The 54,132-nt window shown below is 66.2% G+C and carries 57 protein-coding genes, 1 pseudogene and 1 riboswitch (1 of these 59 only partly in view); of the genes and pseudogenes, 33 read left to right on the forward strand and 25 right to left on the reverse strand.

Annotated features, from left to right (window positions below):
- Nucleotides 1-258: 258 nt before the first annotated feature.
- The 11 genes and pseudogenes from ACYU98_RS06960 (at nt 259) to ACYU98_RS07010 (ending at nt 10,753) form a co-directional block, all read left to right on the forward strand.
- On the forward strand, nt 259-843 hold the full coding sequence (locus ACYU98_RS06960; RefSeq protein WP_460467479.1) for a CDP-alcohol phosphatidyltransferase family protein: 585 nt from the start codon (nt 259-261) through the stop codon (nt 841-843).
- The gene (locus tag ACYU98_RS06965) at nt 840-1,700 is read left to right on the forward strand and encodes a DUF881 domain-containing protein (RefSeq protein ID WP_460467480.1); all 861 of its coding nucleotides are present in this window, start codon (nt 840-842) and stop codon (nt 1,698-1,700) included. Before ACYU98_RS06960 ends, ACYU98_RS06965 begins: the two co-directional genes overlap by 4 nt.
- A pseudogene (locus ACYU98_RS06970) lies at nt 1,697-2,028 on the forward strand (small basic family protein). The gene ACYU98_RS06965 and the pseudogene ACYU98_RS06970 overlap by 4 nt, the downstream one beginning before the upstream one ends.
- A gap of 58 nt (nt 2,029-2,086) precedes the next feature.
- Complete coding sequence (locus tag ACYU98_RS06975) at nt 2,087-2,914, forward strand: DUF881 domain-containing protein (RefSeq protein ID WP_460467481.1); 828 nt, start codon at nt 2,087-2,089, stop codon at nt 2,912-2,914.
- Between the two features lie 26 nt (nt 2,915-2,940).
- Nucleotides 2,941-3,330, forward strand: coding sequence for a glycine cleavage system protein GcvH (gcvH, locus tag ACYU98_RS06980; protein ID WP_460467482.1), 390 nt, complete (start codon nt 2,941-2,943; stop codon nt 3,328-3,330).
- A gap of 45 nt (nt 3,331-3,375) precedes the next feature.
- Entirely contained in the window at nt 3,376-3,825 is a 450-nt protein-coding gene (locus tag ACYU98_RS06985) for an FHA domain-containing protein (RefSeq protein WP_460467483.1), read from the forward strand.
- Complete coding sequence (ftsR, locus tag ACYU98_RS06990; RefSeq protein ID WP_460467484.1) at nt 3,822-4,502, forward strand: transcriptional regulator FtsR; 681 nt, start codon at nt 3,822-3,824, stop codon at nt 4,500-4,502. Before ACYU98_RS06985 ends, ftsR begins: the two co-directional genes overlap by 4 nt.
- Before the next feature lie 9 nt (nt 4,503-4,511).
- Nucleotides 4,512-4,997 carry a bifunctional nuclease family protein gene (locus ACYU98_RS06995; protein WP_460467485.1) on the forward strand — a complete coding sequence of 162 codons (486 nt, stop codon included), beginning with the start codon at nt 4,512-4,514 and terminating at the stop codon, nt 4,995-4,997.
- A gap of 149 nt (nt 4,998-5,146) precedes the next feature.
- Nucleotides 5,147-5,752, forward strand: a complete 606-nt coding sequence (locus ACYU98_RS07000) for a MerR family transcriptional regulator (protein WP_460467486.1) — start codon at nt 5,147-5,149, stop codon at nt 5,750-5,752.
- Nucleotides 5,753-5,825: 73 nt separating this feature from the next.
- Nucleotides 5,826-5,919, forward strand: a riboswitch (glycine riboswitch).
- Between the two features lie 65 nt (nt 5,920-5,984).
- Complete coding sequence (gene gcvP, locus ACYU98_RS07005) at nt 5,985-8,855, forward strand: aminomethyl-transferring glycine dehydrogenase (protein WP_460467487.1); 2,871 nt, start codon at nt 5,985-5,987, stop codon at nt 8,853-8,855.
- Nucleotides 8,856-8,944: 89 nt separating this feature from the next.
- Nucleotides 8,945-10,753 carry a serine/threonine-protein kinase gene (locus ACYU98_RS07010; RefSeq protein WP_460467488.1) on the forward strand — a complete coding sequence of 603 codons (1,809 nt, stop codon included), beginning with the start codon at nt 8,945-8,947 and terminating at the stop codon, nt 10,751-10,753.
- Between the two features lie 16 nt (nt 10,754-10,769).
- Here the strand turns inward: ACYU98_RS07010 and ACYU98_RS07015 are convergent, their stop codons facing one another.
- Genes ACYU98_RS07015 through ACYU98_RS07025 form a run of 3 tightly spaced genes read right to left on the reverse strand, consistent with a single transcriptional unit; the run spans nt 10,770 to nt 16,373 of the window.
- On the reverse strand, nt 10,770-12,041 hold the full coding sequence (locus ACYU98_RS07015; protein ID WP_460467489.1) for a pyridoxal phosphate-dependent aminotransferase: 1,272 nt from the start codon (nt 12,039-12,041) through the stop codon (nt 10,770-10,772).
- Nucleotides 12,022-15,210 (reverse strand): AAA family ATPase, encoded by a 3,189-nt coding sequence (locus tag ACYU98_RS07020; RefSeq protein ID WP_460467490.1) that lies wholly within the window; start codon nt 15,208-15,210, stop codon nt 12,022-12,024. The genes ACYU98_RS07015 and ACYU98_RS07020 overlap by 20 nt, the downstream gene beginning before the upstream one ends.
- A complete protein-coding gene (locus ACYU98_RS07025) occupies nt 15,207-16,373 on the reverse strand; it encodes an exonuclease SbcCD subunit D (RefSeq protein ID WP_460467491.1) in 1,167 nt (388 codons plus the stop codon). Before ACYU98_RS07025 ends, ACYU98_RS07020 begins: the two co-directional genes overlap by 4 nt.
- A 116-nt stretch (nt 16,374-16,489) precedes the next feature.
- Between ACYU98_RS07025 and ACYU98_RS07030 the strand changes: the two genes are divergently transcribed.
- Nucleotides 16,490-17,974, forward strand: a complete 1,485-nt coding sequence (locus ACYU98_RS07030; protein WP_460467492.1) for a glutamate--cysteine ligase — start codon at nt 16,490-16,492, stop codon at nt 17,972-17,974.
- A gap of 3 nt (nt 17,975-17,977) precedes the next feature.
- Here ACYU98_RS07030 and ACYU98_RS07035 read toward each other — a convergent pair whose 3' ends face one another.
- Nucleotides 17,978-18,589 carry a histidine phosphatase family protein gene (locus ACYU98_RS07035; RefSeq protein WP_460467493.1) on the reverse strand — a complete coding sequence of 204 codons (612 nt, stop codon included), beginning with the start codon at nt 18,587-18,589 and terminating at the stop codon, nt 17,978-17,980.
- 37 nt (nt 18,590-18,626) lie between these two features.
- Here ACYU98_RS07035 and ACYU98_RS07040 point away from each other — a divergent pair, with 37 nt between their 5' ends.
- Genes ACYU98_RS07040 through ACYU98_RS07055 form a run of 4 tightly spaced genes read left to right on the forward strand, consistent with a single transcriptional unit; the run spans nt 18,627 to nt 21,239 of the window.
- Nucleotides 18,627-19,073, forward strand: a complete 447-nt coding sequence (locus tag ACYU98_RS07040) for an OsmC family protein (RefSeq protein WP_460467494.1) — start codon at nt 18,627-18,629, stop codon at nt 19,071-19,073.
- Nucleotides 19,070-19,609, forward strand: a complete 540-nt coding sequence (locus tag ACYU98_RS07045) for a DUF1697 domain-containing protein (protein WP_460467495.1) — start codon at nt 19,070-19,072, stop codon at nt 19,607-19,609. Before ACYU98_RS07040 ends, ACYU98_RS07045 begins: the two co-directional genes overlap by 4 nt.
- A 4-nt stretch (nt 19,610-19,613) precedes the next feature.
- The gene (locus tag ACYU98_RS07050; RefSeq protein WP_460467496.1) at nt 19,614-20,234 is read left to right on the forward strand and encodes an L-threonylcarbamoyladenylate synthase; all 621 of its coding nucleotides are present in this window, start codon (nt 19,614-19,616) and stop codon (nt 20,232-20,234) included.
- 27 nt (nt 20,235-20,261) lie between these two features.
- The gene (locus ACYU98_RS07055; RefSeq protein WP_460467497.1) at nt 20,262-21,239 is read left to right on the forward strand and encodes a quinone oxidoreductase family protein; all 978 of its coding nucleotides are present in this window, start codon (nt 20,262-20,264) and stop codon (nt 21,237-21,239) included.
- Here the strand turns inward: ACYU98_RS07055 and ACYU98_RS07060 are convergent.
- Nucleotides 21,229-22,242: an LLM class flavin-dependent oxidoreductase gene (locus ACYU98_RS07060; protein ID WP_460467498.1), complete on the reverse strand. Its 1,014-nt coding sequence runs from the start codon at nt 22,240-22,242 to the stop codon at nt 21,229-21,231. The two genes, ACYU98_RS07055 and ACYU98_RS07060, sit on opposite strands and share 11 nt — an antisense overlap.
- Nucleotides 22,243-22,320: 78 nt before the next feature.
- On the opposite strand from ACYU98_RS07060, the gene ACYU98_RS07065 reads away from it, so the two are divergent.
- Together ACYU98_RS07065 and ACYU98_RS07070 are read left to right on the forward strand one after the other, a co-directional pair.
- On the forward strand, nt 22,321-23,106 hold the full coding sequence (locus ACYU98_RS07065) for a dioxygenase family protein (protein ID WP_460467499.1): 786 nt from the start codon (nt 22,321-22,323) through the stop codon (nt 23,104-23,106).
- A 63-nt stretch (nt 23,107-23,169) separates the two neighbouring features.
- Nucleotides 23,170-24,540, forward strand: coding sequence for an FAD-binding oxidoreductase (locus ACYU98_RS07070; protein ID WP_460467500.1), 1,371 nt, complete (start codon nt 23,170-23,172; stop codon nt 24,538-24,540).
- Nucleotides 24,541-24,558: 18 nt separating this feature from the next.
- Here ACYU98_RS07070 and ACYU98_RS07075 read toward each other — a convergent pair whose 3' ends face one another.
- The 6 genes from ACYU98_RS07075 to ACYU98_RS07100 are packed head-to-tail and all read right to left on the reverse strand — an operon-like array spanning nt 24,559 to nt 30,263.
- Nucleotides 24,559-25,359: an SDR family oxidoreductase gene (locus ACYU98_RS07075; RefSeq protein ID WP_460467501.1), complete on the reverse strand. Its 801-nt coding sequence runs from the start codon at nt 25,357-25,359 to the stop codon at nt 24,559-24,561.
- Nucleotides 25,360-25,392: 33 nt separating this feature from the next.
- A complete protein-coding gene (locus ACYU98_RS07080) occupies nt 25,393-26,316 on the reverse strand; it encodes a pseudouridine synthase (protein WP_460467502.1) in 924 nt (307 codons plus the stop codon).
- The gene (locus ACYU98_RS07085; RefSeq protein ID WP_460467503.1) at nt 26,313-27,434 is read right to left on the reverse strand and encodes a methyltransferase domain-containing protein; all 1,122 of its coding nucleotides are present in this window, start codon (nt 27,432-27,434) and stop codon (nt 26,313-26,315) included. The genes ACYU98_RS07080 and ACYU98_RS07085 overlap by 4 nt, the downstream gene beginning before the upstream one ends.
- A gap of 56 nt (nt 27,435-27,490) precedes the next feature.
- Nucleotides 27,491-28,669 carry an alpha/beta hydrolase gene (locus ACYU98_RS07090; RefSeq protein ID WP_460467504.1) on the reverse strand — a complete coding sequence of 393 codons (1,179 nt, stop codon included), beginning with the start codon at nt 28,667-28,669 and terminating at the stop codon, nt 27,491-27,493.
- 60 nt (nt 28,670-28,729) lie between these two features.
- Entirely contained in the window at nt 28,730-29,347 is a 618-nt protein-coding gene (locus ACYU98_RS07095; protein ID WP_460467505.1) for a LysE family translocator, read from the reverse strand.
- Between the two features lie 58 nt (nt 29,348-29,405).
- Nucleotides 29,406-30,263, reverse strand: a complete 858-nt coding sequence (locus ACYU98_RS07100) for an oxidoreductase (protein WP_460467506.1) — start codon at nt 30,261-30,263, stop codon at nt 29,406-29,408.
- Nucleotides 30,264-30,395: 132 nt separating this feature from the next.
- On the opposite strand from ACYU98_RS07100, the gene ACYU98_RS07105 reads away from it, so the two are divergent.
- The gene (locus tag ACYU98_RS07105) at nt 30,396-30,989 is read left to right on the forward strand and encodes a dihydrofolate reductase family protein (RefSeq protein WP_460467507.1); all 594 of its coding nucleotides are present in this window, start codon (nt 30,396-30,398) and stop codon (nt 30,987-30,989) included.
- A 35-nt stretch (nt 30,990-31,024) separates the two neighbouring features.
- Here the strand turns inward: ACYU98_RS07105 and ACYU98_RS07110 are convergent, their stop codons facing one another.
- Nucleotides 31,025-32,107, reverse strand: a complete 1,083-nt coding sequence (locus ACYU98_RS07110) for a flavin-containing monooxygenase (protein ID WP_460467508.1) — start codon at nt 32,105-32,107, stop codon at nt 31,025-31,027.
- Between the two features lie 93 nt (nt 32,108-32,200).
- Here ACYU98_RS07110 and ACYU98_RS07115 point away from each other — a divergent pair, with 93 nt between their 5' ends.
- Both ACYU98_RS07115 and ACYU98_RS07120 read left to right on the forward strand, forming a co-directional pair.
- The gene (locus ACYU98_RS07115) at nt 32,201-33,124 is read left to right on the forward strand and encodes a GNAT family N-acetyltransferase (RefSeq protein WP_460467509.1); all 924 of its coding nucleotides are present in this window, start codon (nt 32,201-32,203) and stop codon (nt 33,122-33,124) included.
- Nucleotides 33,124-33,777 (forward strand): class I SAM-dependent DNA methyltransferase, encoded by a 654-nt coding sequence (locus ACYU98_RS07120; RefSeq protein WP_460467510.1) that lies wholly within the window; start codon nt 33,124-33,126, stop codon nt 33,775-33,777. Before ACYU98_RS07115 ends, ACYU98_RS07120 begins: the two co-directional genes overlap by 1 nt.
- 257 nt (nt 33,778-34,034) lie before the next feature.
- On the opposite strand, the gene ACYU98_RS07125 is transcribed toward ACYU98_RS07120, so the two are convergent.
- The gene (locus ACYU98_RS07125) at nt 34,035-35,762 is read right to left on the reverse strand and encodes a hypothetical protein (RefSeq protein WP_460467511.1); all 1,728 of its coding nucleotides are present in this window, start codon (nt 35,760-35,762) and stop codon (nt 34,035-34,037) included.
- A gap of 176 nt (nt 35,763-35,938) precedes the next feature.
- Here ACYU98_RS07125 and ACYU98_RS07130 point away from each other — a divergent pair, with 176 nt between their 5' ends.
- The 3 genes from ACYU98_RS07130 (at nt 35,939) to ACYU98_RS07140 (ending at nt 37,532) form a co-directional block, all read left to right on the forward strand.
- Nucleotides 35,939-36,364 (forward strand): nitroreductase family deazaflavin-dependent oxidoreductase, encoded by a 426-nt coding sequence (locus tag ACYU98_RS07130; RefSeq protein ID WP_460467512.1) that lies wholly within the window; start codon nt 35,939-35,941, stop codon nt 36,362-36,364.
- 81 nt (nt 36,365-36,445) lie between these two features.
- Complete coding sequence (locus tag ACYU98_RS07135; protein WP_460467513.1) at nt 36,446-37,135, forward strand: Type 1 glutamine amidotransferase-like domain-containing protein; 690 nt, start codon at nt 36,446-36,448, stop codon at nt 37,133-37,135.
- A gap of 58 nt (nt 37,136-37,193) precedes the next feature.
- Nucleotides 37,194-37,532: a VOC family protein gene (locus tag ACYU98_RS07140; RefSeq protein ID WP_460467514.1), complete on the forward strand. Its 339-nt coding sequence runs from the start codon at nt 37,194-37,196 to the stop codon at nt 37,530-37,532.
- 109 nt (nt 37,533-37,641) lie between these two features.
- On the opposite strand, the gene ACYU98_RS07145 is transcribed toward ACYU98_RS07140, so the two are convergent.
- Nucleotides 37,642-37,956 carry a hypothetical protein gene (locus ACYU98_RS07145; protein WP_460467515.1) on the reverse strand — a complete coding sequence of 105 codons (315 nt, stop codon included), beginning with the start codon at nt 37,954-37,956 and terminating at the stop codon, nt 37,642-37,644.
- Nucleotides 37,957-38,110: 154 nt separating this feature from the next.
- Here ACYU98_RS07145 and ACYU98_RS07150 point away from each other — a divergent pair, with 154 nt between their 5' ends.
- Nucleotides 38,111-38,281 carry a hypothetical protein gene (locus ACYU98_RS07150; RefSeq protein ID WP_460467516.1) on the forward strand — a complete coding sequence of 57 codons (171 nt, stop codon included), beginning with the start codon at nt 38,111-38,113 and terminating at the stop codon, nt 38,279-38,281.
- A gap of 63 nt (nt 38,282-38,344) precedes the next feature.
- Here the strand turns inward: ACYU98_RS07150 and ACYU98_RS07155 are convergent, their stop codons facing one another.
- From ACYU98_RS07155 to ACYU98_RS07180, 6 genes are all read right to left on the reverse strand, one after another.
- Nucleotides 38,345-39,841, reverse strand: a complete 1,497-nt coding sequence (locus ACYU98_RS07155) for a recombinase XerD (protein ID WP_460467517.1) — start codon at nt 39,839-39,841, stop codon at nt 38,345-38,347.
- Nucleotides 39,831-40,157 (reverse strand): helix-turn-helix domain-containing protein, encoded by a 327-nt coding sequence (locus tag ACYU98_RS07160; RefSeq protein WP_460467518.1) that lies wholly within the window; start codon nt 40,155-40,157, stop codon nt 39,831-39,833. The genes ACYU98_RS07155 and ACYU98_RS07160 overlap by 11 nt, the downstream gene beginning before the upstream one ends.
- On the reverse strand, nt 40,157-41,263 hold the full coding sequence (locus ACYU98_RS07165; RefSeq protein ID WP_460467519.1) for a tyrosine-type recombinase/integrase: 1,107 nt from the start codon (nt 41,261-41,263) through the stop codon (nt 40,157-40,159). Before ACYU98_RS07165 ends, ACYU98_RS07160 begins: the two co-directional genes overlap by 1 nt.
- A gap of 311 nt (nt 41,264-41,574) precedes the next feature.
- A complete protein-coding gene (locus ACYU98_RS07170) occupies nt 41,575-42,180 on the reverse strand; it encodes a GrpB family protein (protein ID WP_460467520.1) in 606 nt (201 codons plus the stop codon).
- Nucleotides 42,181-42,218: 38 nt separating this feature from the next.
- The gene (locus ACYU98_RS07175) at nt 42,219-43,229 is read right to left on the reverse strand and encodes a Gfo/Idh/MocA family protein (RefSeq protein WP_460467521.1); all 1,011 of its coding nucleotides are present in this window, start codon (nt 43,227-43,229) and stop codon (nt 42,219-42,221) included.
- Between the two features lie 29 nt (nt 43,230-43,258).
- Nucleotides 43,259-43,654 (reverse strand): VOC family protein, encoded by a 396-nt coding sequence (locus ACYU98_RS07180; protein WP_460467522.1) that lies wholly within the window; start codon nt 43,652-43,654, stop codon nt 43,259-43,261.
- 220 nt (nt 43,655-43,874) lie between these two features.
- On the opposite strand from ACYU98_RS07180, the gene ACYU98_RS07185 reads away from it, so the two are divergent.
- Nucleotides 43,875-44,300, forward strand: coding sequence for a PPOX class F420-dependent oxidoreductase (locus ACYU98_RS07185; protein WP_460467523.1), 426 nt, complete (start codon nt 43,875-43,877; stop codon nt 44,298-44,300).
- A 66-nt stretch (nt 44,301-44,366) separates the two neighbouring features.
- Here the strand turns inward: ACYU98_RS07185 and ACYU98_RS07190 are convergent, their stop codons facing one another.
- A complete protein-coding gene (locus ACYU98_RS07190) occupies nt 44,367-44,678 on the reverse strand; it encodes a hypothetical protein (RefSeq protein WP_460467524.1) in 312 nt (103 codons plus the stop codon).
- 164 nt (nt 44,679-44,842) lie between these two features.
- Between ACYU98_RS07190 and ACYU98_RS07195 the strand changes: the two genes are divergently transcribed.
- The 3 genes from ACYU98_RS07195 (at nt 44,843) to ACYU98_RS07205 (ending at nt 47,001) form a co-directional block, all read left to right on the forward strand.
- Nucleotides 44,843-45,619: a hypothetical protein gene (locus tag ACYU98_RS07195; protein ID WP_460467525.1), complete on the forward strand. Its 777-nt coding sequence runs from the start codon at nt 44,843-44,845 to the stop codon at nt 45,617-45,619.
- 6 nt (nt 45,620-45,625) lie between these two features.
- Nucleotides 45,626-46,360 carry a class F sortase gene (locus ACYU98_RS07200; protein WP_460467526.1) on the forward strand — a complete coding sequence of 245 codons (735 nt, stop codon included), beginning with the start codon at nt 45,626-45,628 and terminating at the stop codon, nt 46,358-46,360.
- A gap of 134 nt (nt 46,361-46,494) precedes the next feature.
- Nucleotides 46,495-47,001 (forward strand): hypothetical protein, encoded by a 507-nt coding sequence (locus tag ACYU98_RS07205; protein WP_460467527.1) that lies wholly within the window; start codon nt 46,495-46,497, stop codon nt 46,999-47,001.
- Nucleotides 47,002-47,029: 28 nt separating this feature from the next.
- Here the strand turns inward: ACYU98_RS07205 and ACYU98_RS07210 are convergent, their stop codons facing one another.
- The gene (locus ACYU98_RS07210) at nt 47,030-47,239 is read right to left on the reverse strand and encodes a hypothetical protein (RefSeq protein WP_460467528.1); all 210 of its coding nucleotides are present in this window, start codon (nt 47,237-47,239) and stop codon (nt 47,030-47,032) included.
- Between the two features lie 100 nt (nt 47,240-47,339).
- Between ACYU98_RS07210 and ACYU98_RS07215 the strand changes: the two genes are divergently transcribed.
- Complete coding sequence (locus tag ACYU98_RS07215; RefSeq protein ID WP_460467529.1) at nt 47,340-47,573, forward strand: DinB family protein; 234 nt, start codon at nt 47,340-47,342, stop codon at nt 47,571-47,573.
- A gap of 368 nt (nt 47,574-47,941) precedes the next feature.
- On the opposite strand, the gene ACYU98_RS07220 is transcribed toward ACYU98_RS07215, so the two are convergent.
- Nucleotides 47,942-48,883, reverse strand: a complete 942-nt coding sequence (locus ACYU98_RS07220) for a GlxA family transcriptional regulator (RefSeq protein ID WP_460467530.1) — start codon at nt 48,881-48,883, stop codon at nt 47,942-47,944.
- A 108-nt stretch (nt 48,884-48,991) separates the two neighbouring features.
- Here ACYU98_RS07220 and ACYU98_RS07225 point away from each other — a divergent pair, with 108 nt between their 5' ends.
- The 3 genes from ACYU98_RS07225 (at nt 48,992) to ACYU98_RS07235 (ending at nt 51,515) form a co-directional block, all read left to right on the forward strand.
- The gene (locus ACYU98_RS07225; RefSeq protein ID WP_003941073.1) at nt 48,992-49,303 is read left to right on the forward strand and encodes a putative quinol monooxygenase; all 312 of its coding nucleotides are present in this window, start codon (nt 48,992-48,994) and stop codon (nt 49,301-49,303) included.
- Between the two features lie 586 nt (nt 49,304-49,889).
- Entirely contained in the window at nt 49,890-51,215 is a 1,326-nt protein-coding gene (locus tag ACYU98_RS07230) for an ISL3-like element ISPfr2 family transposase (RefSeq protein ID WP_460467531.1), read from the forward strand.
- Between the two features lie 18 nt (nt 51,216-51,233).
- Nucleotides 51,234-51,515 (forward strand): mycothiol transferase, encoded by a 282-nt coding sequence (locus ACYU98_RS07235; RefSeq protein WP_460467532.1) that lies wholly within the window; start codon nt 51,234-51,236, stop codon nt 51,513-51,515.
- Nucleotides 51,516-51,549: 34 nt separating this feature from the next.
- Here the strand turns inward: ACYU98_RS07235 and ACYU98_RS07240 are convergent, their stop codons facing one another.
- Together ACYU98_RS07240 and ACYU98_RS07245 are read right to left on the reverse strand one after the other, a co-directional pair.
- Nucleotides 51,550-51,897: a DUF488 domain-containing protein gene (locus tag ACYU98_RS07240; RefSeq protein WP_460467533.1), complete on the reverse strand. Its 348-nt coding sequence runs from the start codon at nt 51,895-51,897 to the stop codon at nt 51,550-51,552.
- Between the two features lie 94 nt (nt 51,898-51,991).
- On the reverse strand, nt 51,992-54,132 hold the 3' portion of the coding sequence (locus ACYU98_RS07245) for an ATP-binding cassette domain-containing protein (protein ID WP_460467534.1). The gene runs 214 nt beyond the window's last position; 2,141 of the gene's 2,355 nt are visible here — the last part of the coding sequence; its start codon lies off the right edge, out of view — the gene reads right to left on this strand; its stop codon occupies nt 51,992-51,994.

Here is a 54,132-nt window from a genome sequence, read left to right on the forward strand (position 1 = left end):
CAACCTGGACAACTACCAGCGCCGGATACTCTCAACCATCGCGCTCACCCGAGCACGACGAGACGCAGCATGACCCGGCCCGCCCCGCGGAAAGTCGAAGAGCCGGCAATCACGGCCAAAGGAGGGTTCTTCGACTCGAGGAGCCTTGCAAAGCTCCTCCAGTTGACTAACCCCCTTTGCGGCCGGGAGGCAGGACGGTCCGGCTCGCGATGGGCGTGCCATTTCCGGGCTGTCGGTGCGGCCGCATAGGCTGCGCCCGTGGAAGAACAGGTGGAACCCATCGACCGCGTGTTGACCGTGCCCAACGCACTGTCGACGCTGCGGTTGATCGGGGTGCCGATCTTCTTCTGGCTCATCCTCGACCACCACGACTGGTGGGCCCTGCTGGTGCTCTTCCTGGCCGGCCTGACCGACTACCTCGACGGCAAGCTCGCTCGGATGCTCGGCCAGACCTCCCGCTTGGGCGCAATGCTCGATCCGGCGGCCGACCGGCTCTACATCCTGGCCACCATCGTGGCGCTCGCGATCCGCTCGATCATCCCGTGGTGGCTGGTGGGCGTGCTGCTGGCGCGTGAGCTGTTCATTGCTGGGCTCGGCCCCATCCTGCGCACCCATCGACTGCCGCTTCCGCCGGTGTCGTTCGTTGGCAAGGCCGCGACCTTCAATCTGATCTATGCCTTCCCGCTGGTGCTCCTGGGTGAGCAGCCGGGTGCCGTTGGTGACATCGCGCAACCTCTGGGATGGGCGTTCGTCTGGTGGGGAACGGTGCTCTACTGGGTCGCCGGAATCCTCTACGCCGTTCAGGTGCGAGGGATGGTGCGGGACAAGAAGGCGCGCGAATGACCTCCGGTCCAACGCGCGATCCAGCGGCGTCGATGTCGCTGATCACCAACATCATCGCCCACCCGCTCGACCCTTCATATGCCGACGAAGCGGCTCGCCGGCAGGCGAACGGCCAGAAGCCGTCGTCGGGAACCCGCTCGCCCCTGCTCATCGGCGTGATGTTCCTGATCGGTCTCGGGCTCGCGGCGAGCGCGATGACGCTGCGGGCTCCGGTCAGTGAGTCGCAGAAGCAACAGAAGTCGTTGGTTTCCCGCGTCACCGCAGGTCAGAAGGCGATCGATACTCGAAGCGCCACCATTCGCGGGCTCAATCAGGAGATCTCCGGCCTGCAGACCGCGGCGCTGAATCGCAGCAATCTCTCTGACGTGAGCCGCCAGTTGAGCGCTGCCGAAGTCGTCACCGGCGCGATAGCCGTCCACGGGCCGGGGCTGATCCTGACCGTCGACGACGCTGCCTCCGCTGGCGTTGACGCGCAAGGCAATCCGCGCACCGATCAGTCCGACACCGGGCGACTGACCTCCGGTGACCTCCAAGTCATCGTCAATGGGCTGTGGCAGGCCGGCGCGGAGGCCGTGTCGATCAACGGCCAACGCGTGACGTCATTGACCGCCATCCGGTTCGCCGGTCAGGCGATTCTGGTGAACTTCCGCCCGCTCAGCCCGCCCTACGCGATCTCCGCGATCGGCCCGCCAGGTCTGGGAGGCGCCTTCGACAAGAACTCCGGAGGTGCCTACCTCGGTGGCCTGGTCAAGGGTTTCGACATCCGCAGTTCACGCTCAACCGGCTCAAACATCCACATCCCGGCGGCTCCGTCGGTGAAGCTCTACCACGCAAAAGTTCTCGAGGAGCAACCGTGATCCCCGCTTTCGGACTCGCTATCGGCCTGATCGTTGGGGTCGTGCTGTCGCCCGACGTCCCGCTGTGGCTGCAGCCATACCTCCCGATCGCGGTTATTGCCGCCCTCGATGCAGTCTTCGGCGCCGTACGCGCTGTGCTCGACGGCATCTTCGACGACAAGGTGTTCGTCGTGTCATTCCTGTCGAATGTTCTGGTGGCAGCGTTCATCGTCTTCCTCGGGGACCAGCTCGGCGTCGGATCGCAATAACCACCGGCGTCGTCGTGGTGCTCGGGCTGCGCATCTTCAGCAACGTTGCCTCTATCCGCCGACACCTCTTCCACGCATGAGTCACCCCACGAAGTTCTCCGCTCGTTCCTCGCTCCGATACTTCGAGGGGACCCCGACATGAGTCACCCCACAGAAGACGAGCCGACCGAGCCGACCGCACCGACCGAGCCGAACGAGCCGGCCGCGACCGATCCCACCTCGACTGAGCCGCCCGCAAAGCCGACCCGCGGCCCGTGGTCGCGGCTTGGCCGGATGGGCCGGCCGCGTCTGACGAAGGCGAACGCTCTGGCCACAGTGCTGGCGTTGCTGCTGGGGTTCGCCATGGTCACCCAGGTGCGGGCCAATCGCGCCGGGGGGCTGGAGTCGATGAGCCAGGAAGACCTCATCAACCTGCTCGACAACGTCAACCAACAAGGCACCCGCCTCACCACCGACATCACGACGCTCACCGGTCAACGTGACCAGCTCAAGAGTGGCGGGGGAGACGCCGCCGCAGTTGCGGCCGCCCGCGAGCGGTTGACCGCGCTGCAGATCCTCGCCGGAACAGCCCCCGCGCAAGGACCAGGGATCACCTTCACGATCAACGACCCGTCCGGTGCGCTGGCTTCGAACAACGTGCTCGATGCCGTCGAGGAACTGCGCGATGCCGGTGCGGAGGCGATCCAGATCAACGACGTACGCATCATCGCGGCCTCCTGGTTCGGGCTCGCCCAGGACGGAAAGCTCATCGCCGACGGCAAAACCCTGGAACAGCCCTACGTCATCACAGCGATCGGTGACCCCCACACCATGTCCACCGCGTTGGCGATCCCCGGTGGTGTGGTGGAGACGTTGCGGCAGAGCGGGATCCAGACCCAGGTAGTGTCAAAGCAGGCTGTCAGCGTGACTGCGTTGCGAGGCGCCGTGGCCCCTCGTTACGCTCAGGCCGAACCGTCGGGGAAGTGACCCCGATCCCACTCACCAGGAGCATCATGAGCGATCTTCAGTACCCCGCCGATCTGCGATACACCTCCGACCACGAGTGGGTGAAGGAGCAGGGCGACGGCGTCGTACGCGTCGGCATCACCGCATTCGCCCAGGACGCCCTCGGGGACGTGGTCTACGTCAGCCTCCCGACCGTCGGCGACACCGTTGCCGCGGGCGACGCCTGCGGTGAGGTCGAGTCGACGAAGTCGGTCAGCGACCTCTACGCACCCTTGGCCGGAGAGGTCACAGCAGTGAACGACGCGCTCGACACCACTCCGGAGCTGGTTAACAGCGACCCCTACGAGCAGGGGTGGATGTACGAACTGAAGCTCGACGACGCCGATGCAGCCAGTGGTTTGCAGGACGCCGCAACTTACACTTCGTCCCTCAACTGAACCAACCCCCTAGGGGTGGTTTCTAGCGACCGTTAGGCTGTACACGTGACCAATGAGCATGAACCCCGAGGTGAGACACCGCCGGACGCCACCGCTCGATTTGTGGTGGGTGAATCCGTGGCGCCCGACTTCACCGGTGAAGTGCGGTTGTCGCAGTCCGATCAGGCGATGGTCGATGCGCTGCGCCCCGGCACCGCGCTGTTGATCTCGCTGCGTGGACCCGGCGCGGGTGGTCGCTTCCTGCTCGACGATGACGAGGTCGGCAGCGGCCGTCACGTCGACAGTGACATCTTTCTCGATGACGTCACCGTCTCCCGTCGACACGCAGTCTTCCGCCGCACCGCGACCGGCTACAGCATGGTCGACGTCGGTTCGTTGAACGGCACCTACGTCAATGGCACTGTCACCGAGACTGCTGACTTGCATGACGGCGACGAGGTGCAGATCGGCAAGTTCCGATTCACCTATTACGGCGCGCCCGCCGCCGGGTCGTGACCACCGCGGAACCCACGCTCGCGATCGGTGCGGTCCTGACCCGGCTGCAGGGCGAGTTTCCGGATCTCACCCAGTCGAAGGTGCGATTCCTGGATACCCAGGGCGTGGTCAGCCCGCAGCGGGCCGGCAGCGGCTACCGCCGTTACACCGAGCGCGATGTCGACCGCCTGCGATTTGTGTTGCGCTGTCAGCGGGACCGCTTCTGGCCGTTAAAGGTGATCCGCGAAGCACTGGACGCCTATGACCGTGGCCTCAAGCCGGCCGCGGACCAGCGCCCGACGGTCCCCGCCGGCGCTGAAGACGCCGACCTGCCGACCCCGGCCGAATTTGTGCCCGACTCGGGCGCGGCGCTGCGTCTCAACGCAGCCGAACTGGCCAAGGCTGCGGGACTCGACGACGCCGGCGTACGCGATTTGCGCGATTTCGGCCTCGTGCGACCCGACGCCGACGGCTTCTACGGCAGTGACTCTTTGCAGATTGCCCGCGCGGCGGGAGCCTTGTTGGCTCATGGGATCGGGGCGCGTCACTTGCGCCCGTTCCGTCTGGCCGCAGACCGCGAGATGTCGTTGGTCCAGCAACTCTCGATGACCTCCGGTGGCGCCGAAGCGGCCGAACTGGTCCGCGATTGTTTGGCGCTGCATCTCGCACTGGTGCGCTCCGGTCTCTCGCAGGGGTAGCGTGGAGGCGTGAGACAGGTCGAGGTTGTCGGCGTACGCGTCGAAATGCCCACGAACAAGCCGATTGTCGTGTTGCGCGAGATCGACGGTAACCGTCATGTTCCGATCTGGATCGGAGCTCCCGAGGCAGCCGCCATCGCGCATGTGATGGAGGGCGTCACACCGCCTCGGCCCCTGACCCATGACCTCCTGCTGACCGTTTTGACCACCCTGGGTGGGCGGCTCTCCCACGTCGACATCGTTCGGATGGAAGAGGGCGTGTTCTACGCGGAACTGGTGCTGAGCGACGGGCGGCGGATCGAATCACGCAGCTCCGATGCCATCGCCCTAGCTCTGCGCGCCGAGGTCGATGTCTTCGTCGATGACCAGGTCGTCGAGGAGACGGGCATCCCGATGCAGCTCGAAGACGAGGACGAGGTCGAGAAATTCCGCGAATTCCTGGACCATGTGTCGGCCGAGGACTTCGAGGACCCGGGCGTGGAGCCTGAAGACTAACCTTAAACTTAAAGATGAATGTTTTCGGCGCGCATCGCGACACGCCGACGGTTCAGGGCCGAGGTCGTTGACCACAGGGTCTGTCGCCCGTAGTTTTTCTCGCGAAGCACGGCAACGTGCACCAGTCATTTCTGAGAGAAGAGGTAGCCATGGGACGCGCTGAGAAGCAGTCTGCAGGCTCCAAGGCGCCGGCTCCGCTCGAGGCGCCGGTCGTCGACGGCAGTGTCGACGGTGCTGGTGCGGGCGACGACCAGGTCGTGACCGATGTGCTCGGCTACCGCGGTCCCGCGGCCTGCCGCGCCGCGGGCGTCACTTACCGCCAGCTCGACTACTGGGCGCGAACCGGCCTGGTTGAGCCCTCCGTGCGTAACCCCTCCGGGTCGGGCAACCACCGGCTCTACAGCTTCCGTGATGTATTGGTGCTGAAGGTCGTCAAGCGTCTGCTCGACACCGGCGTCTCGCTGCAGCAGATCCGTATCGCGGTCTCCGCGCTGCGTGACCACGGCGTCGAGGACCTCGCCACCATCACCTTGATGTCCGATGGTGCGTCGGTTTACGAGTGCACCTCCGATGACCAAGTCATCGATCTGATGCGTGGCGGTCAGGGCGTATTCGGCATTGCTTTGGGTTCGGTGTGGCGCGAGGTCGAGGGCACCCTCTCGGAACTGCCGTCCGAGCGTCCCGAGGCCGAGGAGATCGCGGATCACCCGGGCGACGAACTGCGCAAGCGTCGTGAGCGTCGGGTCGCTGGCTGACCTTCCCTTCCCTAGCTCAAATAGCACCGGCCCGCCGAGATTGGCGGGCCGGTGCTATTTTTGAGCTTGCTCGTGACACCGGGTGGGAGAGTTCTCCACCACTGGTGAAGGCGCCGAAGGGGCAATTCTCCCCAGAACCTCTCAGGCCACCGGACCACTCGGACGAGGCGACTCTGAAGGCTTGCCGACAGAGGGGGAGGCGTTCTGCCCCTGCTCCGGCCAAGGAAGATGAATGACGCCCCAGAACAGCCCTGATTTCGTACGTCGCCATGTCGGCCCTTCGGCCGACGAGATTCAGACGATGTTGACCGCCATCGGCGTCGACAGTCTCGAAGCCCTGATGGACACGGCGATCCCGACAACGATCCGCGCGACCCGCGAGCTTGCGGTGCAAGCTGCCCCGGATGAGGCGAGTGTGCTCGCCGAGCTGCGGGAGAAGGCCGGCCGCAACGAGGTTTTGACCTCGATGATCGGCCTCGGTTATTACGGCACCCACACGCCGGGAGTCATTCGGCGAAACGTCCTGGAGAACCCGGCCTGGTACACCGCGTACACGCCGTATCAGCCGGAGATCTCCCAGGGTCGGCTCGAGGCGTTGCTGAACTTCCAGACCGTGGTGGCCGACCTGACCGGTCTGCAGACCGCGTCGGCCAGCCTGTTGGACGAGTCCACGGCCGTTGCCGAGGCGATGTCGCTGATGCATCGCGCGACTCGGGCCAAGGACGGCTCGGTGCTGCTGCTCGATGCCCAGGTGTTGCCGCAGTCCATCGCAGTGACCCAAACTCGCGCGACCGCCGTCGGCTTCGAGGTTGTCGTCGCTGACCTGCGCGGCGTGTCTGATGTCGCCAGCCTGCGGGCCGCGGCAGGGGATCGCGATGTCTTCGGTGTGGTCGTGCAGTATCCCGGCGCTAACGGCGAAATCGTCGACTGGTCGGCGCTGGCCACGGCGGCTCACGAGGCGGGCGCCTTGGTGACGGCAGCGGCCGACCTCCTCGCGCTGACGTTGGTGCAGGAGCCGGCGGGATGGGGCGCCGACATCGCGGTCGGCACCACTCAGCGCTTCGGCGTTCCGATGGGCTTCGGCGGTCCCCACGCCGGTTACATGTGTGTGCGCGAGGGACTCGAGCGCAACCTGCCGGGCCGACTGGTCGGAGTATCGGTCGACGCCGACGGCGCCCGGGCTTTCCGGCTTGCCCTGCAGACTCGCGAGCAACACATCAGGCGCGAGAAGGCGACGTCCAACATCTGCACCGCACAGGTGCTGCTGGCCGTCATGGCTTCGATGTACGCCGTTTATCACGGTCCTGAGGGCCTGACGCGGATTGCCCGGGAGGTTCACGGCAAGGCCGTCGGTCTCGCCACGGCTCTGCGCGGCGGTGACGTCGAACTGGTCGTCGACAGCTTCTTCGACACCCTGACCGTACGGGTCCACGGTCGTGCCGACGCGGTCGTTGCAGCAGCCCGAGAGCGCGGGATCAACGTGTGGCAACTCGACGGTGACCAAGTCAGTGTGAGCGTCGATGAGACGACCACCGAGGCACAGTTGGCCGCCGTTGCTGCCGCTTTCGGGGTCAACGCACCGGTCCCGAGCGACGGAACCTCGACCTTCGCGGCGACGCTGCACCGTTCGACGCAGTTCCTGACCAACCCGGTGTTCAACACCCACCACAGCGAGACCGAGATGTTGCGCTACCTGCGCACCCTCTCGGATCGGGACTACGCGCTCGACCGCGGCATGATCCCGCTGGGCTCCTGCACGATGAAGCTCAACGCCACCACCGAGATGGAGGCGATCACCTGGCCCGAGTTCGCCAACCTCCACCCGTTCTCCCCAGCCGACCAGACCGTGGGGATCCGCGAGCTGATTGACGACCTCGAGCAGTGGTTGTGTGCGATCACCGGTTATGACTCGGTGTCGTTGCAGCCGAACGCCGGCTCGCAGGGTGAGTTCGCTGGACTGCTGGCCATCCACGCTTACCACCGGGCCAATGGCGATGCCGACCGCGATGTCTGCCTCATCCCGGCCTCGGCCCACGGCACCAACGCGGCCTCGGCCGCGATGGCCGGACTCAAGGTCGTGGTGGTGAAAACCGCGCCCACCGGTGAGATCGACATGGACGACCTCAAGTTGAAGTTGAAACAACACGGCGAGAATCTCGCGGCGATCATGGTCACCTATCCGTCGACGCACGGCGTTTACGAGGACACGATCACCGAGCTCTGCGACCTGGTCCACGAGGCCGGCGGCCAGGTTTATGTCGATGGCGCAAACCTCAACGCACTCGTCGGATTCGCCCAGCCGGGTCAATTCGGTGGCGACGTTTCGCACCTCAACCTGCACAAAACGTTCTGCATCCCGCACGGCGGCGGCGGCCCGGGTGTCGGTCCGGTGGCGGTGCGTGCCCACCTCGCGCCCTACCTGCCCAACCACCCGTTCTCCGAACACGCGGGCCCGGCGACCGGTGTTGGCCCGGTGGCCGGCGCGCCGTTCGGTTCGGCCTCGATTCTGCCGATCAGCTGGGCCTACGTTCGGCTGATGGGTGGCGCCGGGTTGACCCACGCCACCGAGGCGGCGGTCGTCAACGCGAACTACGTCGCCACCCGGCTGCGCGACCACTACCCGGTGCTGTACACCGGCGAGAAGGGTCTGGTTGCCCACGAGTGCATCCTGGATCTGCGCGGGCTGACCAAGGACAGCGGCGTGACCGTCGACGACGTCGCCAAGCGCTTGGTCGACTACGGCTTCCACGCTCCGACCATGTCCTTCCCGGTGGCCGGAACCCTGATGGTCGAACCGACCGAGAGCGAGAGTCTCACCGAACTCGACCGGTTCTGCGCGGCAATGATCGCCATCCGCAACGAGATCCAGAACGTCATCGACGGTGGTGTTCCGGTGGCCGACAGCGTGTTGCGCCATGCGCCGTACACCGCTCAGAGCCTGGTGGGGGACTGGGACCACCCCTTCTCGCGCAGCGAGGCGGTCTACCCCGCCGGGGTCGACCCGACCCGCAAATACTGGGCCCCGGTGCGCCGGATCGACGGTGCGTACGGTGACCGTCACCTCGTCTGCTCGTGCCCGCCGCCCGAGGCTTACGAGGACTGACATCCGCAACAGCCGCCTGTCCTGATGTTCCGGGACAGGCGGCTGTCGCCGTTCTACGGGACACTGTGCGCGACGAAAGGGGTGGTGCGATGTCACGTGTCGGGGAGACCGTCGGGCCTTACCGGTTGGACCGGTTGCTGGGGCGTGGCGGGATGGGCGAGGTCTACCTGGCTCATGACACCGTCAAGGGCCGCGATGTCGCGCTGAAGCTGTTGCCCCCGGCGTTGTCGCAGGATCCTGCGTACGCCGCCCGGTTCCGGCGGGAGGCGCAGATCGCGGCGCGCCTGCAGGAGCCGCACATCGTTCCTATCCACGACTTCGGCACCACCGGCGACCAACTGTTCATCGACATGCGGGTCGTCGAGGGGGAGGACCTGCGAGCGCTGTTGCAGCGTCGGGGGCGGCTGTCCTACGACGAGACGCTGCGGCTGCTCAGTCAGGTGGCGTCAGCGCTGGATGCCGCGCACGGCAGCGGGTTGGTCCATCGTGACGTCAAGCCCGAGAACGTGCTGGTCACCCCGGGTGGCTTCGCCTATCTCGCCGATTTCGGCATCGCCCACGAAACGGGGGAGTCCCACCTCACCAGCACCGGGACGGCGATCGGCTCGTTCAAGTACATGGCGCCGGAGCGGTTCTCCGAGGATGAGACCGACGGGCGGGCCGACGTGTATTCGCTCGGTTGCGTAACGTTCGAATGCCTGACCGGGAGCGCGCCCTTCCCGGGCAACGACTTGAGCAAGTTGATGCGCGCCCATGTTTTGCAGCCGCCGCCAGATCTCCCGGCCAGCCTCGGTCTGTCTCCGGCTGTCACCGCGGTGTTGCACCGCGCGATGGCGAAGCGGCCCGCGGATCGACCGTCGACGGCCGGCGACCTGATGGCGCAGTTCGCTGCCGCGATCGACGGTCACGACACCGTCATCCGACCGATCCCGCGAGTCCCTGCGCGCGAGGAAACTGCCGCAGCGACGGTGTGGGACGGCGTCGGTCAAGGATCAGAGCGGTCTCAAGGCAGTCACCGTACGGCGATCGCGGCGGCCTGCCTGGCGGGCGTTCTCGCGGTGGCGGCTGTTGCGGCCTACTTCGTTAGTTCCGGCGGGCGAACCCACGCAGATTCTGCGGCGTCGTCGACATCCGGAACGACAGTGGCCTCGACGCCAGCAGCTCGACCGGTCGGCTCCTCCACCCCGACGACGCCCGCTGAGCCGATGCGGGTTGGGATTAGCGATGTTCCGGGCAGCGGCACAACGGCGACCGGCTTTAACGGATTCGACGCCTCCGTTGCGCGCTACGTCGCGCAGCAACTCGGTTACCCCGGAGTCTCATTCGTGCGAGTCAGCGACGATCAGCGGGTGTCGGCAGTGCAGGACGGCACCGTCGACATCGTGGTCGCGACGTTCACGATGACTCCAGCGCGGCGCAGCGTGGTCGGGTTCGCCGGCCCCTATTTCACCGCTCACCTCGGTCTGCTGGTGGATGCCTCGAGTGCGATCACCTCGGTGAGTAGCCCCGACCTCACGACGGTTTGCCAGGCCCCGGGGTCCGTCGACACGAGTGCTCTCACCGCGGAAAACCCGTTGATCACCCTGGTTTCCGGCACATCGGTGACTGACTGCGTGAACCAGGTGCGTGATGGCGCGGTGAGTGCGGCGACGATCGACGACACGATCTTGGCCGGTTATCTCACTAAGACCGGCTACGCCGGCACCGTACGGTTGGTCGAGACGTCCGCCGGGCCGCAGGACTACGGCATTGCGGTGCCGCGGGCCGATCACGATCTATGCGTGAAGGTGGCGGGCGCGCTGAAGCAGATGATCGACACCGGCGCGTGGGACTCTGCAGTGTCGGCGAACTACGCCGGGGATTTCAGCCCAACGCGGCCGACCCTCGACGCATGCTGATCGCGCCGACCAACGATTACCGGCGGTAGTCGCCCAGGAAGTCGCCGATTCGGCCGATCGCCTCGGCCAACATCTCGACGTCGGGCAGCGTCACCAACCGGAAGTGGTCCGGTGAGAACCAGTTGAAACCGGTGCCGTGGGTGACCAGAATTTTCTTCGACCGCAACAGATCGATGACGAACTGTTGGTCGTCCTCGATCGGATAGACCTCCGGGTCGAGTCGTGGGAAGCAGTAGAGCGCGCCGCGCGGTTCAACACAGCTCACGCCCGGGATCTCGTTGAGCAGTTTCGCGGCCAACCGGGATTGCTCGTAAAACCGGCCGCCGGGAACGATCAACTCGTTGATCGACTGGTATCCGCCCAGGGCAGTCTGGATCGCGTTTTGAGCCGGGACGTTTGCACACATCCGCATGTTGGCCAGCAGGGTCAGGCCCTCGAGGAAGTCCTCCGCGCGATGCTTCGGGCCGGTGAGGAACACCCACCCGGCGCGGTAGCCGCAGACCCGGTAGGCCTTCGATAATCCGCTGAAGGTCAGGCAGAGAACGTCATCGGCGGCGTAGGTGGCGACATGGTGGTGGACCGGCTGGTCGGTGTCGTCGGCGTAGAGAATCTTTTCGTAGATCTCGTCGGCCATCAGCACCAGGTCGTGGCGGCGGGCGATGTCGACCAGACCCTTCACGACATCGGCGGAGTAGACCGCGCCGGTCGGGTTGTTCGGGTTGATGATCACCAGCGCGTGTGTGTTCGGCGTGATCTTCGCCTCGATGTCGGCGAGGTCGGGGTTCCAGCCGTTCTCCTCGTCGCAGCGGTAGTGCACGGGGGTGCCGCCACAGAGGGTCACCGCGCCGGTCCACAGCGGGTAGTCGGGAGCGGGGACCAGCACCTCGTTGCCGTCATCGAGGAATGCCTGCAACACCATGCTGATCAGCTCGGACACCCCGTTGCCGATCAGGACGTCGTCGACGACAGCGTCGCGGAATCCGCGGGACTGGTAGTACTGCGCCACGGCAGTGCGGGCGCTGTAGATGCCCTTGGAGTCGGAGTAGCCCTGGGAGTCGGGAAGGGCCTGCACCATGTCGGCGACAATGGCCTCGGGGGCCTCAAACCCGAACGGGGCGGTGTTGCCGATGTTCAGCTTGAGGATCCGGTGGCCCTCGGCCTCGAGGCGCTGAGCCTCAACGAGGATCGGTCCGCGAACGTCGTAGCGGACGCCCTGAAGCTTCTTGGACTGTCGAATGGTGCGCACCGGGTCAGCGTTCCACAGGTGGTCAAGCTGCTGGTGACGCATCGCCGAGATGCACCCGAAGTGACGAACCCTGTTCGCTCTTGCGGACCTCGATCTGGGCTGGCACTCGGCTGCGCAGCTCGCCCACGTGACTGACGATGCCGACGGTGCGCCCACCCGCCCGCAGGTCATCGAGGACCTGCATGACCAGTTCCAGCGATTCGTCGTCGAGGGTGCCGAACCCCTCGTCGACCAGGAGTGTCTGCAGCGGCCGGCCGCCGGCGTCGTGCAGCACGGCTTGGCCCAGGCCGAGGGCAAGGGCGAGGGAGGCCATGAACGACTCGCCGCCGGAAAGGGAAGCGGTGTCTCGAGGGGTGCCGGTCCAGGCATCAAGCACTCGCAACCCGAGCCCGCTGCGCGAGCCGCCCTTGGCTCGTTCATCGGTGTGTTCCAGGCGGTAACGGCCGCCGGTCATGACGGCAAGCGACTCGTTGGCCAGCTCGGTGACCTGTTCGAGGCGGGCAGCGAGCACATAGGACGACAGACGCATCCGCAGAACGTTCTCGTTTCCGCCGCTGACAAGATCGGTGATCCGATCGACCGTTGGAAGTCGGTCGCGGTCAGCGCGAGACGACTCGACAACCGCCGTGACCTCAGCGGCGAGCCGCTCGATGCTGCGTTGCGCGCGCTTTATCGACTCATAGTTGGTGTGAGCGACCCGCTCGGCAACCAGAGCGGACTCCAGAGCCGTTGCCAGGAACTCGACCGAGGAGGCATCGACCTCGTCACTGTCCGTGATCGCCTCGCTGAGATCAGCGGCCCCATTCGTTGCGCCGACGGTGAGAGGTCGATCCAGCACGCCGCGGGCGTGTTCGGCGACCTGCTCGGCTGACCTCAACTCTTGTCGCTTGCGCTCGGCCTCATCGCGGGGGAGTCGCGCAGTGGAAAGCGCAACCCGATCCGCAAAAGATTCGACCTCAAGTTGACGATGCAACTCATTTTCCGCGGTATCACGGGCTTCGCGCGCGGTATCGGTGGCGTCCTTGGCTCGGGCGGCCTCGGCGACCAACCGCCGGAAGGTGTCGTGGTGGGCGAGCACCGCAGACCCCCATGCGGCCAGCTGGTCAGCGGCATCGCTGCACCTGCAGTCGCGCTGGTGGGCTTCGAGAGCGGCGCGCAGTCGATCGCCCTGGTCGGCGACGGTCGCCTCGAGGTCGGCCACCGTCTGGGCCGCGCGTTCGCTTGCACGAAGGGCGACGTCGTGTTCTTCCTGGGCGCGATCGCGAGACGCGCCGAGCCGATCGGCCTCTGCAGCGAGGTTCTGCAACTGACCCAAGGCGGCCTCGATAGTGGCGAGCGCCGCCAGCTCGCTTCGAAGTCGCTGCTCGGAGGTGTCATCGGTCAGCGCGTTCGACGCCGACTCAAGCCCTGCCGACTCAAGCCCTGCCGACTCACGCATACCCAACTCCCGCGACGCAGAATCACGGGTCGCCGACTGAAGCATCGCCCAGTCTGCGCGGATCCGAGTCTGCTCCGCACGCGCTTCCTCGACCCGGGCCGCGGAAGCAGCGACAGCGGCACGAGCCGTGGCGAGCCTGCCGTCGGCCGCCGCGGCGAGCTGCTCCGCATCATCGACATCGGCGGCGGTGACTGGGTCGGAGTCGGTCGCCGGGGCGGGGTGGTCGGGTGAGCCACAGACTGGGCAGGCGTCGCCGTCGAGCAGATCGAGCGCGAGCTCGGCAGCCATCCCTTCGAGGCGGGCGTGGCGCAGGGCGAGCACGTGACGTTCGGCATCGGTGAAGTCCAGCGCGCGAGCGTGTTGCTCGGCATCTGCGGTAGCGAGCGTGGCAGTGAGGCTACGCAGCCGCTCACCGGCCCGACGGTCATCGCGCAGGAGACGGACGCGGTCGCGAACTGCGGATTCCGGAGCGACGATCTCGGCGAGCGCGGCACGTTCGACGTCGACCGCGCTCAACCGAGCAACGATGGCGGCAACCGATTCCGCTGCGCTCTTCGCCGTTCGTGCGGCAGCGACATGGTCGGCCTTCAACCGCGGCAAGCGCTGCAGGCTTTGGGCTCGTACGTCGAGCAGTCCGCGCACTCCGGCGAGAGCCTGGTCGCCAGCGGCGAGCCGTTGTTCGGGATCCAGCGGGTGTTCGCTGTCGGATCCGAGCAACGCCGCGAGGCGGTCATGGGCCTGCATGACGGCGGAGCTGCGCCGCTCGAGTTCCGTGGCGGCGGAGTCGGCGACGCCGAGCAGCGGCCACACTCGAGTGGCGGCGTCGTGGCGTTGCAGAGTCCGGCGCGTGGCCGCACGATCGTCCGCAGAATCGAGGTGGCGCTGCCACACCAGTTGCGCGTCGGCGCGCTCGGCGGCGATCCGCCGGCATTCGACAGCTCGCTCGTGACGGCGACGAGTGGTGGTGGCCCAGGCCCGGGCCCGGTCGGCGCCGGCCATCGCGGCAGTCAGCGCGAGCGATAAGTCGGCGGCTGCCGCACCGATCTGTGCTGGCAAGTCGTCGAGCGGCAGGCTGCGCCAGTGGTCGATCTGGGGAGCGTGGTCGGTCAGCGACTCCTCGGCGCGAACCAGTGCGGTGCGGGCGGATGCGTCGGCCGCGTCGACGCGCCCGCGCAGTTCGCGCCGGTGGTCAGCGAGCCAACGTTCCACGTCGGCGAACCGCGAAATGTCGAACAGCCGCTCGAGCAGGGCTGCCCGTTCGTCGGCTTTCGCGCGCAGGAACGCGGCGAATTCGCCCTGAGGCAGCAGCACGACCTGCGCGAACTGCTCCAACCCGAGCCCGAGGGCGTCGGATATCTCGAGGCCGGCCTCGTCGAGGCGGGTGCTGATCGCGCGCCAGCCGGTTGCCCCACGCTCCTCGAGCACCACTGAGGCTTGCCGTTTGGTGGTTCCGCCACCACGCTTCTTCGGCGCGAAGTAGGAAGGCCGACGGTCGATTCGCAGCCGACGCTCGGCAACGGTGAACTCCATCTGAACCCGCGGGTCGAGGTGGGGCGCGGCATGATCGCTGCGCAGCCGGTCAGTGTGGGTGCGGCGTGAACCGGGCACCTGCCCGAAAAGGGCGAAACAAACGGCGTCGAGCACGCTCGTCTTCCCGCTGCCGGTGGGGCCGTGCATCAGGAACAGTCCTTGAGCGCCGAGCGCGTCGAAGTCGATCGTCTCGCTTGCCCCGAACGGACCGAACGCCTGGATGGTCAGGCGATGAATCCTCATGCGACACCGGCGTGGCTGGCGATGCCCTCGTCGTCGCGGCTGGCGCGCTGTCGGTCGACATCGGCCAGCGCCGTTTTCAGCAGCGCGGTCTCGTCAGCGTCGGCCGGCGCACGACGGACGTGGTCGACGAAGTCGCAGCAGACGTCGAGGTCGGCGCGTTCTCGCAGCCGTTGCACGTAGCTGAGGTCATCGCCGGGCCGGGCCGGGCTGTCGAAGAGCAGCGCGAGTGTATGGGGAAAACGGCTTCGGATGCGGTCCATCGCAGACACCGGGTGGACTGCGTCGGTGAGGGTGACTTCGCACCACGCTTGCTCGTGGTCAGCGAGATCGGGATCGTCGAGCAACTCTTCAAGTTCGCCGCGCAACCTGGCCAGCGGCCGCGGAACCGGCGTCGGGATCAGCTCCTGCAGGCCGGTGTCGAGGTCGACCAGCACCGAGGTCTTCTGGTCGCCGGTCTCACTGAAGGAGAACGCGATCGGGGAGCCGGAGTAGCGCACGCCCGGGCGCACCTCCTGAGCGCGATGCAGGTGGCCGAGCGCGACATAGTCGGCGCCGTCGAAGATCTCAACCGGCGCGACTCCGAGGCCGCCCACTGTGACGTCGCGTTCGGACTGCGAAGTCGTGGCGCCGGCAACGAACGAATGGGCCATCACCACCATGCGCACACCCTGATCGGCACGCCCGGCGTGGTCGGCGCGGATTCGGTCCATTGCTGCTCGCAGCACGGCGGCGTGGGTGGCGCGAGCCGCACCCAGCGGTTCAGCTGCGACCGACGGCTCGAGGTAAGGGATCGGGTAGATCGCGGTGTCGCCCACCAGCACCGGCTCGCCGATCTGATCGATCGAGGTCGCGAGGTGGAGGCCGACCTGGGAGAGCAACCGGGAACCGAATCCCAGCCGGCGGGCGGAGTCGTGGTTTCCCGAGGACACGACGACCTGCGCGCCCGTGGCCAGCAGCGAGACCAGGGCGTGGTCGAGCAGATCGACGGTGTCGGGCGCCGGCAGAGCCCGGTCATAGACGTCGCCACTGACCAGGACGACGTCGACCTGGCGGTCTCGGACGACCTGCACCAGGTGGTCAACAAAGTCGCGCTGCGCCGACAATAGACCGACACCGTGGAACGAACGTCCGAGGTGCCAGTCCGAGGTGTGCAACAAGCGCATGTCCAGCAGGGTAGGAGCGACCACCGACAACCTCCGGCAGCAACACGGATCGGGCCCCTATCGGAGGCGCGACCAGTAGGTTGAACGCGGAAGTCATGCGACCCGAGGAGGGACCGATGGGATCAGACGTCGCCGGCACGGTCTACACGCGCGAACAGCGCCAGCAATACCGCGAGAAGGTCCGTCAGGACCTCGATGTGTTCGAACAGATGCTGCACACTCGCGGGTTCGAATTTGACCGCACGCTCACCGGCATGGAGATCGAGCTGAACCTGGTCGACGAGGCGATGGCCCCGACGATGAGCAACGCGAAGGTGCTTGAGCGGATCGCCGATACCGACTACCAGACCGAACTTGGCCAATACAACATCGAGCTCAACGTCAGTCCGCGTCCGATGCCGGGCGAGGAGAGTCTTCTTCTTGAGAAGGATCTGCGGGCGAGTTTGAACCGGGCCGAGGAGCGCGCCCTGGAGTCCGGCTCCCGGATCGTTGCCGTGGGCATCCTGCCGACCCTGATGCCGGAGCATTTCCACACCGAATGGATCAGCGCCAACTCCCGCTACACCGCCCTGAACGACGCGATCTTCAACGCGCGCGGCGAGGATCTGTTCATCGACATCGAAGGCCCCAGCGGGGAGCGGCTGGCGACCTACGCCGATTCGATCGCGCCGGAGTCAGCGTGCACCTCCGTACAACTGCATTTGCAGGTCAAGCCCTCGCAGTTCGCGGCTTACTGGAACGCGGCGCAGGCAATCTCGGGGCCGCAGCTTGCCCTCGGAGCGAACTCGCCGTTTTTCTTCGGTAAGAAGCTGTGGCACGAAACGCGGATCGAGCTGTTCAAGCAGGCGACGGACACCCGCAGCATCGAGCTGAAGAACCAGGGCGTACGCCCCCGCGTGTGGTTCGGCGAGCGGTGGATCACCTCGATCTTCGACCTGTTCGAGGAGAACGTGCGCTACTTCCCGGCGCTGCTGCCCGAATGCGGCGACGAAGACCCGGTGGCGATGTTCGAAGCCGGCGAAGCCCCCGAACTTTCGGAACTGCGGTTGCACAACGGCACCGTCTACCGCTGGAACCGGCCGATCTATGACATCCACGACGGGCGTCCGCACCTGCGGGTGGAAAACCGCGTCCTGCCGGCCGGACCGACCATCGTCGACACCCTGGCCAACTCCGCCTTCTACTACGGCGTGGTGCGCAAACTGGCTGAGGACGAGCGACCGGTCTGGACCCGGATGAGCTTCGCGGCGGCCGAGGCCAACTTCGAGGAGTGCGCTCGTCGCAGCCTGGACGCCAAGGTCTACTGGCCCGGCTTTGGCGAGGTGGCGGCCGACGAACTGATCCTGCGCCACCTGCTGCCGCTGGCCCACCAAGGGCTGGAGGAGTGGGGTGTCGCCCAGTCCGTACGGGATCGGTTCCTGGGCGTTGTCGAGGACCGTTGCCGCGCCGGGATCAACGGAGCGACCTGGCAAATTGATTGCGTGGACGCCTACGAGCGCAAGGGCAAGACGCGTGCGGAGGCCCTGCGCCTGATGCTGGAGCGCTACCTGGAGGGCATGGGCGACAACGCGCCGGTGCACACCTGGGGACTGCCCAGCTGAGGCTCAGGCGCGGGTCTGCCGGTTCCAGATCTGGATGGTCGGGGCGTCGTGGTGATACCCCAGCCGGCAGACCGCGCCCGCGTCGAGCAGCAGACGCATCCCGAAACGCGGGCTGAGCTGCAGGAACACCGCGGTCAGGATGCGCAGCGCGTGGCCGTGGGCCACGAGAGCGACGTTGCCTTCGTACAGTTGTGGCTGCACCTTGGCCAACACGTGTGACATCCGGGCGGCGACGTCCTCGACCGTCTCGCCAGGTGTCTTACCCGGGATGACGCCGTCCTTGAAGATCTCCCACGTCGGGTCGCCGGTCTGCTCGCGGATCTGTGGGGTGGTCAGGCCCTCGTAGCCGCCGTAGTCCCACTCGCGCAGGTTGTCGTCGATCTGCACATTCTTCAGCCCCGCCAGCTGCGCGGTGCGTTGCGCGCGCTGTAGCGGGGAGCTGTACGCCGCAACGAAGTCGATGCCGGCGACGACCTCTCCCGCACGCACGGCGCAAGCTTCACCCTCTGGCAGCAGCGGCAGATCCGTGGTGCCGGTGTGTTGCCCGGAGCGCGACCATTCGGTCTCGCCGTGGCGGATCAGGATCAGGCTGTGTTCGGGCGCGGCGTTGCTCATGATGGCCAACCTAGTCAGTGGTGGCAGGCTGGGTTCCATGACCTCCAACCTGACCCCGACCCCAGCTTCGGACGCCATGCGTTCCGTTTCCCTCACCCGCACCGCTGCCGGCGAATTCCGCGCCACCAACGCGCGGGGCGGGACCTTCGACTTCGGCAGTGGCGGCGACGACCAGTTCACCCCGGTCGAGCTGTTGCTCGCCGCGATAGCCGGCTGCTCGGCGATCGACGTCGACATCCTCACCTCTCGTCGCAGCGAACCGGAAACCTTCGAGGTGACCGCCGCGGGGGAGAAGTTGCGAGACGAGCAGCACAACCACATGGGCCCGATCACCGTCACCTTCGCGGTCACCTTCCCCGAGGGCGACGCCGGCGATGCGGCTCGCGAGCAGTTGCCGCAAGCAGTGGCGTTGTCCCACGACCGACTCTGCACCGTCAGCCGTACTGTCCAACTGGGCGCCGACGTGACGATGGACGTGCGGTGACGACCCGGGTCGCTTTCCTGCGAGCAGTCAATGTCAGCGGCCGGCAGGTACTGATGGAACGGCTGCGCGGGATCCTCACCGAAGCCGGCTTCCGCGACGTGGCGACCCATATTCAAACCGGGAACGTCCTGGTCACGACGAGTCTGCGCAGTGATGCCCGCATCATCGCGGCTTTGGAGAAGGCGATCCTCGACGAACTCGGGTTCGAGGTGCCGGTGATGCTTCGGCAGCCCGCCGACCTGCGGCGGATCGTCGAGGAGGCGGACGCGTACGAAGATCCGCTCGGCTCGAGCGACCGTCGTTACGTCACGCTGTTGGGCAAGCCCGCATCGGCGGAGGCTGCGAAGGTCTTCGACCAGTGGGACGCTCCGGGCGAGCGGCTTCGGGTCAACGGCAGCGAGGTGCACTGGTGGCTCACCCGGTCGACCCACGCAGCGAAGATCAGCAACGCCCGGTTGGAGAAGCTGCTCGGACCCGGCACCACTCGCGACCTCAAGGTGATGCGGGCGCTCGCCGACAAGTGGGCGGTAAGTTAACGCGATGGCCCGCTACTTCGACGTCCACCCGGTGGACCCCCAACCGCGCAGCATCGGCCAGGCGGTGCAGATCCTGCGCGATGGCGGTCTGATCGCTTATCCGACCGACTCGTGTTTCGCGCTTGGCGCGATGCTCGGGAACGCCGACGCCAAAGAGCGAATCGTGCGGATCCGACACCTCGACGACAAGCACCACTTCACGCTGATGTGTGACAACTTCGCCCAGTTGGGGCAGTTCGTCGTGATCGACAACAAGGTCTTTCGCGCCCTCAAGGCCGCGACGCCAGGGCAATACACGTTCATTCTCCCGGCGACCTCCGAGGTGCCGCGCCGGTTCCTGCATGCGAAGAAGAAGACGGTCGGCGTACGCATCCCGCAGCACCCCGTCGTCCACGCGCTGTTGCGCGAACTGGGGGAGCCGCTGTTGACCAGCACCCTGCTGCTGCCCGGCCACGACGAACCGATGGTCGACGGATGGTCGATCAAAGAGGAACTCGATCACGTCATCGATGCGGTGATCGATTCGGGCGAGTGTGGCGTGGATCCGACGACGGTCGTCGACTTCTCCGACGGCGCCCCGCAGGTCGTACGCGTAGGCGCCGGTGACCCGACACCGTTCGAGTGACGACGGACCGGTTCTAGAGTGGGCGGCATGACTCGTGCCCTTCTGGTGACCGAACACGGCGACCGTTCCGTTCTCGCAGTATCCGACGTGAAGGTCGCGCCGCCCGAGGTCGATCAGGTGCAGGTGAAGGTCGCCGCGATCGGGGTGAACTTCATCGATGTCTACAAGCGCCAAGGCGTCTACCCGCAGCAGACGCCCTTCGTGTTGGGCGAGGAAGCTGCCGGTGAGGTTGTTGCGATCGGCGCCGATGTCACCGACTTCGCGGTGGGTGACCGGGTGGCTTGGGCGCAGACCTCCCACAGCGCCGCCGAACTGGTGAATGTCCCCGAGCGCCTGGCAGTGCCCGTGCCGGACGGCCTGGACTTGACGGTCGCTGCCGCGGCGATGCTGCAGGGGATGACCGCGCACTACCTGGTGAACTCCTCCTGGCCGGTGCAGGAAGGGCAGATCGCGCTGGTCCATGCGGCGGCCGGCGGCGTGGGGCAGTTGCTGGTGCAGTTGATCACCGCCAAGGGCGCGACGGTCGTCGCGACCGCGGGCAGCGCCGAGAAGCTGGCCGTTGCGCAGCAACTCGGCGCTGACCACCTCATCAATTACCGCGACTACGAAGGTGATTCGCTGGCCGCGCGGGTGCGCGAGCTGGCCGGTCGGGGCGTCGATGTCGCTTACGACGGAGTCGGCAAGGACACCTTCGATGCGTCCCTGGCGAGCCTGAGACCGCGCGGGATGGCGGTGCTGTTCGGCGGCGCCAGCGGTCAGGTTCCGCCCTTCGATCTCCAGCGACTCAACTCGAGCGGGTCCCTCTTCGTGACCCGCCCGACGCTGGCGCACTACCTGCTCGACCGCGACGAGGTGCTCTGGCGCGCGGGCGACATCCTCGACGGACTGGCCGACGGTTCACTGCAGTTGGAGATCGGCGCGACCTATCCGATCGAGCAGGCCGCTGCGGCATACGAAGCCCTCGAGGGCCGCGCCACCACCGGCAAGGTTGTGCTCACGCTGTAGGCGTTGCGGTCAGGCCCCACGCCTGCGCGAGTCTGGCGTAGGAGTCACGCCGCACCTGCGGGTCGTAGGTGTACGTCGTCACGATGACCTCGTCGAGGTCGTGATCGTCGACGAATCCCTGGAGACCCTCGACGACCTCGTCGGCCGTGCCGACGAAGGTGGCCGGTCCGTCCGGGCTGCCGGCGAACTGCAGCAGTTCCTCCGGAACGACAGAGGCCAGGTCGTCGACCGGCGGTTCAAGCGGACCAAGCTGACCCGTACGCAGTCGGATTCGCATCAATTGCGAACTGGTGAACAGCCGTTCGGCTTCGGCCCGGGTGTCGGCGATCAACACGTTTACGCCCGCCATCACGGTCGGTCGCTCGACCTGCGCGGTGCGGGCTTCGGCGTCGAACCGCTCCCGGTAGAGCGCGATCGCTTCGCGGATCTGTTGCGGAGCGAAGTGCGACGCGAACGAATAGGGCAGGCCCAAGACGGCGGCGACTTGGGCGCCACCGGTCGAGGAGCCGAGCATCCAGACCGGGACTGAGGTGCCCTCCCCGGGAATTGCTCGTACGGTCGCGGTTCCGTCGAGGTGATCGACGATGCCCAGGACGTCGCGAGCGAAGTCGTTCAGGTCGGACTCCCCGCGGCGCAACGCTGCCGCCGTCATGGGGTCGGTTCCGGGAGCGCGGCCAATGCCGAGGTCGAAGCGGTCGCCGTAGAGGGTGGCGAGGGTGCCGTAGTACTCGGCGACCATCAAGGGGGAGTGGTTGGGCAGCATGACGCCGCCACTGCCCAGCCGGATGCGCTCGGTGTGATGGGCGAGGTCGGCGAGGATCAACGAGGTGGCGCTGGCCATGAAGGTGGTGCTGCCGTGATGTTCGGCCACCCACAATCGGTGGTAGCCGAGACGGTCGAGGTCGCGCGCCAGGGCGCGACTGTTCTCGAAGGCCTGCGGTCGTTCCATACCCGCGCTCAACGGCACGAGTTCCAACGCACTCAAGGGGATTCGTTCGCTCACGGGTTTTGCAACCGGCGTCCTGACCGGGTTGTTCCCATGTAGTTGACGAATCAACTTTATTGGATCTACCCTAAAACCATGAACTCCAGTCGTATGCCGGTCCTCTATCTCTCCCACGGTGCGCCGCCGCTGGCGGACGACACCACCTGGACCAGCCAGCTGGCGTCCTGGTCGAAAAAGCTCCCCAAGCCCGAGAACGTGCTGATCGTCTCGGCCCACTGGGAGAACAACCCGATCACCGTCTCTTCGACCACCGGAGCGCCGCTGACCTATGACTTCTGGGGCTTCCCGCAGAAGTACTACGACGTCACCTATTACGCGCCGCCGGCGCAGGAACTCGCCCACGCCGTCGCGCGCAATGTGGCCGAACTCGGGCCGGTCCAGCAGGACCCGAATCGCGGCCTCGACCACGGGGCGTACGTTCCGATGGTCGAGATGTTCCCCGACGCCGATGTGCCGGTTCTCCAGGTGTCGATGCCGACGCTGGACCCGCAGGAGTTGTTCGGTTTCGGTCAGAAACTCGCATCGCTGCGCGATGAGGGAACCTTGATCATCGGCTCCGGTTTCACCACCCACAACCTGAGCTGGTTCCACCCCTCCGGCGGTGCGGACGCCACGGCGCCGGCGGCGTCGCAGGAGTTCGACCACTGGGCGGCGGAGCGGGTCGCGGCCGGCGATGTCGACGGCATCCTGGACTGGATGGACAAAGCACCAGCCGCGCTTGAGGCCCACCCTCGCTCGGAGCATTGGGCGCCGCTGTTCGTCTCGCTTGGGGCGAGCTCGGTGGCCGGATCGGTCGAGGGCGACAGCGAGATCGACGGGTTCTGGTTCGGCTTGTCGAAGCGGTCATGGACTTTCAACTGACCTTTTAACTGACTTTTCGAACGACCTCGAACTGCGGGTGATGCTCAGCGTTATCGTCGACGAATGGCCGCTAACGACTTCATCGATGAACTGATCGACCAACTCGGTCCGGACGTCGTACGAACGTCGCTGGAACAACGCGAGGCGTATCGCTACGACCGGGCGCGCGATCCGCGAGCGCAGTTGCCGCTCGCGGCGGTGTTGCCACGCACCGTCGAACAGGTGCAGACGACGTTGCGCTGGGCCTCGGCGCATCGAATCCCGGTGACCCCGCGCGGCGCCGGAACGGGCCTGTCCGGGGGCGCTGACGGCCTCGATGGTGGCATCGTTCTGTCGTTGGAGCGGATGACTGCGATCGAGATCGATCCGGCGACCCGCACCGCCCGCGCCGAGCCCGGCGCCCTCAATGTGGCGGTCAAGCAGGCTGCGGCCGAGCATGGCCTCTGGTATCCGCCCGACCCTTCGTCGTACGAGATTTCCTCCATCGGCGGCAACGTCGCCACGAATGCCGGCGGCCTCTGCTGCGTGAAGTACGGCGTCACGATGGACTACGTGCTCGGCCTCGATGTGGTGCTCGCCGACGGTCGACTCGTCACCTTCGGCGGTCCCCGAGCCAAGGACGTCACCGGTTTGCCGCTGGCCAAACTGATGGTCGGTAGCGAGGGCACCCTCGGTGTAGTGACCGCGGTGATCGCCAAACTCACGCCGCCGTTGGCGCCGCCGGCGACGCTGGTCGCGACCTTCGCCGACGTGACCCAGGCGGCCCGCGCCGTGGTGCAAATGTGTCGCGACTGCAAACCCTCGATGGTCGAGTTGATGGACAACGCCTCGATCAATGCGGTCGAGGACAACCTCAAGATGGGCTTGGATCGCGGTGCGGGAGCGCTGCTGTTGGTGCAATCCGACGCCGCCGGCCAGTCCCGACAGCTCGAGATGGATCTGGTTCGCGCGGCCTGTCAGGATGCCGGCGCGACTGACGTCGTTGACACCGACGACCCGGACGATGGCGTGCTCTTCGTCGCCGCGCGGCGAGCGGTATTGCCCTCGTTAGAGCGGTTGGGCGCCTGTCTGCTGGAGGACGTCGGGGTGCCGGTGCCGCGCTTACCCGAACTGTTGGGCGGCGTGGAGAAGATCGCCGCTGAACTGGGCCTCGCGATCCCGACCGTGGCTCACGCCGGTGACGGCAACGCCCATCCGGTGATTGTTCACGACCCGAGCGACCCCGACCAGCAGGAGCGCGTGCAACGGGCGTTCGCCCGGATCATCGAGCTGGCGCTTTCGTTGGACGGCACGATCACCGGTGAACACGGCGTGGGCCGGATCAAACAACCGATGGTGCGCGCCCAGCTCGGTGACGACGTCGTCGACTTGCAGCATGCGATCAAGGCGGCCTTCGATCCGCTCGGGATCTTGAACCCCGGCGCGGGCTACTGAGTCACGGGCTACTGCCGTTCACTCAGACAGCAAGCTCGCCTGATAACGGCGCATGCCGCTCAGCCAGCGGTCCGGATCGGCCGCCTTCTGCTGCAGCATCGTGCGCACCTGCGGATGGGGGAGGATCAGGAAGGTTTCGGCGGCGACCGCGGCCAACACCTCGCTGGCGACCTCGGCAGGCGACAACACCTCGCCCGCGGACAGCACGGCCTGGGTAGCGGCCGCGCCGAGCCGGTCACCCGAGGCTGATCCGGCGCGCAGCAAGGCGGTCTCGACTCCCATCGGGCACAAGCAGCTGACGCGCACCCCCTGATCGCCGTATGTCACACTCAGCCACTCCGCGAACGCGACTGCTGCATGCTTGGTGACCGCGTAGGTCGCCGACCCGATCTGGGTCAGCAGGCCAGCCGCCGACGCCGTCGACACGAAGTAGCCGGCGCCACGGTCGGTCCACTGCGGAATGAGCAGCTGAGCCGCTCGGATGTGGGCGCGCAGGTTCACCTCGATGCTGAGGTCCCAGTCACGCTCCGTCGCTTCAAGCCCAGGTGCGCCGGCGATGCCGGCATTGGCGAAGTAGAGCTCGGCCGGTCCCGACAACTGCTCGGCGGCGGTGATGGCCGTTTCGATGACGTCGGTGGCTGCGACATCGCCGGTGATGGCAACCGCTCGCTCACCAAGCGCCTGGGCTGTCTGCCGCACCGCTGGGTCGAGGTCGACCAGCACCACACTTGCTCCGCGGGTGATCAGTTCGGCAGCAATCGCCGCACCGATGCCACCGGCGGCGCCGGTGACGACGGCGGTCTTGTCCTTGACGTCCATCAGTTGTGTCCTCTCGTGGCTGCGTCGATTCAATCAGCCGGGCCACGGAAGGTGGCGCGCGCTGCGAAACTCCAGGTCTTGACCCGTCACCGGATCCCGAAAAGCGAGTTGCCGGGCGAGCAACAGCAACGGGTTGCTGTAGTCCGTCGACGACACCCGGCGTACGACCGGATACAGCGGATCTCCGACGATCGGCGCATCGAGGTGGTTCAAGGTGGCGCGCAACTGGTGGGTGCGCCCGGTGTGCGGTTCGAGCTCGTAGCGCGCAAACGATCCCTGCTCTTCAAGGATGCGAACAGCGGTGTGTGCGTTGGGAGTTCGCCACGGATCGATGCGGGTGGCCGGGTCGCCGCGCACCTTGTGTAGGTGCAGCGCCACGTCGTCGACGCCGACGAAACCATCGATGCGTGGGGCGATCGCTTCGTACAGCTTGTGGCATTCGCGCCGGGCGAACAGTTGTTGATAGGCGCCGCGATGTCCGATCTGTTTCACCAGGAGCAGCACACCCGCGGTGAGTCGGTCGAGCCGGTGGGCGGCGGTGAGATCCGGCAGACCGTGATCGACGCGAAGTCGGGCGACGGCGGTCTGGGTGATGTGTTGTCCGCGCGGCATGGTGGCCAGGAAGTGCGGCTTGTCGACGACCAGGATGCGCTCGTCCTCGTGGAGCACGGGGATGTCGAACGGCACTTCCGGTTCGGGCCGCAGTTCACGGCGCAGGAAGACCACCTCGCCGCGGACGTACGGCTCCTGCTGCGTCAGGAGGCGCCCGTCCGCCGCCGCGATCCTGCCCTCGGTGAAGATGTATGCCACCTCCTGCGCGGTGAGGGAATGCAATCGGTCGCGCAGATGATCGCCGAGAGTCGCCCACGCTCCCTCTTGCGGCAGCGTGATCCGCATCGCGTCGATGCCATTCACCTGGGGCCAGGGGGAGCGGGGTGGTTGTCGGCGTCGGCTCATCGCTGCAGCGCGACCAGCACCTCGTGGTGCGCGGTCTGGGGGAACATGTCGAACAGGCGGGCGTGGGTCGCGGTGAATGACGGCAGCCGAGCCAGATCCGCGGCGAGGCTGGTCGGGTTGCAACTGGAGTAGAGGAGGCGGCTCGCGGTCGATTTCTCGATCCAGTCGCAGACCTGCGCGCCGATACCGCGCCGGGGCGGGTTCACGATCACCAGATCGGGGTCGCCGGCGAGACTGAGCAACTGCGCAGAGTCGCCGGCATGGAAGGCGAAGTCTGTCGAGGAGTGCAGTTCATCCGCGGACCGCTGGGCGAACCTGGCCGCGTCCGCCGAGATCTCCACACCGACGACCTGCTGCGCCGCACCGGCGCAATGCAGGGCAAACCCGCCAACCCCACAGAACAAGTCGACCAGCCGCTCGGCCGGCGCTTCGGCGGCCCACTGCGCGGCCTGCTGATAGAGCGCCGTCGCGACGTCGGTGTTGGTCTGGAAGAAGCTTCGCGGGCCGAGGTGCAGGGTGATCGGGCCGAGCCGCATCGGCAGGGTCGCCGCGTCGGACAAGGCGATCTCCTCATCACCCTCGGTCACGGCTTTGTGATCGGGCAGCAGGTTTGCGGTGATCACCCGGGTGTTCGGCAAGGCCGCCCGAAGACGGTCCAGCCCGGCACGCAGCTTGCCGAGCTGGCCCTGCGAGCGCAGCACGAACCTGATCATCAGGTCGCCGGAGGGGGAGAGGGTCAGCAGGATGTTCTTCAGCTCGCCGCTGCGGCGCGGGACGTCGTACGGCGTGAGTCCGAGGTCGTCGACCACGGTGCGCAGCGGGATGAGGGCGGCGGCGAGCGCGGGTTCGTAGAGCCCGCAGCCGGTGAGGTCCACACCGTTGCCGCCGGCGTCGAGAATGCCGAGGGTCACCGCCCCGCGCTGGCCGCCGACGACCAGTTTTGCCTTGTTCCGGAAGCCCGACTCGGGCCCGGCGTACGCGTCCTGCCAGACGTTCGCGGCGATCATCGGCAGCGCGGTTCGAACCAGGAGTTCGCCGCGCGCGAGTTGCTCGGCGTAGGGCTCACCCATGAAGGTGCACGACCGGCACTCGTTCCGGTCGAAGTAGCCGCATTGCATGGTGTCGAGAATACGGTCAGGCCGGCGGCGACCCTGGGGCGACGGGGGATCACGCCTCAGCGGCGGTGACGGGCCGGCGGGACCTTTGCGTGATAGGGCGCGGCGAGCGCGGGAGCGAGCGGGTCGAAACCGGGCATCGCCTGGGCCAGCCAGGCGAATGACGGCCCGATCTTGGGACCCCAGACGGAGACCGTGTGGCCGCCCTGCTTCAACAGCAGCGCCGTGACCGACAGCGGCCTTCGGGCGTCCTTGACCAGGGCGTCAGTGGAGGGATAGCTCAGCGAATCCTCCTTGCTGGCCATGAGCCACAGGTTGAGGGCCGGCGGGTGTTGGCGGGCGATCTTCACCAGGTCGTACTGCTCGTAGGCGGCCGATCCGGGCTTGAAGGGTTCGTAGTCGGTGGAGAAACTCGGTCGGAAGTAGCCCTGCAGCGCGACTGAGGCGCCGAAGATGTCGGGGTGGCGGAAGCCGAGCAGGGCGGCGCACCATCCGCCGTACGAGAAGCCCCAAGCGGCCCACGACGTGCGTTTGGTCTCGACCCTGAAATGGGAGATCGCCCAGGAGGGGACGTCTTGAGCCAGCCAACTTTCGGCCTGCGGACCGCCGGGCACGTTCACACATTCGGTGTCCAGTGGCACCGGGTCGTCGATTTGCGGGATCACCATGATGCTGGGCACGAGTCGGTGTTGGGCGACCATCTCGTCGAACGCCTGCAGGATCCCGTAGTGATTCATCGAACCGGGGCCGCCGGGGAACCCATGCAGGGCCATGATCACCGGATAGGTCTGCGCGGACGCCGAGTTGTAGCCCTTGGGTAGATACACCCACACTGCGCTGTGGAAGCCGCTCACACGGCCGCTGACCACATAGCGCTGCATCCGTTGGCCCGGGTCGGGGAGTTTGGGCAGGTGGGCCGGGGTGTGCCACTGGTTGAAGCCGACGCCGACCACCTTCGCGACATTGGCGTCGTGGGCACTACCGCCATGGCGAACCTGCACCGCCGGCGACTGGTATCCAGCCAAATCACTCCAGCTGACGTAGAACGCGTATTGATCGTTGAGCATCACGAACGCCAGCGTGACGACGCTGGCGTTGAGCAGCAATGCCAGCCCGGCTCGTACGCCGCCGGCGGCCCAGCGGTTGCGCAGCCTGGGGAAGCCGATGACCAAGGCCGCGAACAGGATGAGCGCGGCGAGGGCAAGCAGGAGCGGCAGGGTGGAACCAGTCAGTGACACCCCTGCAGGGTGCGCCTTAATTCCGGGAGGTTGCCGAGAGTTTCCTGGGAGCGGTGAGGGTTAGGCATGGTCGGCAAGAGCCGTGGCGAAACCGATCATGACCGCGCCGGTGCCAGCCTCGATGATTCGCTGGGTTCGCTTGCGCTGCAATGCGGCTCGGGCTCGTCCGGCCAACGCGACGACCGCCAACAACACCACCAGGCCGACCAGGGTGAGTGTCAGCGCGTAGGCGATGATGCCGATCATCGGGGTGCCTGGCGCGACGAACTGGGGGAGCACCGCGAGGTTGAAGGCGAGCACCTTGGGGTTGGTGATGTTGCAGAGGAAGCCTTGCCGCAGAGCGCGCCAGGGTGAGGCTACCGCCTTGGCGGGAGTCGACCAGTCGGCGTCTTTGGCTCGGATCGCGGCGCGGAACGCCATGATGCCGAGGTAGGTGAGGTAGGCGACGCCAGCCCAGCGGATGGTCTCAAAGACCGGCCGGGACCCGGCGATGATCGCCCCGAGCCCCACAGCCGCCAGGACTCCTTGGGTCGCGCCCGCGACGCAGATCCCGACCGTGGTCCACAGGCCTCGTAGTCGGCCACCGATCACGGTGTTGCGCAGGGTCAGGAACGTGTCCGGACCGGGCGCCACGGCGATCACGGTCGCGAACACCACGAAGCTGAGGTAGTGCGCCATGGATCGCAGTATGCGTCCGACAGTGCGCTACGGACCAGTTGCGTCCACGAAGTGGCGGTCAGCCGAGCATTGAAACGTCTTCGGCCGAGAGGGTGACGGAGCCCGCGCCCATGTTCTCCTCCAAGTGGGCCACTGACGAGGTGCCCGGAATGAGCAGAATGTTGTCGGCGCGAGCCAACAACCACGCGAGGCCGACCTGGCTGGCAGTCGCGTCATGCTGTGCGGCGAGCTGCTGAACGCGGGGGTCCTCGGTCACCTTCGGCATGTGTGGGAAGGCAGACCCGAGCGGGAAGAACGGGACGTAGGCGACGCCACGTTCCTGGCAAAGCTCCAAGGTGGCGTCATCGTCGCGGTGCAGCAGGTTGTAGGCGTTCTGAACGCACATCGCGCCCGCGTCGAGCGCCTGCCGGGCCTGGTCGGTGGTGACGTTGCTGATGCCGAATGCCTCCAGGACGCCCTCGTCGACCAGGTCGCGCATGGCCTGCAGCTGCTCGTCGAGCGGGCAGAAATCTTCGTCCGACGACATTTCCTCGCGGGGCATGACGCGCAGGTTGATCACCGGCAGGCGGTCGACGCCGAGTGCTTCAAGGTTGCGGCGCGCGTCGCGCTTCAGCGCCTCGGGGTGCTGGTCGGGCAGCCAGCTGCCGTCTTCGCCGCGCCGAGCTCCGATCTTCGACACCAACACCAGGTCGTCGGCGTAGGGGTGCAGCGCCTCGCGGATCAGTTCATTGGAGACATCCGGACCGTAGAACTGGGAGGTGTCGATGTGGTTCACGCCGAGTTCGACCGCGCGGCGCAACACCGCGAGCGCCGCGTCGCGGTCGCGCGGCGGACCGAAGACACCGGGGCCGGGCAGTTGCATGGCGCCGAAGCCGATTCGGTTCACGAGGTGGCCGGCAAACGAGAAGGTGGTCATGGCATCGCTCCAGACAAGTGTGGAAACTCGGGGTTGCTTCGACTACCGAAGCATCATCTCCCACGACACCCGTAGTCATGGAATGTGGTCGTTATAACGACCACATTCCGAACCTGCTGCGATGCTGGGGCGATGGGACGGCTGGTCTACATCTGCATCGGTTCGCTCGATGGCTATGTCGCCGATGAGCGCGGAGAATTCGACTGGTGTGCCCCGGATGCGCAGGTCCACACCTATCTGAACGAGCGCGATCAACCGGTGGTGGCCGAGCTCTACGGACGCCGACTCTACGAGGTGCTGAAGGTCTGGCAGACCTACGGAACCGAACCCGACGCCCACCCGGCCGAGCGGGCGTACGGCGAACAGTGGCGCGGCCGCGACAAGGTCGTGTTCTCGACCTCGCTGGCTGCGGTGGAGACCCCGCGCACCCAGCTCGAGCGCTCCTTCGACCCGGTTGCCGCGCGCCGTTTCGTCGACAGTGTCGACGGGATCGTCACGATCGGCGGGCCAACCCTCGCGGCCCATGCGCTGCGGGCCGGCATTGTGGATTCCGTTGAGTACTACGCGAATCCGGTCGTGGTTGGCGGCGGGACCGCGTGGCTGCCCAGCGATCTGCGGGTCGGTTTGCAACTGACCGGCGAACACCGATTCGACTCGGGTGTGGTGCACCTGGCCTACGACGTGGTCGGCCGAGCAGGGATGACCAGGGCAGCGGTCGCGAGGTAGCCGTGTCGGACACCCCAGGCCTTGCCGATGCCAGATTAGGACGCGTCTTCGGTGGCCCTGGAGCCGACCTGTTCGGCGACCTCCCGTGCAGCGCGCCGGGCTGCTCGGCTCGCCCCAATGGTGCTCGCCGAGGGGCCGTAGCCAATGAGGTGGACCCGTGGATCGCGTACGGCGGTTGTTGCTGCCTGGACATTCCCGGGCACCCGCTCGAGCGGGATGCCGCCCTCCGGTCCGCGCAGCCCAAGCGGCTCCAAATGGTCTACGGCAGAACGGAATCCGGTTGCCCAGAGGATGACGTCGGCGCGTTCGAAGGTGCCGTCACCCCACCGCGCGCCGGTCGGCTCGAGTCGGTCGAAGATTGGCCGCGGGTGGTCGTACGCCCCCCGCGCGGCGGCGGCGGACTCCTGCTCGCGCAGGACGAGGCCGGTGGCTTCGACGACACTGGTCGGTGGCAGTCCGGCGACGACGCGTCGTTCGACTTCGGTGACGATTTCCAGGCCGGCTCGTCGGTCGAAGGTGCCGGTGGCGCGCCATCGCGGTGGACGACGAGTCACCCAGATCGTGTCGGCGATGGGCGCGAGCTCGCCGATGAACTGCACGGCCGAAGCGCCGGCCCCGACGATCATGATTCTTTTGCCGCGCAGTTGCTCTCGGCCTGGGTAATTGGCGGTGTGGAACTGCTGGCCGCTGAAATCTCCCATCCCGGGATAGCTCGGCCAGTTCGGCGCGGTCCACGTTCCGGCGGCGTTGATCAGGGTGCGCGTGAGCCAGCTACGTTGCGCCGAATGGACCACTAACAGGTCGCCCTCGCTGGTCACCGCGGTGACCTCGACCGGGCGCATGACGGGAAGGTCATGGCGTTCTTCGTACGCGGCGAAGTAGTTCGGAATCGCGCTGTTGGCGCGCTCATCAGATCGCGCGGGTGCAGGTTCGCCCGGCAGGTCCGCGACGCCGTGCACGTCGCGCATGGTCAGGGAGTTCCACCGGTGTTGCCACGCGCCGCCAGGGATCGGGTTGGCGTCGAGCACGACGTGGTCGACGCCCCGCTGAAGCAGGAAGTAGGAAGCAGCCAGGCCGCCCTGGCCGGCGCCGATCACGATCGAATCCCAGATCTCCACGCCTCATCAACGCCGGTGGTGCCGCCGATATGCCGCGTGCGCGGGACGAAATCCAGGTGGCGGTATGGCTCGCATGTCGGCTTGGATGCAGGCATGTCGATCACTGTGGAGTCCGCAACAACGAGCTCGGTGCACGAGATTATCGACGCGGTGGCGACCTGGCAGCGAGAAGGCGCACCGGTGCAACTGCACAACGGCGATCTCGGCTGGGCGTTGCGCTTCGGAGCGCCGTCGTTGGCTGACGAAGTCCGCGCGTGGCGTCGTGACGGGGAACTGGTGGCCGCCGGTGCGGTCGATGCGAAGGAGGCCCTCATTCGGATGGCGATCGCGCCGAGCGTTCAAGAGGACGAGGAATTCGCGGACCTGCTGCTGGCCGATCTCTGCGACCCTGGCCATGGGGTGTTGCCCGCTGACCGCGGGTTCGTCGAGGCTCGCGCCGGGCGCGCCTTTCGTGATCTGTTGCAGCGCAGCGGATGGACGCCCGACGAGCCCTGGACGCCGTTGCGGCGAACGCTGGGGGAGCCGGTCGAGGACTGCGGTCTGCGGATCGAAGCCCTCGATGCGGACCATTCCCCGGAGGCCATCGTGCGCGACCGGGTGGCGGTGATGCTGGCTGCGTTCCCGAACTCGACGTTCAGCGTGCGGCGGTGGCAGGCGATGGCGTCGGCGCCGGCCTATCGGCAGGCGCGCTGCTTGGTTGCGTACGACGCCGATGACAATGCGGTCGCCACGACGACCGTGTGGTCGGCCGGTCGCGGGCGCCCGGGACTGATTGAGCCGTTGGGCGCGCATCGCGACTATCGCGGACGTGGATACGGGCGGGCCATCGCCGTTGCGGCTGCGGCGGCGCTGCAGGAGATGGGCGCGTCGAGCGTGACGGTTTGCACCCCGAGCAGCAACGTCGGTGGGGTGGCGGCCTACGGTTCGGCGGGGTTCGAGCAGCTGCCCGAGGTGACCGACTTCCGTCGTCCCGAAGTCGGACGACCAGCTTCCGAGGGGCTTGGGCGTTCGCTGTGATGGACGGCGCGAGGACGCAGGACGAGGGCGCGGTGCGGGCGGCGTACGACGTCGTTGCTGACACGTACGCCGACCATTTCCGGTCCACCGAGCCGGAGTTGCCGGTGGAGCTGGCGATGATCGAGCACTTCGCGGGGTTGGTCGCGGGGCAGCGCAGGGTGCTCGATGCGGGATGCGGCGCGGGACGGATGATGCCGTTGCTCGCCGACCTCGGCTGCGTTGTCGAGGGGGTCGACCTGTCGGCGGAGATGATTCGTCGCGCGCAGGTCGACCATCGCGAATTTCCTTCGCAAGTAGGCACTTTGACCGCACTGCCGTTCGGCGACGATGCGTTTGATGGCGTCTTCTCTTGGTATTCGACGATCCACAATCCCGACTCCGACCTGCCACAGATATTCGGAGAGATACGTCGGGTGCTGCGGGCCGGCGGAGTCGTGTTGGTCGGCTTTCAGACAGGTGACGGAGTCGCCGATGTGTCGGCGAGCTACCGGCGCCGAGGCCACGAGATCACCCTGAAGCGATATCGGCGCACCCCGGACTGGATGGTCGAGCAGCTGGCTGCGGCGGGCTTCCGCGAGGTCGCACGTCTGTCGCGTGGCGCGGCTGATCACGAGCGGGATGGTCAAGCAGTCGTCGTGGCCACAGCCGACTGAGTCGTTTCGGCTGCCGGTGAAATCTGGTCGCGAGGGTCGCGGAAACCCTTTGTGGTTCAACAAGATTCAGCTGGTGTTGGGGGGTTCCGCGTCGTTGAGGTCGTTGAGGTCGTTGAGGTCGTTGAGGAGTCCGGGGGTGGTGTTGAAGGTTCGGCCGGTGAGGCTGGTCCAGGTTTCGTTGCCGTGGGGGTCGGTGGTGATTTTCCAGCGGGCGTGTTTCGCGCGGTGGTGTCGGCGGCAGAGGCAGTGCAGGTTTGTCAGGGTTGTTTGGCCCGCCGGCCAGGGGGTGATGTGGTCGAGGTCGGTGTAGCGGGCTGGATGGGTGCAGCCGGGGTGGCGGCATGTTCGGTCGCGGGCGATGACTTTTTCGCGGAGGCTGGGGGAGGGCGGTAGTGGTCGCCGCCCGGCGACAGCGGGTCGCTGTTCGTCGACTGGCTGATCGGTTGGGTCCACTGGCCGCTTGGTTCACCGGTGATGTCGTCGATGGTCCGCAGGGCGCCGTTCACGGTGATGGCTCTGCCGGGGTAGGTGGCCACGAGGTCGGCGAGCGCGGTGACGCTGAGGGCGCCGGTGCGGCCGAAGGCGATCGCACCGGCGGTGTTCAGCGCGTCACTCAGCGCGTCGGCCGGTTCCGCTGGGGCGGCTCGAAAAGCGGTCCGGACCGCAGGGACTCCCGGTGGGGCACCGTTGCCCACAGCTGCTGGATCAGTCACGCGATCAGCAAGCGTGTCATCGCCACTGTTGCCACCGTCGCTGTTAGTGCTGTCGGCACTGTTACTGACGGGGTGTGCGCTGGGGATGATGATGTCGAGGTTGAGTTTGAGGGTGATGCCGCGCATGGCGAGGTGGAAGAGGGCGTCGGTGCGGTGTTGGCCCAGGGTCCGGTCTTCGCTGCCGCTGTTGTTTTTGGTGTCGCGGTGTAGTTGTTGGGCGTGTTCTTCGATCGCGGCGATGAGTGTTTCGAGGTGTTCGGTGGGCATGACCGCGGACAGCATCGAAAGGCCGGGGGTGGGGTGGTGGTCGAACCAGACCCCTTGTTGTTGCGCGGCGGTCTTTTTCGCGGTGGTTCGCGCCGCGGCGGCCTCGTGTTTGGTGACCAGGGTTCGGGTGGAGCGGCGGGCCTGCACCCTGGTGGTGTGGTGAATCCCGCGGCGCAGGACTGCTGCTTGCACGGTCTCGCAGGTTTCGGGTCGGGCGTCTTGCAGTTCGCGGGCGATGACCGCGATCGTGTCGAGGTTGATCGGCACCTCCGTCGAACCCTTCGCCGGCTTCCCCGCGGTCTTCGTTGTGGCTAATGGCCCATGGTCTTGGGTGTTCTTGCCGCCGCGGGGGTTGGGTCCTTGGTGGGCGACGAGGTCGAGGAGTTCGGGGGTGCGGGTCCGCATCCAGAGGGCTTCTTCGATGAGTCGGTCGGTTTGGTAGGGGCCTAGGCCGAGGGCGGGCGCCAGGTAGGACTGCGCCCAGGGGGAGAGGTGCTCGGGGGTGTGTTCGACGAAGTCGCAGGGGGCCATATCGGGGGTGCCGGTGGGTGGGTCGTAGGTCGCGAACCGGGCGGCGGCCAGGGTGCGGACCGCGGCGGAGGTTTGGGTGGCGCGGTGGGCGCAGACGGTTGCCTGTTCGAAACGGGCTGCTTGCAGGATCCCGGGCCGGGTTTCTTCGTACGGTTCGGCGGTGGTCGCGCGGGTGGTGATGGTGGCGGGGGTGGCGCCGGTGGGGGTGGATCCGCCGTAGGGCAGGGGTGACCAGTAGTCGTCGCCGGTTTCTTCGTGGAAGGGGTCGGCTTCTTTGAGGCGTTCGTAGAGGTTGGCGTCCAGGAGTTCGATGATCAGCAGGTGGCGGGTGATCGGGTTGAGTCCGGGTAGCAGGGTGGGGGAGTCCGCGGCGTCGACAGCGGCGGCGATGCCGTCTTCGTACAGGATGTTTTGCAGGAACTCCTTGGCGGCCCGCACGGGCGCTTCGGGGTCGGTGTTCCTGGCGTGTTCCATCTTCGTATCGTACGCTTGTACCCATTGGTAGGGAAGGGTTCTGGTAGCGAATCCTGTTCGCTGTCAGCGTAATTCGTGATTTCCGAGGTTGTCAGTGACCACCGATAAAGTGGTCGAGGGAGTGGAATGCGACCTTAGGTGTTCCCATGCTGCGAGCTCGGGAGGAGACTGGCTGTATGCCCATCAAATCGAAGGTCCAGCGCGCGGTTACCAGCCTGCACGTGTCGCTCTATCGGCGAGTGAGTTCGGCGAAGGTGCGCCGGATGGCCGGGTTGCCGATCCTGCTGCTCACGGTGACCGGTCGCAGGAGTGGCCGCCAGATCACAACGCCGGTGTGTTACCTCGACACGGACAGTGGTTTCGCAGTCGCGGGGAGCGCGGCAGGTTCGGACAGCGAGCCCCAATGGTTCCGAAATCTGCGAGTCGCGACGGAGGCGTCGGTCGAGATCGGATCGAATCGACAGACGGTTTCTGTACGGATTTTGAAGGGCGCGGAGCGGGACGCCATGTGGCAGCGGCTCCTGGCCGAGGGCACGACATTCGCGGGCTACGAACAGAAGACGTCGCGCCGCATTCCGGTGGCTCTTCTGACGCCGCGCTGATCCGAGCGACTCAACCGGGCCACCTGACCGGTGGGCCGGTTGAGAATGAACACTCGAGCTGGTTTGAAATCGGGAGAGATCGTGAAGCTGCTTCTTACGTCTGGGGGAGTCTCGAACCCGAGCATCCTGGACGCGCTCGTTGGCCTGCTTGGCAAGCCGATCGATGAATGTTTTGCGCTGTGTATTCCGACGGCTGAGTACGGACACCCTTCGTGTACGCCGACGTCGGCCTGGCGGTTCGTCGCAGGTCGAAGTCCGGCGCCGATGACTGACCTCGGCTGGAAGTCTGTCGGGCTGCTGGAGCTGACGGCCCTGCCGAGTATCGGAGCTGACCGCTGGGTTCCTTGGGTTCGGGAGGCGGACGTCCTACTGGTGGACGGCGGTGACGCGGTGTTCCTGCGCCACTGGATGCTCGAGTCCGGGCTGATGGACGTGCTGTCGACTCAGCCGGAACTTGTCTGGGTCGGGATGAGTGCCGGCAGCATGGTGATGACGCCCAAGATCGGTGTGGACTTCGTTCACTGGCAGCCGCCCGGTGAGGATGACAAAACGCTCGGCGCCGTTGACTTCTCAATCTTCCCGCATCTGGATCACCAGCTCATGCCGGACAACAACCTTGCTGAGGCGACGCGATGGGCGGCAGACATCGGGGGACCGGCGTACGCGATCGATGACCAGACGGCGATCACGGTTGTGAACGGCAAGGTCGAGGTCATCTCCGAGGGGCAATGGCACTTGTTTCCAGGAACGGGCAGTTCTGGATCGGAATGATGAGCTCTGCCAGGCGAATTCGTCTTAGGCGTATCCGCCGTCGCTATGCTCGCTAGTCGTGGTCTCCTTCGTGAAATCCGTGACTTTTGACTGCCGCGACGTGATTGTCGTCGCGTCGTTCTGGGCCGCCGCGCTGGGCTCGAACGTCGATGAGGACGGCACCCCGAAGAAGGCGTGGGTGGAGCCACCTGGCTGGGGCGGTCCGACCCTGTGGTTCCAGCGCGTGCCCGAATCGAAGACCGCCAAGAACAGACAACACTTCGACCTGCGTGCGGTCGGCGACCTGCGGGCTGAGATTGAGCGGCTCAAGGGACTCGGAGCCACGGTGGTCAGCGAGAACGAGAATGTCGTGGTCATGGCGGACCCTGAGGGGAACGAGTTCTGTGTCGAGGAGTGACACAGCCGGTGATCCAAGCGGAATTACGGTGACTGGACATCGTCAATATTCGAGCCTGCTGTTTTCTGTGCCCCCACCGCGGCCGGAACGCAGGCTCTGCGCGTCGGTCCTAGTCGGCGTCGTCCTGTGCGTCAGTGTCCGGTACGTCGCGATCGAAGGATCGTGGTGCGTGCACGTCGGATGACAGTCCGTATGTGGTGCGCAGCGCCTCGATGGCTGCGAGCTGGCGCTTGCTGTGGGGGCTTGCACACGATTCGCCTTCGTCGCCAACTACCGGGTCGAAGGAGTGGTAGACGATCCGCTCCAGCAACTCGCCAAGCGTCTCGTCGTTGAACTCCGCGAGGCCCTTGAGGACCTTCACGAGGTTCTTCTCCATGCGTACCCCGAGTTGGACTCGCTCGATCTTCACTGTGTTGTCAGTCATGGCGATATGTTACCCAGGGACCTAGGGACCGTGCCACCGTTTTCTGGGCCGACGTGTATTTCATTCGCCGCGGGCTGGGTGCCAGGGCTAGCGTCACCGGATGCAGATGGATGAGCTCGGCTCCTGCGAGTGTCCGGACTGTAAGTGTGAGGACATGGCCGAGGTCGACCTTGCCCGCGGCCGGCTGTGTGGCTGCTGCGCAGCGCACTGCCCTGATAAGCACGGCGAAGAAGCCGCCGACGAAGCGCGCAAGGCCTGGTACGCGAACGCACGCCCGCCTACCGAGGAAGAACGGGCGTACTGGCGGGCCATGCTCAAGGAGTAGTCCGCCAGCCATTCAGGCTCGGCTCTGAGCAGTCGCTCGTGCCTGGTCATTTCGGCGCACGTATCAGCGGGCCTGCACGCCCCTCGCGGCGTACCGGTTAAACGGTTCGGCGGCACTCGATGTGTGGAGGTGAGCGACTTGGGCGCTGTAGCCGAGCATGCTGGCGACGACCGGCGGTGGTACTTGTGCGACAAGTTGTCGAAGGGCGGTGTTGCGGGCGCCGAGGAGGTTGACGCCGAGGGCGCGCAGTCGGTCCATGAAGGTGTTGGGGTGAAGGTGGTTTCCGGCCCGCGTCCCTGGGAAGAGCCATTCGCTATTGGCGTTGGCTCCGCGCTGGTTCGGTCGAGCTTCCAGGTGTTCGCGGACGAGTCCGGCGAACGGCTCCGGAAGTGGCACCGGGTCCGTGCCGAAGGTGATCGCCAGGCCGTTCGGTGTGCTGATGACGGCGTCGACTCTGACTGCGGATAGACGTACCAAGGGTTGGGCGTACAGAAGCAGGAGGACTCCGGCTACTCGGTAGGGGAGGCTCTCGTGGTCGCCGGTGAGCAACGTCCGGATCCATGCCAGTCGGTCATCTTGGGTGATCGCTCGTGTGGTCCGAGCGGTGCGGTGTCCGATGACGATGCCTTGTTTGACGTGCGCCCGATCGGCCCAGACGAAGAACGTCCTCATCAGGTGGCGGGTCGTGGGACCGTCAGCGAGGTACTCGTCGACGTCCTGTTGGTTGCACTCAGGTAGGTGCTTGGCGTGCGCCTCGTGCAGCCAGGTGAGGAACTTCAACGTCTCGGTGACCTCCTGCTTGGAGGAGTGAACCGGCCCGCGCGAGCGTGACGTGCCAACGTTGTTCATCTTGCGGATGCGGCTGACGTGGTGCCAGCGCCCGAACTGTTCGACGGGCTGACGGATCGCTGGGTCGGTGACGGGCGCGAGCTTGTCCGTCAGCCATCGTTCGAACAAAGACAGGTAGTGATCGCGGGCCTCGAGCAGGCCGTGGTGCTCCAGGATACTGCGCAGGTGCTCCACGTGCCGGCCGGCGGGTTCGGCATCGAGGGCGGCGTGCGTGAGGGGCAGCTCGGCCGTCCCGATGCGAGTCAGCAGGTCGCGCACCTTCCCCGAACGCATCCAGGTCAGCACGCTTTCGGGCCGGTCCGCCGCAGCCAGCAGATGGACGGTCTTGGCTGCCCGTGCAGGGTCGGTGCGACCAGGAAGGAGCAGCTCGCGGAGGTCCTCCGTGAGGCAGCAGCGGGCGCAGCGTCCGCGCCGGTAGTGCTCGGCCTCCTGACCGCATCCGTCGCAGGTGAGGTTGCCGATGCCTGCACATGGTCCGCAGATCGGTGCCTCGGTGCTGGTATCCCGGCCGGGGAGGAGTCGGACGTCACCGCACCGGGGGCAGGCGCCGGTGGTGCGCATCGCTTCGTAGAAGCAGGTTCCGCAGATGCGGCCGTCGGGCCAGGTGGTGCGGGCCTTGCCGGCGAGGCGCTGGCATCGAGCACAGGCCGTGGTACCGGTCGTGCGTGGCCGCCCGCGTGTGGTGTTGCGCGGCTTGACCTCAATCGGCATCCGGCACGATCCTTGCTCGTCGTGGCCGCGCGGAGCGACTCAGGTCAACAACGTTGGCGTTGGCGACCTTTCGGGCGCCAGTGGTCGCTGTGCTGGTCACCAGATCGTCGAGGGTGCAGCCGAAGATGTCGCAGCACGCGGCCATGAACTGGAGCGAGACTCGTTCGGGCGTGCCAGTCACGAGTCGGTAGATCTGTGACGACGACAGGTCGATGCCTCGTTCGCGCAGGTGGGGGAGTAGGTCGGTGGAGTTGTGCATACCGTCGCGGGCCATGAGCTCGGCGAGGTGCCAGGTGTAGGTGATCTTGCGGCGCATCAGGCTTCCTCCTGGTCCAGACCGGCCAACGCATCCTTGATTGTGCCGTCCAGGGCTCGTCGCAAAGTTGTCACGCGGTAGTCGCTCGACACACACGTGTAGAGCGCGGTGGTGGATGCGTGCTCGTGTCCGACTTGCTGCTGGACGAAGAGGGCGTCCATTCCGGACTCGATCAGATGAGTGACATAGCTGCGGCGCAGCGAGTGGAAGTCCAGGCCGGGGGACAGGCTCAGGTCATTGCAGTACCGACGGAACCGGGTGATCAGGGCACTCTCGGACACCAGGGTGCCGCGTTCGCTGACGAACATGTCCAAGCCGTGCTGGGGGAGCCGCTGGTGGATGTCGAGCCAGTCCTTGAGGACCTCCACGGACCAGTCAAAGACGGTCAGGACGCTGCGCCGCTTCGGTGGTGAGCCCTTCATCGCCTTGCCATACCGCACGTGCAGCACTCCGTGGCGGCCGAACTCACGAGCGTGCGGATTGCGTGAGAAGTTAACGGTTTGCAGGTGACGGACCTCGTTGCGCCGGAGGCCCCACGCGTACGCGGTCTTGAACAGCACCGCGTCGCGGTAGGCAGGCAGCCAGCCCTTTCGGCCGTGAGTGTGGATCTGGTCGACCTCGTCGTCGGCCCGGTCGAAGAAGCGTTGTAGCTCCTCTTGAGTGAAGGCGCGTTTGGTCGGGGCCGACTCGTTGTCCTGGATGTGAGCGACCGTGTTCCACTCGAAGCAGACCTGTGACGGCGAAGCGCCGAAGTGCTGCTCGCAGGCCGACGGCCAGCCATAGTCCGCACTCGTCACGTAGGCGCAGAAGAGCCGCAGGCCAGTCTGGTAGCCGCGAACGGTCGTCGCTTTCGCGTGTCGAAGGCTGCGCAGATCGCCGAAGAACTCATCGACATGGGCGACAGTCCACGACCACGGGTACTCGTTGGTCGCCTCCACGAAGCGACTGATCAGCCGTTCGCGAGCCTCGATCGTGCGCAGCTGGAGGTTCCGACTCAGCTGCTGGTTGCGCCACCCGGTCAGCATGTCCTGGAACACCTGCTCGTCCGGCCGCAGCATCGCCACCGCGTCCAGCGCGACGAAACGACCAGCCTTGTCGACAGCCACAGCACCTCCAGATCGAGCACGTTGTCCGGGCGTATATTGCATCAAATGCATGATCGCCAGCAAACGTGCAGGTCAGAGGCCTGACGCGTCGCAACGGCCAAGCCTCGAACCGAGCTACGGTATGCGTGGCCCATCGACCAGACCAACCCGCACGGCATGAGAAACGCGCAGGTCAGAGCCCCTGGAGCTGGGGATCAGTACGTCGGCAACGAGAAAGCGGCCGATCATGCATCCGTTGCAATAATGACCGTTTTACTTGACATAATGTAGATTATCGGACATCAACAACGGATGGTCAGGACAGCACGGATTCACGCCCGTTCTTGAGAGCCGCCATCCGTTTGTCGTGCCAGTGCCGCCCGTGCGCGATCCTTGATCTCCTCGATAACGGTCGTCTTCGCATCGGCGTACGCGTTCATGTCAGCCCAGTCGCGCGCCGTCAGGTCGCGCTTGGTGTCTTCGTACAACTGCCGGTCACGTTCATCGCTTCGCAATCGATCCCGTAGTAACAGATAATCGGTCGCCGCCGGGTCGCCGACTTCGAGGATGTGAATGTGCGCGTCCCGCTGCTCAGTTCGTACGAGGCGGTGTCCGGGTTCCCGCACCCGCAACACGTAACCGGCGTCGATCAGCGGATCGACATAATCTTCATCGGCGGTGATGTCGCGAACGGTCACCAGGACGTCGATGATCGGTTTGGCGGCGAGCCCTGGAACCGAGGTCGATCCGATGTGCTCGATCGCAACTGCAACCTCACCGAGCGCATTGCGTATGCGGGCTTCGTGAGCCGCGTAATCGCTCGCCCAAGAACTGTCATGGTCGAGGAGGAACAGTTCCCGCTTCTCGACTCCCCCGACGAGTTCGACGTCGGTCACGTCGGCCCGACGGTGCTTGCCAGTCTCGTGAGATTCGTTCATGCGCCGCACACTACCTAGCGCCCATCCTCGCGGAAGAACTACTCGCCTGGGTAAGTCACACCGACCTGTCGCCGCATTTCGTCGAGGGCCGAGATGACGGCGCGCGAGGAGTCCCAGCTGTTCCGGTCACTCTGCGTGCGGCCGGCCGCAACACAACGCGCGACCTCCGCGATCTGGAACTGAAAACCACCCTCGAGTCGCCCATCGAACTCCTCGACGACTGTGCCAATCTTGTCGGCCCGCCGTAGTCGGGCGACCGTCGGACGGTAGAAGGCGCTGTCGACCTCGATGCTGCCCTCGGTGCCGGAAACCACTGCGGTCGTCGCAGTCCTCGTCCACAACGTGGTGTCGATCTGGGCCAGAGCCTTGCCTGTGTAGCGGAGTGCAGCGCTGACATGGCCGTCGACGCTGGTTTCGGTGAGTGCGCCGATCGCCTTGATTTCATTCGGCGACCCAAGCAAATCGATGACGAACGAGACGGGGTAGACACCGAGGTCAAGCAGCGCTCCCCCGGCCAATTTTGGATCCTTCAGGCGATGGTTGTTCGGCAGGTCGAGCGACTGCCCGTGATCGGCCGCGACATGCACAATCTCGCCGATGGCGCCGGCGGAAATACGTTCCCGCAGCCACGCGATGTGCGGCAGGAACCGGGTCCACATGGCTTCCATCGCAAACACGTTCGCCTGCGCGGCGGCGTCGAAGATGTCGGTGACCTCACCGATGTTGCGGGCCAGCGCCTTCTCGACCAGCACAGGCTTCCCGGCCCGTGCGGCGAGCAGCGCGTGTTCCCTGTGTGCCGAGTGCGGCGACGCGACATAGACCGCGTCGACCTCGGGATCGGTTGCAACGCGGGCGTATTCGCCGTACGACCGCGGAATGTCGAACTCCCGCGCGAACGCCTCAGCCCGTCCGGCGTCTCGTGAACCGACAGCCACCACCGACGACTTTGTCGCCGTGGTGACCGCCTTCGCGAACGTATGCGCGATACCGCCCGGCGCGATGATGCCCCAGCGCAGGGCGGGAGCGTCCATGGGATCCGACGAGGTCATGCGGTCAGATTACCCAGCGCACCTCATCCTCAAGCGGGCGGCGCGAAGAACTCCAACGCGATGTTGTCGGGGTCGCGGAACGAGATGCCCGATCCGTAGCTGGCGTCCTTGATGCCGCTGTGGGTGATTCCCAGTTCGTTCAACTTCGCCGCCCAGAGGTCGAGTTCACTGCGCTCGATCGCGAAGGCGACGTGGTCGAGGCCGGTCTGCTGTTCGTCGAACGCGCCGGTCGCCGTCGACCCGGTGTGGGTGTGGACACCAAACAGCGTTCCGCCGCCGAGGGCGAAGACCGCGTGGTGGAAGTCGCCGGATTCCTCGTCCTCATCGAGCACCGGATCGGCGCCAAAGAGGTTCGCATACCAACGGGTGCTGGTCTCCAAATTGGTGACGGTGACGGCTACGTGGGTCAGGGCTGGAAATGCCATGTCGGGCCTCCGGTCGGTGGGTCAGGCGAGTGCCGTCTGCAGGTCGCCGACGGATGTTGGCCCGCGTCCAAGCGTCCTCCTGCGCAGCGGGCGAAACAAGCCTCTGAACGGGTCGGCAAAGCCGCTCCCCCGTCGCGTCCATCGGCGGCGGTTCGGAATCATCCACCTCGTCCGGCGGTTGTCGCTGGTGCCCGAATTTCTCGGCTCACCGGAGGAAACAATGTCCACGGACCCGCTGCGCGACCTGCTGGCCGACCTGCACCTCGGTGTTCTCGCCACGATCAAACGGGACGGCCGCCCGCAACTGTCGAATGTTTCGTACACCTACGACCCCGGAACCGACCTGATCCGGGTGTCGATCACCGCCGATCGGGCGAAGACGGCCAACTTGCGTCGCGACTCGCGCGCCACGCTGTTCGCGCAACGCCCGGACGGCTGGTCCTACGCAGTCGCCGACTGCGACGCCACGCTCCTGCCGGTCGCAGCGTCACCAGACGACGCGAGTGTGGAGGAGCTGATCGACATCTATCGGCACGTCAGCGGAACGGAACACTCAGACTGGCCCGACTACCGCCGAGCGATGGTTGCAGACCAGCGAATTCCATTGCATCTCAAGGTGACTCACGTCTACGGGACGGCTCGCTGAGTTACGACTTGTTCTGCGGGCGGTAGTACGTCCGCTAGGAGTTCCGTCGTCCACTTCGGTTGCAGCTCAGCCCCGGCCGCCCTGCATCTCCCATGCCGCGTCGAGGGCGCGTTCGATCGCTGCGAGGACGCCGACGTCAGGATAAGCCTCGATCTTCTCGTGGGCCTCAAACTGTGGTCGTACGCCGAAGGTGTCCGGGTAGGCGTCGAGCAGTTCCTCCCGCAACGCGAAGGTGCATCGAATGACCCATCGGTCAGCCTCCTCCGCGCGGGCGACCAGTCGGTTGTGCAGATACCAAGCGGGGCGGGCGGCCGTGCCTTTGCGTTTGACACCCGGCAGCGCTTCGAGATGGTTGATCAAGCCGTCAGTCCGGTCCATTGAGTCCCCCGTCGTCGATTGATCGACCCTACGACCAATCCAATACCCGATCTGTGTCGAAACCCTGATGCACACGCTCCACCTGCGGTTGCCGCGATAACGCGGCCGCAGGGTGTCACCGATCGGGGAGCTTCCGCGATCGCGTCGAAGATTGGGTTTGAGCAATGATGAAGAAGTCCTTGATGTTGGTCCCCGCTGCCGCAGCATTCGCTGCGATCAGCCTCTCCGCAACCGCACCGGCCGCGTCGGCGCACGAACCGACCACGTACGAAGCCACGCTGAACGCGATCAACGGATCCGGCGCCTCGGGCACGTTCTGGTTGAGCTTGCACGGAAACCAGGCGACCGTGACCGAGAAGGTATCCGGCCTGGCCGCGACCTTCATGAACGCGCCCTACCCGCACGTCCAGCACATCCACGGTGGGGCGATGGGCATGTGTCCTGACCCTTCCGCCGACACCAGCGGTGACGGGGTCATCAGCACCACCGAAGGCGCTCCGCACTACGGCGGAATCCTGACGACGCTGTCCAAGACCGGTGACACCACGCCGGCCGCGGGCACCGACGTGACGATCGCGCCGAGTGGCAGTTCGTACACCTACAAGCGCACGATCACCCTCAGCGCCGACACCGTGAAGGCCCTGCAGTCGGGCACCGCGGTCATTGTGGTGCACGGCCTCGACCCGGCGAAGATCCCCGCCGCCGCGCGCACAGAGAAGAGCGACCTCGTTCCCTCACTGCCGTTGGCAGCAACCTCGCCGGCGCTCTGCGGCAAGGTCAACGTCTCGCAGATGAGCAAGATGCCTTCGGGTGGTGTCCAGACCGGCGGTGGCGGCACCTCGGGCGGCCAGGACACCGGCATGCTGTACGGCGGTGCCGGCCTCCTGGTCGGAGCCGGCGCGCTGTTGACCGTCCGTCGGCGCTTCGCCAAGCAGTCCTGATCACCGATGCCCACTGACAACGGCCACCGCCGCGGACGGGCCATCCTGTCCGCGGCGGTGGCCGTCATGGCCGCGGTCGGTCTGGTCTTCGTGTTCGTCGGACTCCGCGGTCAGACCCACCCTCCATCGCCTTCGTCTGGGGCCGCTCGGTCGGCAGCTGCGCTTGGCCCGACAGCCGACCCATCGGCGCCACCTAGCGGATCGGCATCGAGCGGATCGGCGTCTGCCAGCACCGCGCCGGCGCAGGCCACAGTTGGCCCGACGCTCGCGCGTTCCCTGCCGACCGCGATCGGCATTCCGTCCATTCGGTTGGCGACCTCGGCCTTGGTTCAGTACGGCCTCGCGCCCGACGGCGCTATCGACATCCCCGCTTCTAAGCCGGGCATGCCGGCCGGTTGGTTCAACGGATCGCCTACTCCGGGCCAGCCCGGGCCTTCGGTGATCGTTGGTCACGTCGATTCGAAGTCAGGGCCGTCTGTGTTCTTTCATCTAGGACAACTGCGCCCAGGTCAAACCGTGGACGTGACCCTCGCCAGCGGCAAGATCGGCACCTTCTCGATCGACAGCGTCGAGGAATTTCACAAAGCCGAGTTCCCCACTCTGCGGGTCTACGGTCACACCGACCGCGCCGGTCTGCGGCTGATCACCTGCGGTGGACCGTTCAACTCCAAGGTCGGACACTACGAGGACAACATCGTCGTCTTCGCCCACCTCACCTCGAGCCGATCGAAGGGCGCCTGATGGATGTTCGATTGGGATTCGCATCGCTCGCCGCCGCGGCCGCTGTTGCCCTATCTCTCGCCGGCTGCGGATCGGCGCAGGGAGGGAGCAGCGCGGGCTCGAGCGCTTCGCAGGCTTCCTCGAAGAGTTCTTCGATGACCAGTTCGATGGCGGCGGCGCCCACCTCCCCGTCATCCACTCCCCCGTCATCGGCGACGTCGTCCAACACCGCGCCACCCGCGCAGGCCACCATGGTCTGCGGCGAGGAAATCGATGCCCGCTTGCAAACGATGCTGGCGCTACCGACCGCACCTCACGGCTCCAGCAGTTGGCGTGACGGACTGTTCACCTGCACCTACCGGCTGTCGAACGGACCGCTGGTTTTGACCGTACGGGTGCTCGATTCGCCGGCGGCGGCCCGCACCGCCTTCAACGATCAACGGGCAAAAGCGCCGGGGGCCAAGAAAATTCGCGGGTTGGCATCCCTCGGGCTGCCGTCGTACGAGACCGACGGTGGGCTGGTCGGATTCGCCAAGGACAACTTCGCCTTTCGCGCAGACGCCCATGCGATGCGCGAGCCCATTGGCAAAGCGGCGATGACCCGCTCAGCGTTCGCCTATTCGATCTCGGCGACGGTCCTGGCCTGCTGGTCGGAGCACTGAGCGGGTCCCGCATCCTGCTGGGACGGACCTACTGCTTACCGCCTTTGTCCTTCTTGTCCTCGCGCATCCCGCCCAGCAACGCATCGCGCTGGCCGCCGAGGGCGCCACCGATCGTGTAGCTGCCGAGGCCGACCGTGCCGATGACCAGCGCCAGCGGGCTCACGTCCGCGTGGGAGGCGAGGGTGTCGAGGTGAGCGCGGCAGCTGGAGTAGGCCACTTCGCGCAGCGTTGGTTCCATGTCGAGTCCTTGTCTTGCGAGATGCCGAGCAGCAAGTTCGACCGTCGTGGCGGTCCCGGTCCGGGGCATCGATCAGGGATGGTCGGCGTAGCGTGGCGGTATGGCCTTGGAACACGACATTCTGATTGACGGATTTCAGCGCAGTCGGGACAACGTCCACCGCATTCTGGAGGGCCTCAGAGCCGAACAACTGCTCTGGCGCCCGGGGCCGAAAGCGAACCCGATCGGCTGGTTGATTTGGCATCTCAGCCGACAGCAGGACGCCCAGACCGCCGCACTCGTGGATCGCCAACAAGTCTGGAACGCCCAAGGATTCGCGGCTCTTCCCAGATGAGGGTGTAGGTCGGCCGGGCGCGTCGGTCCGCAGATAGACGTCGAGGTCTCCCGACGATGGAGGTTCCTACGCCATCCATCCGAAAGACCTCGACGTGACCGACGCTACCCCGCCGGCCGCCCTGACCTGACCGCCTTCGCGTCTCATCCCAATCGACCCTGATCGAGTCTGCTGACCCCCTCGACGAGAACGCAGCGACATCACAGCCACCCAACCCCGACCGTCCGGGAAGCCGGGACACGTCACATGGCCTGTGCTGCGGGCGTGTCGAGTGGGTCGTCCAGGGGCGACGCAGGAGCGTCGACGCGACGTGCTGAGAGGTGGTTCCAGTCGAGCACTAGGACACCGGCTACAGGCATGGCGATAGGTCAGGAACGGCGTCGCTCCCTACGCAGGAGGGAGCGCAGAGTCTCGGCGTTCGCGTAGCCGACCCGTAGCGCGATCTCGGCGGAGGTAAGGTCCGTGGTTGCTGAGAGGTGCCGAGCTCGTTCGATGCGAAGCCGTTGGACGAAGCCGAGCGGAGTGAGGTTGAGCGCCGCACGGACTCGTCGTTCGAGGGTGCGCCGGCTGGTGCCGAGCGACTGCGCGACGAAGGCGACGTTGAACGGTTCGTCCAGGCGGGCGCGCACGAAGCGTTCGAACTCGACGACGATCGGGTCCTCGTGCCGGAGATGTTCGTAGGCGACGAAGGCCGCCTGCGACGGACGCTCGTCGATGATGAGGAGCTTGGCGACATGTTGGGCCAGGTCGGGGCTGATCGATCGCACGAGTGAGAGCGCGAGGTCGATGTGGGCGAACGCGGCGCCGGCGGTGACGAGGCTCCCGTCGACCACGACCATGGTGTCGAGATCGAGGGCGACGGTCGGATAGCGCTTCAGGAACTCCGGCCCCAGGAACCAGCTGGTCGTCGCCCGCCGATGATGCATCCGTCCGGTCTCGGCGACAGCGAACACGCCGGTGCACGCCGCGGCGATCCGGGTGGTCGCGTCGTCGAGGCGCCCGAGCGAGGCGATGACCGAACGAGCATCTCGGCTCTGGAGGGCGTCGTTGGTAGCGGCGGCCGTGAGGGTTCCAAGCGCAGGGACGACGACCACGTCGAACTCTGCGGACTCCGACAGCGGGTGGTCCACCGACAGGGTCATCGATGCCGTCGTGGTCACTCTCCGTTTCGGTCCGAGGATGGCGAGTTCGATCGGGTCGATCCGCGGGTCGACATCGCCGCGGGCTCCGTCGGCCACCCGCACGATGTCGATGACCGACGCGACAGCCGAACCGAAGCAGCCGTCGATCGCGATCAGTCCGATACGCATGGCGCGAACAATAGCAATACTGTCGTATACGCCACTTCTCACATGCCCTTGCTCGTCATACGCTGAACTCGCTTCACCAAGAAACCTCGACACCTAGGAGAACCCCTCATGTCCACACCCGCATCACTTCCGTATGCCTTCGTCGCCAAGATCGTCGCGGCCGATGGACAGCACGACGCGCTCGCCGATCTGCTCGCCGGCGCTGTCGCGCTCGCCAACGAAGAAGTAGGAACGATTGTCTGGTTCGCGGTCAGGACCCACGCCGACACCTTCTGGATCTTCGATGCATTCCCCGACGAGGCCGCTCGTGACGCCCACGCCAACGGCGCCATCGTCGCAGCCCTGATGGCCAACCAGCACCTCCTCGGCGCAGCACCCGAGATCCTGGCGGCCGACGTCCTCGCGTCCAAGCTCCCGTAGTCCGCCAACGCACGAGACGATCGCGCCCCGCCGAGCCGTCGCCAGGTCGCGACGCAACGCCACGCTGCGTTGCCGAGCGGTGCGAGGCCTATCGGCACACGGACAGGATGCCGGCCGCGAGCGCTCAGCCGGCGAGGGGTCCGTCGCAGAGGAGAGCGACGTCGGTGTCGGGCAGAGCCGTGAGGCCAGCGCATCGCGCGACCACCAGAACCGAACCGCCTGTCGGAATCGAACCGACGACCTAATCACGTCGGCTTTGCGTCTATCGCTTGATGCGCCCACTGGGCGAACGAGCCGCTGACCTGCGCAAACGCCGAGCGTGGGGGACGCCGCCATCCGGTGGTGACCGACGACGACCGACCAGTACCGACCGTTTCACCGGAGCTTGCGGCGGCGTCGAAGCCGAGCAAGCTCCATTCCTTTAGCTCACCGCGCCCTCCTCCTCGCCGGTCCCGTCGTCGTCGAAGACGTTTCAGGGGTCTTCTCAGATGACGGTGTAGGTCGGCCGGGCGCGTCGGTCCGCAGATAGACGTCGAGGTCTCCCGACGACGGAGGTTCCTACGCCATCCATCCGAAAGACCTCGACGTGTCCGACGCTACCCCGCCGGCCGGCTTCGGCCGCCCTGACCTGACCGCCTTCGCTCGACTCGACGGCCTCGGTCTGAGCGTGACCGGACAACGACTTGAACCGGATCGTGCGGTCCTCGCGTGCCGCGTGGTGGAACCAGATCAGTGGTGCCGACGGTGCGGCAGCGAAGGCGCTGCTCGTGACACCGTGATCCGGCGGTTGGCCCACGAGCCGCTGGGCTGGCGACCGACCGTGCTGGAAGTTGTAGTGCGCCGCTACCGCTGTGCCGACTGCGGACACGTGTGGCGCCAAGACACCAGGGCCGCGGCGGAGCCACGCGCGAAGCTCTCGCGCACCGGGCTGCGGTGGGCGCTGGAAGGGATCGTGGTCGCACACCTCACCGTCGCCCGTGTCGCCGAGGGACTCGGGGTCGCGTGGGACACCGCCAACAACGCGGTCCTGGCTGAAGGCAAGCGGCTGCTGATCAACGACCCCACGCGGTTTGAGGGCGTGAAGGTCATTGGCGTCGATGAGCACGTCTGGCGCCACACCAGGCGTGGCGACAAGTACGTCACCGTGATCATCGACCTCACCCCGGTCCGCGATGGCGCCGGCCCAGCAAGGCTGCTGGACATGGTCGAGGGCCGGTCGAAGGCGGCGTTCAAGACCTGGCTCGCCGACCGCGACGACGCCTTCCGTGACGCGGTCGAGGTGGTCGCGATGGACGGCTTCACCGGGTTCAAGACCGCCGCTGCAGAGGAGATCCCGGACGCGGTCACGGTGATGGATCCCTTCCACGTCGTGCGCCTGGCCGGTGACGCCCTCGACAGGTGCCGGCGCCGGGTCCAACTCGCGATCCACGGGCACCGTGGGCTCAGGGACGACCCGCTCTACAAGTCGCGGCGCACGCTGCACACCGGCGCGGACCTGCTCACCGACAAGCAGAGCGACAGGCTACGCGCGCTGTTCGTTGATGACGCTCACGTCGAGGTCGAGGCGACCTGGGGTGTCTACCAGCGCATGATCGCCGCCTATCGCCACGAGGACCGGCAACGTGGCCGCGAGCTCATGGAGAAGCTGATCACCGACCTCAGCGCCGGCGTCCCCAAGGTGCTCACCGAGCTCACCACCCTGGGCCGGACCCTGAAGAAGCGAGCCGCTGACGTGCTCGCCTACTTCGAACGACCCGGCACCAGCAACGGGCCGACCGAGGCGCTCAACGGACGGCTCGAACACCTGCGCGGCTCCGCACTCGGGTTCCGCAACCTGACCAACTACATCGCCCGAAGCCTGCTCGAGACCGGCGGCTTCAGACCCCAACTCCTACACCCCCGATTGGGATGAGCCGGATTCGCCCAGCGGATGAACCTCCCCTACGCCCCGGATGCCCATGGCTACGGCCAGTCCGCGGCGGAAGTCGGACGTTTCACCGTCGACGGCCCGCAGGTCCTGGACGACTATCACGCCGCAGTCCACGCGGCGACCCTTGACGTGGTCGGTGGCATGTCGCCGGAGCAACTCGCAGCCGTGGTGGACGAGTCATGGGACCCGCCGGTGACTGCGGTCGTACGCCTGGTGTCAGTTCTCGATGACGCGGCGCAGCATTGCGGCCAAGCCGCTTACGTACGAGGGCTGCTCCCCTGACACCGCTTTCATCAGCGGCCGACCAAGTTACCGATCAGCCCTGACCGTCCAACCAGGCGCGCAACACCAAGGCGTGGTTGTGGTCGCGGTCGGCCGTTGCGGTCAGGAGCGTGACGGATCCGTCATGGTCAGCACGGAGCTGCCCCGCCGCGGCATTCTGGTTGAGCTCAGCCAGGTAACGCGCCGTGAACTCGCAGAAGTCGCCCGGTCCTTGGTGAAACCACCGTCGCAGTACGGTGGTGGGCGCAACATCCTTGGCCCAGTGGTTGAGCGCCGCCGCTTCCTTGGACACTCCGCGGGGCCACAACCGGTCGACCAGAATCCGCTCGCCATCACCCGGCTCCTGCTGGTCGCGCACGTTCTTGACCTGCCACGTGGTCATCTCAGCCCTCCGATCCTTGCGGGTCTACCCACCATCCCACGTTCGGCGCATGCTGCTGTTGCTCGGACCGGGAAGCCCCGTCGTTGGCTGTTGGTCAGCCGACATAGTCCGCGAGATGCTCGCCGGTCAGAGTCGATCGGCCGGCAACGAGATCCGCGGGAGTTCCTTCGAAGACGATCGATCCGCCGTCCTGGCCGGCGCCGGGACCGAGGTCGATGATCCAGTCGGCGTGAGCCATCACCGCTTGGTGGTGTTCGATGACGATCACCGACTTCCCCGAGTCAACCAGCCGGTCAAGCATGCCCAACAGGTTCTCGACGTCGGCGAGGTGAAGCCCGGTCGTCGGTTCGTCGAGAACGTAGACCGCACCCTTGTCTGCCATCCGCGCTGCCAGCTTCAGCCGCTGCCGCTCACCGCCGGACAGGGTGGTCAGCGGTTGGCCGAGTCGTACATAGCTGAGCCCGACGTCGACCAACCGCGCGAGAATCTTCGCGGCGGCCGGGAGCTTCGCCTTCCCATCGGCGAAGAGTTCATGCGCCTGATCGACGGGCAGGTCAAGCACCTCGGCGATGTTCTTCCCGCCGAAGGTGTAGTCGAGCACGCTCGCCTCAAAGCGTTTGCCGCCGCACTCCTCGCAGATGCTCGAGGCCGTGGCCATCGGGCCCAGGTCGGTGAAGATGACGCCGGCCCCGTTGCAGGTCGGACACGCGCCCTCGGAGTTGGCGCTGAACAGGGCTGGCTTGACCCCGTTCGCCTTTGCGAACGCTTTGCGGATGGGCTCCAGTAAACCGGTGTAGGTCGCCGGGTTGCTGCGCCGCGAACCCTTGATCGCGCTCTGATCGACGGTCACGACATCATCCAACGGCGACACTGATCCATTGATCAGTGAGCTCTTTCCGGACCCGGCGACACCGGTGACAACGACCAGCACCCCGAGCGGGATGTCGACGTCAACCTCCCGCAGGTTGTGGGTGTCGGCCCGCCGAATCTCCAGGACCCCGGACGGTTCACGGGTGGCCGCCTTGAGGTGGGCTTTGTCGTCGAGATGCCGTCCGGTCACGGTGTCGCTGGCGCGCAGACCGTCGACTGTCCCCTCGAACATCACCCGTCCGCCCTCGGATCCGGCGGCCGGCCCGAGGTCGACGACGTGATCGGCGATCGCGATCGTCTCTGGTTTGTGTTCCACGACCAAGACGGTGTTGCCCTTGTCGCGTAGTTGCAGGAGCAGGTCGTTCATCCGCTGGATGTCGTGGGGGTGGAGCCCAATGGTCGGCTCGTCGAAGACGTAGGTGACGTCGGTGAGTGAGGAACCGAGGTGCCGAATCATCTTCGTACGCTGCGATTCACCGCCGCTCAAGGTTCCCGATGGCCGGTCCAGGCTCAGGTAGCCCAAGCCGATATCGACGAACGAGTCGAGGTGGAGTCGCAAGTTCTTGATCAGTGGCGCGACCGACGGATCGTCGATGCTGCGCACCCACTGCGCCAGATCGGTGATCTGCATCGCGCAGGCATCGGCAATGCTGCGACCTTCGATCTTCGAACCGCGCGCCGCCTCAGCCAGGCGGGTGCCGTCACAGTCGGGACAAATCGCAAACGTCACGACCCGCTCAACGAAGGCGCGGATGTGGGGCTGCATCGACTCTGGATCCTTGGCAAGCATCGACTTCTGGATCTTGGGGATCAGCCCTTCGAAGGTGACGTTGATGCCCTCGGCCTTGACCTTCGTCGGCTCCTTGTGGAGCAGGTCGTGCAACTGCCGCTTGGTGAACGTCTTGATCGGGGCGTCCATCGGGAAGAGCCTGCTGCCGCGGAAGATCCGGCCGTACCACCCGTCCATCGAGTAGCCAGGCACTTTGAGCGCGCCGTCCTGCAGCGACAACTCCTCGTCGAACAACTCCGTCAGGTCGAAGTCGCTGACCGCGCCCCGGCCCTCGCAGCGAGGGCACATTCCACCCGTACGGGAAAACGACGCCTTCTGCGCCATCGTCTTGTCACCGCGCTGAACGGTGATCGACCCGCCCGCTGTGACCGACGGGACGTTGAACGCATAGGCCGACGGCCCACCGATGTGTGGTTTGCCCAACCGGGAGAACAGGATGCGGAGCATCGCATTCGCGTCGGTGACGGTTCCGACCGTCGAGCGAGGGTTTGACCCCATCCGTTCCTGATCGACGATGATCGCGGTGGTCAGGCCCTCGAGAACGTCAACGTCAGGCCGCGCCAGGGTCGGCATGA

It is taken from the genome of Calidifontibacter terrae (assembly GCF_054778835.1).

Coding starts and splice junctions, on each gene's coding strand:
- ACYU98_RS07075 (WP_460467501.1), bottom strand. CDS start 25,359: ATGGACGTCAAGGACAAGACCGCCGTCGTCACCGGCGCCGCCGGTGGC.
- ACYU98_RS07030 (WP_460467492.1), top strand. CDS start 16,490: ATGGGATCAGACGTCGCCGGCACGGTCTACACGCGCGAACAGCGCCAG.
- gcvP (WP_460467487.1), top strand. CDS start 5,985: ATGACGCCCCAGAACAGCCCTGATTTCGTACGTCGCCATGTCGGCCCT.
- ACYU98_RS07000 (WP_460467486.1), top strand. CDS start 5,147: ATGGGACGCGCTGAGAAGCAGTCTGCAGGCTCCAAGGCGCCGGCTCCG.
- ACYU98_RS07065 (WP_460467499.1), top strand. CDS start 22,321: ATGAACTCCAGTCGTATGCCGGTCCTCTATCTCTCCCACGGTGCGCCG.
- ACYU98_RS07020 (WP_460467490.1), bottom strand. CDS start 15,210: ATGAGGATTCATCGCCTGACCATCCAGGCGTTCGGTCCGTTCGGGGCA.
- ACYU98_RS07190 (WP_460467524.1), bottom strand. CDS start 44,678: ATGGACCGGACTGACGGCTTGATCAACCATCTCGAAGCGCTGCCGGGT.
- ACYU98_RS07025 (WP_460467491.1), bottom strand. CDS start 16,373: ATGCGCTTGTTGCACACCTCGGACTGGCACCTCGGACGTTCGTTCCAC.
- ACYU98_RS07055 (WP_460467497.1), top strand. CDS start 20,262: ATGACTCGTGCCCTTCTGGTGACCGAACACGGCGACCGTTCCGTTCTC.
- ACYU98_RS07145 (WP_460467515.1), bottom strand. CDS start 37,956: ATGACTGACAACACAGTGAAGATCGAGCGAGTCCAACTCGGGGTACGC.
- ACYU98_RS07210 (WP_460467528.1), bottom strand. CDS start 47,239: ATGGAACCAACGCTGCGCGAAGTGGCCTACTCCAGCTGCCGCGCTCAC.
- ACYU98_RS07215 (WP_460467529.1), top strand. CDS start 47,340: ATGGCCTTGGAACACGACATTCTGATTGACGGATTTCAGCGCAGTCGG.
- ACYU98_RS07205 (WP_460467527.1), top strand. CDS start 46,495: ATGACCAGTTCGATGGCGGCGGCGCCCACCTCCCCGTCATCCACTCCC.
- ACYU98_RS07125 (WP_460467511.1), bottom strand. CDS start 35,762: ATGGAACACGCCAGGAACACCGACCCCGAAGCGCCCGTGCGGGCCGCC.
- gcvH (WP_460467482.1), top strand. CDS start 2,941: ATGAGCGATCTTCAGTACCCCGCCGATCTGCGATACACCTCCGACCAC.
- ACYU98_RS06965 (WP_460467480.1), top strand. CDS start 840: ATGACCTCCGGTCCAACGCGCGATCCAGCGGCGTCGATGTCGCTGATC.
- ACYU98_RS07160 (WP_460467518.1), bottom strand. CDS start 40,157: ATGCGCCGCAAGATCACCTACACCTGGCACCTCGCCGAGCTCATGGCC.
- ACYU98_RS07240 (WP_460467533.1), bottom strand. CDS start 51,897: ATGACCACGTGGCAGGTCAAGAACGTGCGCGACCAGCAGGAGCCGGGT.
- ACYU98_RS07130 (WP_460467512.1), top strand. CDS start 35,939: ATGCCCATCAAATCGAAGGTCCAGCGCGCGGTTACCAGCCTGCACGTG.
- ACYU98_RS07095 (WP_460467505.1), bottom strand. CDS start 29,347: ATGGCGCACTACCTCAGCTTCGTGGTGTTCGCGACCGTGATCGCCGTG.
- ACYU98_RS07100 (WP_460467506.1), bottom strand. CDS start 30,263: ATGACCACCTTCTCGTTTGCCGGCCACCTCGTGAACCGAATCGGCTTC.
- ACYU98_RS07195 (WP_460467525.1), top strand. CDS start 44,843: ATGATGAAGAAGTCCTTGATGTTGGTCCCCGCTGCCGCAGCATTCGCT.
- ACYU98_RS07120 (WP_460467510.1), top strand. CDS start 33,124: ATGGACGGCGCGAGGACGCAGGACGAGGGCGCGGTGCGGGCGGCGTAC.
- ACYU98_RS07185 (WP_460467523.1), top strand. CDS start 43,875: ATGTCCACGGACCCGCTGCGCGACCTGCTGGCCGACCTGCACCTCGGT.
- ACYU98_RS07010 (WP_460467488.1), top strand. CDS start 8,945: ATGTCACGTGTCGGGGAGACCGTCGGGCCTTACCGGTTGGACCGGTTG.
- ACYU98_RS07050 (WP_460467496.1), top strand. CDS start 19,614: ATGGCCCGCTACTTCGACGTCCACCCGGTGGACCCCCAACCGCGCAGC.
- ACYU98_RS07115 (WP_460467509.1), top strand. CDS start 32,201: ATGTCGATCACTGTGGAGTCCGCAACAACGAGCTCGGTGCACGAGATT.
- ACYU98_RS07155 (WP_460467517.1), bottom strand. CDS start 39,841: ATGCCGATTGAGGTCAAGCCGCGCAACACCACACGCGGGCGGCCACGC.
- ACYU98_RS07105 (WP_460467507.1), top strand. CDS start 30,396: ATGGGACGGCTGGTCTACATCTGCATCGGTTCGCTCGATGGCTATGTC.
- ACYU98_RS07235 (WP_460467532.1), top strand. CDS start 51,234: ATGAACCTCCCCTACGCCCCGGATGCCCATGGCTACGGCCAGTCCGCG.
- ACYU98_RS07085 (WP_460467503.1), bottom strand. CDS start 27,434: ATGCAATGCGGCTACTTCGACCGGAACGAGTGCCGGTCGTGCACCTTC.
- ACYU98_RS07080 (WP_460467502.1), bottom strand. CDS start 26,316: ATGAGCCGACGCCGACAACCACCCCGCTCCCCCTGGCCCCAGGTGAAT.
- ACYU98_RS07070 (WP_460467500.1), top strand. CDS start 23,170: ATGGCCGCTAACGACTTCATCGATGAACTGATCGACCAACTCGGTCCG.
- ACYU98_RS07180 (WP_460467522.1), bottom strand. CDS start 43,654: ATGGCATTTCCAGCCCTGACCCACGTAGCCGTCACCGTCACCAATTTG.
- ACYU98_RS07175 (WP_460467521.1), bottom strand. CDS start 43,229: ATGACCTCGTCGGATCCCATGGACGCTCCCGCCCTGCGCTGGGGCATC.
- ACYU98_RS06975 (WP_460467481.1), top strand. CDS start 2,087: ATGAGTCACCCCACAGAAGACGAGCCGACCGAGCCGACCGCACCGACC.
- ACYU98_RS07040 (WP_460467494.1), top strand. CDS start 18,627: ATGACCTCCAACCTGACCCCGACCCCAGCTTCGGACGCCATGCGTTCC.
- ACYU98_RS07035 (WP_460467493.1), bottom strand. CDS start 18,589: ATGAGCAACGCCGCGCCCGAACACAGCCTGATCCTGATCCGCCACGGC.
- ACYU98_RS07170 (WP_460467520.1), bottom strand. CDS start 42,180: ATGAACGAATCTCACGAGACTGGCAAGCACCGTCGGGCCGACGTGACC.
- ACYU98_RS07220 (WP_460467530.1), bottom strand. CDS start 48,883: ATGCGTATCGGACTGATCGCGATCGACGGCTGCTTCGGTTCGGCTGTC.
- ACYU98_RS07150 (WP_460467516.1), top strand. CDS start 38,111: ATGGCCGAGGTCGACCTTGCCCGCGGCCGGCTGTGTGGCTGCTGCGCA.
- ACYU98_RS07225 (WP_003941073.1), top strand. CDS start 48,992: ATGTCCACACCCGCATCACTTCCGTATGCCTTCGTCGCCAAGATCGTC.
- ACYU98_RS07015 (WP_460467489.1), bottom strand. CDS start 12,041: ATGCGTCACCAGCAGCTTGACCACCTGTGGAACGCTGACCCGGTGCGC.
- ACYU98_RS07200 (WP_460467526.1), top strand. CDS start 45,626: ATGCCCACTGACAACGGCCACCGCCGCGGACGGGCCATCCTGTCCGCG.